This is a genomic window from Streptomyces sp. NRRL F-5650, from assembly GCF_000721365.1.
GTDB lineage: Bacteria > Actinomycetota > Actinomycetes > Streptomycetales > Streptomycetaceae > Streptomyces > Streptomyces ardesiacus.
In genome coordinates this window covers 111,609-168,780 of the sequence record NZ_JOGV01000031.1, presented here as the reverse complement: position 1 = coordinate 168,780, position 57,172 = coordinate 111,609, and the positions used below count along the sequence as shown (strand labels likewise).

Below are 57,172 nucleotides of genomic sequence, written 5' to 3'. Positions count from 1 at the left end.
CCCGCCGAGGTGAGCGAGCTGTACGCCGCCGGCGCGGCCGGGCGGAGCGTGCCGCGGCCCCGGGTGGCCTCCTACGTCGACTTCTGCGAGGCCGAGCGGGCGGACGCCGACCGGATCGACGCGAGCCACGACGTCGTCGCCCGCTGGCGGGAGTTCATCCGGCGCTGCGACGGCCGGCTGCCGTCCTTCCCCGTCGACCTGGGCCTGCGGCCGGGCGGCCCGCTGCCCGAACAGCGGCTGCTGCGCGAGCCTCTGGTGGACGCGGCCGACGCCGCCGCGTTCGAGGCGTACTGCCGCCCCTACGGCGGCAGCCTCGTCGGCGTCCTGGCCGCGACCGCGCTGATCGTCCACGAGATCGGCGGCGAGCCCGTCTACCGCACCGTCGTGCCCTTCCACACCCGGTCGCGGTCCCAGTGGGCGGAGTCCGTCGGCTGGTACGTGGGCGGCGCGCCGATCGAGGTGCCGGTCGACCGGGCCCGTGACTTCCCCGCCGCCCTGCGCGCCGTCCGCGCCGAGCTCCAGGCCAACCGGCGAATGTCCCGCATGCCGATCGACCGGGTGCTGCGCCTGCTCGGCACGGACTTCCGGCCGACCTCACCCGACCTGTACTCGATCGTGTCGTACGTCGACGCCCGCGACGTCCCGGGCGCCGACGACTGGCCGGACCGGACCGCGTACGCGCTGCTGCGGGTCTCCTACGGCGACCAGGTGTGCGCCTGGGTCACCCGGCTCCCGGAGGGCCTGTGGTTCGCCAGCCGCTACCCGGACACCGACGTCGCCCACAAGAACCTGCGGCTGTACGTCGAGCGGCTGCGGGACGTCGTCACCTCGGTCGGTCAGAAGCCCGCCGACTGAAGGACGCCGAGGCCGACGTCCGCGTAGGAGTGCTTGCCGGAGACGAAGATGTTGACGCCGTAGTAGTTGAACAGCCAGCAGACGAAGGCGGCCAGGGCCAGGTAGGCGGCCTTGCGGCCCTTCCAGCCGGCGGTGGCGCGGGCGTGCAGGTAGCAGGCGTAGGCGACCCAGGTGATGAAGGACCAGGTCTCCTTGGGGTCCCAGCCCCAGTACCGGCCCCAGGCGTCGCCCGCCCAGATGGCGCCCGCGATGATCGTGAAGGTCCACAGCGGGAAGACGGCGGCGTTGACGCGGTAGGCGAACTTGTCGAGGGAGGCGGCGGCGGGCAGCCGGTCCAGGACGGAGCTGGCGAAGCGGCCCGGGGTGCCGCCGGAGGCGAGCTTGCTCTCGAAGTTGTCCTTGAAGAGGTACAGGATCGTGGAGACCGCGCCGACGTAGAAGACCGCGCCGCACAGGATCGCCGTCGAGACGTGGATGTACAGCCAGTACGAGTGGAGCGCGGGCACGAGCTGGTCGCTCGCCGTGTACAGGACCGTGACGGCGAGGCCGAGGTCGAGCAGGACGGTGGTGGTCAGGGGCAGGCCGAGCCAGCGGACGTTCTTCTTCAGCAGGAGCAGTACGAGGTACACGCCGACGGCGACCGTCGTGAACGTGATGTTGAACTCGTACATGTTGCCCCACGGCGCCCGCTTCACCGACAGCGCGCGGGTGAGGACGCCGCCGGCCTCGATGGCGAAGGCGAGGACGGTGAGCGAGACGGCGATCCGCCCGTAGAGGTCGCCCTTCTCGGTGCCGCCGTGCGCGCCCGGCCCGTCGGGCACGTCGCGGGAGCCGGAGGCGGCGCGTACGACGACCTGGGGCCGCTCGAGCACGGCGGTGCCGCCGGCCTTCTTCACGGTGACGGCCGGACCGGCCTTGGCGCCCGCCTTGGACTGGCCCGCGGCGGTGAGCGCGGCGGCGGTGCGGCCGACCTTGCTGCGGCTGCCGAAGAGCCACTCGGCGATGTGCGCGAAGAAGGCCAGGGTGTAGACGGCCATCGCGGAGTAGATCAGCGTGTTGCTGACGTTCGCGAGATGCTCGTTGGTCGCGGCGGCCAGCTCGGTTGCGGCGGCGAGAGTCACTTCTCAGCCCCTTCGGCAGGTACGACGTGGGTGTCGGGGGAGGAATCGGGGGTGTCGTCGGTCTCGGGGGCGTCGTCGGTCGCGGAGGTGTCGGGCGCGCCGGGTGCCTGGTCGTACAGGACTCCGGCGAGGTCGCCCAGTTCCTCGGGGACCTTCGCGGACTCGCTGCGGCCGAGGCCGGCCATCTCGACGACGGTGACGCCGTCGGCGCCGCGCACCGCCCGCACCCAGACGCGGCGGCGCTGGATGAACAGGGAGCCGGCCAGGCCGAGGATGGCGACGACGGCGCCGCCGAGCGCCCAGCCGCTGCCGGGCTGCCGCGTGACCTGGAAGCCGGCCCACTCCTTGACGCCGTCGAAGGTGACCGTGCCGGCGCCGTTCGGGAGGGTCATGGTGTCGCCGACCTTGAGCTGCTTCTTGAACAGCTCGCCGTCGGTGTCCTTGAACTCCTTCAGGTTGGTCTTGTCGAGCTGGTAGATGCTCTGCGGGATGCCCGCGTCGACGCCGAGGTCGCCGTGGTAGGCGGACAGGGCGAGCATCGGGTTGAGCAGCGCCGGGAAGGTGGAGCGCATGCCGCTGTCCTTGCCGCCGTAGGTCGGCAGGAAGAAGGCGTTGAAGCCGAGCTGCTCCTTCTCGCCCTTGGCGTTGCGGTAGCCGTCCATGACCTTGACGGCGCCGGAGGAGGTGACGTTGCCGTCCAGCGGCAGCAGCGCCACCGCCTGCTTGTCCATCACCACGTCACCCTTGGCGTCCTTGACGGTGAGGATGGGGGCGTAGCCGTGGCTGACCAGGTACACCTTGGAGCCGTCGACGTTCAGCGGCTTGTTGACCTCGACGGTCTTCGCCTTCTCGGCGCCGTCGGCACCCTCGCTGTAGGTGACCTTGGCCTCGTAGACGCGCGGGGTGCCGCGGTTGGGGCCGGTCGCCTCGTAGGTGCCGTGGAAGTCCTTCAGGGTGAAGCTGAAGGGGGCCAGGTCGTGGTCCGGGTCGAAGAGGTTGCCGGACTTGAAGTCGTCGTACTGGGTGAGGGTGTTGGCGAAGCCGTCGCCCTCCAGGACCAGCTTGTTGCCCTCGTACTTGAAGAGCTGGCCCCAGGCGAAGGCGACCAGCAGCACGATCAGCGCGATGTGGAAGGCGAGGTTGCCGACCTCCCGCAGGTAGCCCTTCTCGGCGGCGACGGCGTCCCCGGCGGCGTCCGCCCGGAAGCGGCGCTTCTTGAGCAGCTTCAGCGCGGCCTCGCGGACCTCCTCGGGCTCGGCCGCGGTGCGCCAGGTGGTGTAGGCGGGCAGCCGGTCGAGGCGCCGGGGGGCGCGGGGCGGGCGGCCGCGGAGCTGGCCGACGAACTGCCAGGTGCGCGGGACGATGCAGCCGATGAGGGAGACGAACAGCAGGATGTAGATCGCGGAGAACCACACCGAGCTGTAGACGTGGAAGAGCCCGAGCTTGTCGTAGACCGGCGCCAGGAGGTCGTGGTTCTGGCGGAACTCCTCGACCTTCACGGCGTCGACGCCGTCCTGCGGGATCAGCGACCCCGGGATGGCGCCCAGCGACACCAGCAGGAGCAGGATCAGCGCGACGCGCATCGAGGTGAGCTGGCGCCAGAACCAGCGGGCCCAGCCGATCACGCCGAGCGAGGGGAGGTTCGGGGCCTCCTCCGCGGGTGCGGTGGACAGCCGGGAGCCGGCGGCGCCGAGGTCCCGCTGGTCGCCGTCGGCCTTCGGCTGCTTGCCGGGGTCGGTCCCGGGGGTGGTGTTCGAGGTGGTGCTCATCGGTCAGATCCCCACAGTGAAGCCGTTGGACCAGGTCTGCATGTCCTGCACGAGGCTGTCCCACGCGCCGGTCAGGAGCAGGAGGCCGGTCGCGATCATCATGACGCCGCCGACGCGCATCACCCAGACATAGTGCCGCTTGACCCAGCCGAAGGCGCCGAGCGCCTTGCGGAAGGCGACCGCGGCGAGGACGAAGGGCACGCCGAGGCCGAGGCAGTAGGCGACGGTCAGGACGGCGCCGCGCCCGGCGGTGCCCTGGTCGGCGGAGAGGGCCAGCACGGAGGCGAGGGTCGGGCCGATGCAGGGCGTCCAGCCGATGCCGAACAGGGCGCCCAGTATCGGGGCGCCGACCAGGCCGTTCACCGGCTTCTTGTGAAAGCGGAACTCGCGCTGGGTGAGCCAGGGCATCAGGCCCATGAAGAAGACGCCCATGAGGATCATGAACGCGCCCAGGATGTTCGTCAGCACGCTCCGGTTCTCCTGGAGCGTCTGGCCGAAGTAGCCGAACAGCGCGCCGCTGGAGACGAACACCGCGGTGAAGCCGAGGACGAACAGGGAGGCGCCGGCGACCATGCGGCCGCGCCGGGCCTCGCCGAGGTCGGTGCCCGTGACCCCGGTCACGTAGGAGAGGTAGCCGGGGACCAGGGGCAGGACGCAGGGCGAGAAGAAGGAGACGAGACCGCCGAGCAGGGCGATGGGCAGGGCCACCAGCAGGGCGCCGTTGAGCACCGTGCCGTTGTAGCCCGCCGTCTCGGCGAGGATCACCGTGGCCGACACGTCACTTCCCCGGCTTGGCGGAGTCGGCGGACCCGTCGGCGAGGTAGGGGGCGAGCATCTTGCGCAGCTTCTCCTCGCTGAGCGCCTGGAGGGTGCGCGCGGCGACCTTGCCCTCGCGGTCGATGACGAGCGTGGAGGGGACGGCCTGCGGGTTGAGGGTGCCCTTCTCGAAGCGGAGCAGGAGCTTGCCGCTCGGGTCGTACAGGCTCGGATAGGTGACCCCGTAGTCCTTCTCGAAGGCGCGGGCCGGGCCGGTGGAGGTGTCGCGGGTGTTGATGCCGACGAACTGGACGCCCTGGTCCTTGACGTCCTGGTAGACCTTCTCGAAGTTCTTGGCCTCGGCCCGGCAGGGCGGGCACCAGGAGCCCCAGACGTTGAGGACGACGACCTTGCCCTTGTAGTCGGCGACGTCGGCCTGTCCGCCGTCGACGGTCACGCCGGACAGCTCGGGGGCGTCGGCGCGCTCGCCCTCCTTCGCGGTCGCGATGCCGTCCGAGCCGGTGATGAAGCCGGTCTGGCCGCCGCCACCCGAGGTGCCGCCGGAGCTGCACGCGGACACGAGGAGCGCCGCGGCGGCTGCGCCGAGGGCGAGGGCGGCCCGGCTACGGACGCGGACGGCGGTGCGGTTCGAGCGGTTCGAGCGCAGGGGGGCGCGGCTGGCGGCACTCATGTGAAAAGTTTCGCATGTCCGTTCCGGGGATCTTGCGCACCCCCCTCACGGGCGGGAACCCGCATTTCAGGCGGCGTTCCGGGGGTCCGCGGAGCCCGTCGCGGAGGTGTCCTTGAGGAAGGCGTTCCAGCCTCCGGCGGGCCGCTGTCCGACCTCGACCGTGCGCAGCTTGGCGAGCACCTCGGGCTTCTGCACGTCCAGCCAGTCGGTGAACTGCCGGAAGGAGACGAGGCGGATGTCCTCGCCCTTCTCCTTCTCCCGCGCGATGTGCTTGAGGGCGTTCTCGACGGCGTCCATGTAGATGCCGCCGTTCCACTCCTCGAAGTGGTTGCCGATGAAGAAGGGCGCCCGGTTCGTCTCGTACGCCCGCTTGAAGCCGGATATATACGCCTTCGTGGCCTGTTCGCGCCAGCCCGGGTAGTTGTGCGCCGGGGCCTTGGTCGAGTTGACCGACTGGTTGGCGAGGATGTTGTAGTCCATCGAGAGCACCTCGAAGGAGTGTCCGGGGAACGGTATCTGCTGCAGCGGCAGGTCCCAGATCCCGTCCTTCTTCACCGGCCACACCTGGCGCCCGCCGGGCGAGGAGGCGTCGTAGCGCCAGCCCAGCTCCCGGGCGGTGGGCAGCAGGTTGTCCTGGCCGAGCAGGCAGGGGGTGCGGCCTCCGACGAGTTCCTTGTCGTAGTCGAAGGGCAGGGCGGGCAGGTCGGTCCAGCCGCTGTTGGTCTTCCACTCCTTGACGAAGGACTTCGCCTGGTCGATCTCGCTGCGCCACTGCGCGGGCGTCCAGTTGCCGACGCTGCCGCCGCCCCCGCAGAAGTGGCCGTTGAAGTGGGTGCCGATCTCGTGCCCGTCGAGCCAGGCGCGGCGGACGTTGGTGAGCGTCGCCTTGATGTGCTCGTCGGTGAGGTAGCCGATGTCGGAGGCGCCGCGCGGGTTGTTCGGCGGGTCGTAGAGGCGCTTCTTCGACTCGGGCAGCAGGTACAGGCCCGAGAGGAAGAAGGTCATGTGCGCGCCGTGCTCCTGGGCGAGGTCCAGGAAGCGCGGGAAGAGCCCGTTGCCGACCTCGCCGGCCCCGTCCCAGGAGAAGACGACGAACTGCGGCGGCGTCTGGCCCGGCTCCAGCGGCACGGGGGCGTCCGGCTGGTGCGGCTGCTTGCCGGTGTACGACGTGGAGCCGTCGCCGATGGGCTTCGCCGGGGCCTTTCCGCTGCCGGAGGGCGACGGCTTCCCGGCGTCACCGGCCTGGTGCGAGCCGTCCGCCGAGGAGTGGGAACCGGTTCCGCAGCCCGCGAGCCCGACCGCCGCCGCGGCCCCCGCGCCGAGTCCGAGTATCCCCCTGCGGGTGAGAGTGCGGTTGGTAGTGCGCATCGCAACCTCGTTCGTCGCGTCCTTGGGTGGTCACTAGGTGAGAGGACGCGACGAACGAGCGGGTTCCGGAAATTTGTGCGGGTTGCGTAACAGCGGACAGCGAATCCACAGGAACGGTTCCGCGGCGGCGGAACCGGCCGGGGCGGGACGGGACGGGATGGGACGGCACGCGACGGGGCGGGGCGGGGCGGGGCCTGGACGACGATCGCGCCGACGGCCCGACGGCCCGACGGTCGGCGGGCCGGCGGGCCGTACACCGTCAGCCGCCCGGTCAGGCCGTCAGGCCGCCCGGGCCGTCACGCCGCCCGGGCCGTCAGGCCCCGAACGCCTTCCCCTGCCCCTTCACCGGCTTGGCCCCCGCGAGGAGGTGGGCCGGGACGAGGTCGCGGGCGGGCTCGGTGTAGCCGACGGAGACGATCCGGTCGCCGCGGTAGGTGAACGTCGTCAGGGACGCCAGCGTGCACTGCCGCTTGCGCGGGTCGTGCCACAGCCGCCGCCGCTCGACGTACGACCGCAGGATCCAGATCGGCAACTGGTGGCTGACGACCACGGCCTCGTGCCCGCGGGCCCGGTCGCGGGCGGCGTCGATCGCGCCCTTCATCCGCACGACCTGGTCGACGTACGGCTCGCCCCAGGACGGCTTGAACGGGTTGACCACGTGCTTCCAGTTGGCGGGCCGGCGCAGCGCGCCGTCGCCGATGCCGAAGGTCTTGCCCTGGAAGACGTTCCCCGCCTCGATGAGCCGCGTGTCGGTGTCGAGGTCGAGCCCGTGGGTCTTGGCGATCGGCGTGGCGGTCTCCTGCGCGCGCTCCAGCGGGGAGGCCACGACGTACGTCACGTCCCGGGACTCCAGGTGCTCGGCGACCCGCTCGGCCATGCGCCGGCCCAGCTCGGAGAGGTGGTAGCCGGGCAGCCGGCCGTACAGGACGCCGGTGGGGTTGTCGACCTCGCCGTGCCGCATGACGTGGACGACGGTCAGCTCCTCGTCGTTCCGGAGGCTCATGCCGTCGCCTCCGCAGCCGCGCGGGCCGCCGCCGGGAGGGCGTCGGCGATGCGCTGGACGGCCCGCTCGTCGTGGGCGGTGGAGACGAACCAGGACTCGAAGGAGGACGGCGGCAGGTAGACGCCCTGGGAGAGGAGGGAGTGGAAGAAGGCGGTGAACCGGAAGGACTCCTGCGCCCTGGCGTCCTCGTAGTTCCGCACCGGACGGTCGGTGAAGAAGACGGAGAACATGTTGGAGGCGGTCTGCACCGTGTGCGCGACGCCCTCCTTGGTGAGCGCCCCGGTCACCAGGGCCTGGATCTGCGCGGAGGCGGCGTTGACGGTCTCGTACGCCGCGTCGTCGAGGAGCCGTAGCTGGGCGAGCCCCGCGGCGGTGGCGACCGGGTTCCCGGAGAGGGTGCCCGCCTGGTACACGGGTCCGGCCGGGGCGAGGTGCGCCATGACATCGGCCCGCCCGCCGAACGCGGCCGCGGGGAACCCGCCCCCCATCACCTTCCCGAAGGTCATGAGGTCGGGCACGACCCCCTCCACGCCGTACCACCCGGCACGGCTGGTGCGGAACCCGGTCATCACCTCGTCGGACACGAACAGCGCGCCGTCGGCGGCGCAGGCGTCCTTCAGTCCCTGGTTGAACCCGGGCAGCGGCGGCACGACGCCCATGTTGCCGGGCGAGGCCTCCGTGATCACGCAGGCGATCTCGCCGGGGTGCGCGGCGAAGGCGGCGTGCACGGCCTCCAGGTCGTTGTACGGCAGCACGATCGTGTCGCTCGCCTGGGCTCCGGTGACACCGGGGGTGTCGGGCAGCGCGAAGGTGGCGACGCCGGAACCGGCCGCGGCGAGCAGCGAGTCGACGTGACCGTGGTAGCAGCCGGCGAACTTGATGACCTTGGTGCGCCGGGTGAACCCGCGGGCGAGCCGGATGGCCGACATGGTGGCCTCGGTCCCGCTCGACACGAGCCGCACCTCCTCCAGCGGGGCGACGCGCTCCACCATCGCCTCGGCGAGCGCGACCTCGCCCTCGGCCGGCGTGCCGAACGACGTCCCGCGCGCGACCGCCTCCTGCACGGCGGCCACCACCTCGGGGTGCGCGTGCCCGAGGATCATCGGCCCCCAGGAGCAGACGAGGTCGACATACTCGCGCCCGTCCGCGTCGGTCAGGTACGGCCCGGTGCCGGACACCATGAACCGGGGCGTGCCGCCGACGGCGCCGAAGGCGCGCACCGGGGAGTTCACCCCGCCGGGCGTGACGGCCGCCGCGCGGTCGAACAGAGCCTGCGAGGCCGGTGCTTCGTATGGATATGCCAGTTCGCTCATGACCTGCGACTTCTCCGACCTTCTCGACCTTCTCCGACGTATCGGACCCCGTGCGGGTCCCGCTCGGCCGCTGGTTGCCCAGGGTGACTTGGTCAAGGGTAGACAACCGCCCCGAATGCCGTGCCGTCTGCCAGACTGGAGCCCATCCACGCAGCTCACCGGAGCGACGCGGGCGCGGCCGAGGGCCGTCCCGGGATCGCGGGCCGGACGCATGACGGCCGTACGACGGCGGCATGACGGCCATATGTCTCACCGCACGTTTCGGCGAGCAGCCGTGGGGGAGGTCACTGACACGATGATCGGGTTGCGCGGCGGGGGCCACGCGTCCTAGAAAAGCAGTCGGGTGGAGATATGCATCGCGGTGGCGGACTGGGCGAGGGGACCGACGACCTGGGTCCTCGACGTGCCCGGCGGGGAAGGCACCGACGCGAGGCGGAGGAAGCGTCCGAAGCACGTCAGGCACACGGCACCCCGGGCGAGCCGGACCGGCTCGCGAGGCGGGCCGACCGGCTGGGGGCGGGGAGCAGGAATGGTGGTCGGGTGGGGGTGACCTACAAGTACTTCGGCGCGCCCGACGGCGCGACCGCGGCCCGCGTCCCGATCTCGATGCGCCCCGAGGAACTGGGCGGCGACGAGCTCGGGATGAACGGCATGTTCACCAAGATCAAGCCGGAGACGATGGCCGCGATGGTCCTCACCGGCATCGAGGGCGTCCCCCTGCACCGGGTGCCCCCGCTGGAACTGGTCGTCCTGCACCCCGACTACGCGGTCGTGAAGCTCCCGATGACCGTCGTCGACCCCCTGCGCGGCATCGGCGAGGAGGCGGTCGGCGCGGCGGCCTTCATCTGGTCCACGGTCCCGGACCGGGGCGGCCCGCGGGACGCGTTCAACGTGTACCAGTTGCTGCACGAGTGGCAGGACTTCTCGCATCGGTTGCATGAGGCGGGGCATCAGCCGTATTGCCTGGTGTGGCCCTGAGCTGGTCTGACCTGGGGTTTCGCGGGATTCGGGCGGGGCTTTCGGGATCCGCCCTCATCGTGTGCCGGAGGGGCCTTCGGGGGGCCAGGGCACTTTGAGGGCACATTGGTTCGGCCGGGGGCTCAGGTGTGCCCTGCCGGGCGGACGTGCCGCCGTACGCGCCACGCCGTAACGGTGAGCGGTCTGCCGGGGATGGACGGCACCCTCATTTGCCGTCCATCACCGGTTCCCGCACTGCACGCGTCACGCCGGGACCACTGTGCGGTGGGGTCCGGGCAGCGAGCGACGCGTGGTGCGGGGGTCTGGCTCGGGCCGTGGTCAGTGGGCGAGCTGGGCAGCCGCGTTGATGGCCTCGCGCATCTTCTGCTCGGTCTGCTCCTGGGCCAGGGTCCGTTCGACGACGGCGGTGAGATCACGTCGAGGAATGACTACGATGCCGTCGCTGTCGCCGAAGACGGCGTCACCCGGGTTGCAGACGACGTTGCCGCACGCGACGGGGAAGCCGATGCGGCCGGGTCCGTTCTTCCAGGGGCCGGCGGGGGAGATACCGCGGGCGTACACGGCGAGTCCCTGGCCGGCGAGTTCCTCGACGTCGCGGACGGCTCCGTCGATGACGATGCCGGTGACGCCCTTGGCGAGACAGATCTCGCCGAGGAGGTCACCGAACACGGCGCGGTTGATCTCGGCGTTGGCGTTGACGACGAGGACGTCGCCCGGGCGGGCGTCGTCCAGGGCCCGGTGGATGGCGAGGTTGTCGCCCTCGCGGGCGAGGACGGGCAGGACGGTGCCGGCCAGTCGCGGTGCCGGGGTCACAGGGCGGATGGCCGCGGCCATGATGCCCATTCGGGCCTGCACGTCGCCGACGAGCGCGACCGGGTACTGGGCGAGCCTCTTCACCTCGTCCAGGTCGGCGCGTTCCCAGGCAGGGGCGATGTCGATGTTGTCGGTCGAGGCGTTGATGAACAAGGCGTTCTCGTCTCCGGGAAGGTGAGGGCGGGGTTCAGGCTGCGGCGTTGATGGCGTTGACGGCGTGCTCCGGGTCCTGGCCTGCGAGGGCCTGTTGGATGCAGGCGAGTGCCTGGGTGCCCGCGGCCAGCAGCGACTGGCTGGTCTGCCCGGCGATGTGCGGCGTGACGATCAGGTTGTCCAGGCTGCCGAGCCGGGCCGCGAGTTCCGGACTGTGCGGGAGGGGGTCCTGCATGTCGGTCGACTCGCCGTCCAGGACGTCGAGGGCCGCGCCGCCCAGGTGACCGGACTCCAGTCCCGCCAGAACGGCGGCCTCATCGACGAGTCCGCCGCGGGCGGTGTTGATCAGTACCGTTCCCGGGCGCATCCGGGCGAGGGCTGTGGCGTCGATGATGTGCTTGGTCGCCGCGGTGAGGGGGGCGTGCAGGCTCAGGACGTCGCTCTGGGCGATGAGGTCGTCGAAGGGGACGAGCCGGGCGCCTTGCTGCTCCACGGTGTCCGGGGCGACGTAGGGGTCTGAGACGAGTACGGGCATGCCGAAGCCGCGGGCGATGCCGGCGGTCAGCGAGGCGATGCGGCCGAAGCCGAGCAGGCCGAGTGTGCGGCCCTGCAGTTCGAACCCGGTGAGCGCGGGCTTGATGGCAGCCCACTGGCCAGCGGCGGTTCCCGCCGTGGCGGCCGGGATGCGACGGGCGAGAGCCAGGGTGAGCGCGAAGACGTGCTCGGCGACGGATCGGGCGTTGCTGCCGGGCGTGACAGTGACCCACACGCCGGCGTCGGTGGCCGCCTGGATGTCGACGTTGTCGGTGCCCACCCCGTGCCGGGCGATGATCTTCAGGCGGCTGGATGCCTGGATCTTGTCGGCGGTGAACCGCTCAGCGCGCAGCATGACCGCTTCGACACTGTCCTGGACGGCTGTGTAGGGAGTGGCGGTGGGGCCGTAGCCGAGGTGGACCTGGCCCATCGTGTGCAGTTCGTCCAGGACGCGGGGGTGGATGGGGTCGGAGACGTAGAGGGACGACATGGGTGTCCGGTCCGTTCGATCAGGTGGGGTCGGTCAGGCGTAGAGGTGGTCGGCCGAGGTGCTGCGGCGTACCGCGCCGAGGGCGAGGGCGAGGCCGAACAGGCCGAAGGCGACGAGGATGTAGGCGGGCACGAGGGTGCTGCCGGTGGCGTCGATGAGCCAGGTGCTGACGTAGGGGCCGGCTCCGCCACCGATGACGGCACCGATGCTGTGGCCGAAGGCGACGCCGGTGTTGCGCACCTGGACGGGGAAGAACTCCGGCATCACCGTGTAGGTGCCTGCCTGGCACAGGGCGTACGGGACCATGCCGAGGACCAGGCCGGCGATGGCCAGGCCCACCGATCCCCTGCCCATGAGCAGGAACGACGGGATGGTGAGGGCGATGTAGGCGATGTAGGAGACGATCAGAACGCGCTTGCCGCCCAGCCGTGAGCCGAGCTGTCCGCACAGGGGGATGAACACGGCGGCCGTGAGCACGGCGAGCAGCACGATGGTCGCGGCCTGGCCTTCGCTGAAGTCCAGGACGGTGCTCAGGTAGGACGCCACGAAGACGGTGCCGACGTAGGTGCCGACGTTCTGCACGGTGGAGATGGCCATGACCTTGGTCAGCGGCCCGCGGTGGTCGGCCATGAGTTCCTTGAGCGGCTTGCGGTTGGTGCGCTCGGTGACGTCGGTGTCGCGGAACTCGGGGGTGTCCTCGATCTTGAGGCGCAGGTAGAGACAGAGGAGGCCCAGGGGCACCGCGAGGAGGAACGGCAGGCGCCAGCCCCACGCCTCCATGGAGTCTTCCGGTACGAGCGAGGCGGCCAGCGCGGCCATGCCCGCCGCGCACGCCTTGCCGAAGACTCCCACGCCGGGGATGAACGAGATGTACAGCGAGCGCCGGTCCTTGGGCGCCCACTCCCGGATGTAGCTGGCGGCGCCGCCGATCTCGCCGCCGGTGGAGAAGCCCTGGAGCATGCGGAGGATGACCAGCAGGATGGGGGCGGCCACGCCGATGGTGGCGTAGCCGGGCAGCAGTCCGGTCAGGGCCGCGGCCAGGCTCATGAGGCCGATACTCGCCACCAGGCTGACCCGGCGGCCGGCGCGGTCGCCGAGGCGGCCGAAGAACAGGGCGCCCAGCGGGCGGACGACGAAGGCCGATCCGAACACCAGGAAGGTGTTGAGCAGGCTGACGGTCGGGTTGTCACTGGGGAAGAAGACGATCGACAGGGTCGCGGCGACATAGCCGTAGACGCTGAAGTCGTAGTACTCGATGAACGTGCCGAAGGCGGCCACGGCGGTGGCCTTCTTCGCTTTGCGGCGGCGTTCGTCGGTGACGGGGGTCACCTCTGCAGTGTCCGTGGGGACTGACATCTCGCACCTCGCTGTGCAAAAAATGGGACAGCGTCCTGTAAACTGTTCGGTGAGTGTCTGGCCGGTCTTCGCCTGCTGTCAACCCTCGGACGCAACCAACTCGAAACACGGACGCCACCGACGGCGACCGCGAACGGCCGGCGACAACAGCGGGGCGCCCGCGTCGAACGGCGCCACGTACAGTGGCCGACCAGGTGAGAAACGGCAGGGGGAAGGCGGAGAATGGAGCGTCCGCGCATGCTTGCGCCGCTGCAAAGCGAGTCGGCGACTCACGCCTGGCGGTGGTCGCTGTGAGCAGCGGATCGGCTGTCAACGACCGCATCGTCGCCACCCTCGACGCCCTCACCCGTCGGCCACCGGAGCTGCCCTGGGGCGTGCGCAAGCTGGCCGAAGATATCGGCCTCAGCCGCAGCACGGTCCACCGGACCCTCCACGCGCTCACCGAGCGCGACCTGGCGACGCAGACGGTGAACGCCACCTACGCCTGCGGGCCCCGGCTGCGCGTCCTCGCGGACCGGCTCCACCGCTCGCACCCGCTGCTCGGCCAGGCCCGTCCACTGGCCGAGGAACTCGCCCGGGCCTGCGACGCCACCATCCTGCTGTCCCTGTACGACCCCGTTCGCACGGAGGGCTTCGTCGCCCTGTCCGTGATTCCGGACGGTCCCGTCCGCTACCGGCTCGACCCCGGCGCCGTGATCCCCCTGCACGCCGGCGCGGCCGGCCGTGCCATGCTCGCCGAGCTGGGCCCCGACGTCCTCGCCCGCCTCGACCTGGTCGCGCACACGCCGGACACCGTCACCGACGTCGCGGAACTGGAGCGTCTCCTGCACCAGGGACGCGAGGACGGTGTGACGATCAGTATCGGACAGCATGTCGCCCTGGCCGCCGGAGTCGCCGCCCCGTTCCACGCGGCGGGCCTGCTGGGGGCGATTTCCGCCACCCGCCCCCGGCACGAGACTCGTCGCGCCGACCTTGAACGTTTCGCCCCCCTCGTCCGCGAAACCGCCCTCAAGGTCGGCAGCCTGACCGCCCCACCGCCCCGGCCGACGCCGGAACACGGCCGAGCGACCCCCACCAGCCCGAGTCCCACCGAGGACGGCGGTTCGGCCACCGTTCGGATTGAACGCTTGATCTCCGCGCTCACCGCTTCGGCGCCTCTGCCGTTGGGAGGGCGGGCGCTGGCTCGCGTACTGCGGGGCAACCCTGCGACCGCCGCCCGGCTCCTCGACACCGCACTCGCCACAGGGCTCGCCACCACCCACGGGGAGCACGCCGTGGCCGGGCCGCTGCTACTGCACTGGGCAGCCGCACTCGGGCCGCTCCACTCCATCACCCCGATCGTCTTCCCGACACTGCGGGACCTGGCACAGCAGACCGGGGAAACCATCGGCCTGGCCGAGTACGACCCGGCCACCCGGACGGCACGCATGACCGCCGTCGTACCAGGCAGCAAACCGATCCACTACGACCTGCCTACCGGATCGGATGTCCCTCTCGCCGCGGGCGCCGCGGGCAAAGCCATCCTCGCCTTCCTGCCCGACGACACCCTCTCCGACCTTCCGCTGGTCACATACACCGAGCGCACGCCACTGCACCGCACCGCAATCCAGAAGGACTTGGCCCAGGTACGCGACCGCGGCTGGGCCGTCGGAGACGGTGAACGCATCCCGGACGGCTACGGCATCGCCGTGCCGTACTTCGCCCAGCACACCGTGGCCGGCTCGATCACGGCCACCATCCCGCGCCACCGGGCCGATGAGATCGACGTCGACGCCGTGAGAACCCGACTCTCCGCCGCGGCCCTGTCGATCACACAGCTGCTATCGGTGTAACCGATGTTCTGCCCGTCACCGGGAGGTGCGGAAAGCTTCCAGCACCACCCTGGTCAGGTGTCGAGCCGTCAGGCAACCAGGGCGCATTGAGGACACATTGGTTCGGCCGAGGCCACTGATGTGCCCTCGGCGGCGGGCGGGTCGCCGTCGCTCTCCGCCTCTGTGAAGGCATCGTCGATCGCCTTGCGGGTCCGGCTCTCGCTGGACGGCAGCAGGTGTGTGTACGTCCGGAGCGTGAAGCCCGGGTCCGAGTGGCCGAGGTACTCGGAGAGCGCCTTGATGCTCTCCCCCGCGTCCAGGAGCACGGAGGCGTACGCGTGCCGGAGGGCGTGCATGCCGTCCTCCGGGGCCGCCTGGAGATACCTCGCCCCGCGCTTGCGAGGAGGGATCACGTCGGCGGCGACCAGGGCTCGTTTCCAGGCGCCCATGTTGAAGACGCTGCGGTTGTACGCCCGGCCCTTCTCGTCGACGAAGAGCAGTCGGAAGGTCTTGGACTCGCCGTCGGGCTTTGCCCAGGGCAGCGTGACCGCCGTGGGCGGGAATCGCCTCATGTGGGCCTTGAGGGCAGTGGCCAGCTGAGCCGACAGCGGCACTGACCGGATCCGGTTGCCCTTGGGCAGAGCGAAAACCGGCTTCGTGCCGACGAGCCGCACCTGGCGGTTGACGTGGATCCAGCCGCCCTTGAAGTCGATGTCCTCGACTGCGAAGCCGAAAATTTCTCCCTGCCGCAGGCCGCAGCCGAAGGCGAGCTTGCCACCGGCCTGGAAGCGTTCGGGCAACCCGGCGATGACGGCACGCACGCGCTCCAGGGACCAGGGGACGATCTTCTTCTTGGTCGCGGTCGGCAGCTTGACCGACTTCGACTTGCACGGGTTCTTCGGTAGCAGCCCGTCCTCCACGGCCATGCCGAGGATGCTGGAGAGGATGTCGAAGATGCCCTCGATCGTCGACACCTCGAAGCCGCCGTCCTGCAGTGTGCGAATCCAGCCCTGAATGACCGAGGGCTTGTTCAAGGACCGCAGCTCGCGCCGGCCGAGGTGGGCGACGATGTGGTTGCGGACGGTGGCCTCGTAGCGGAGGGCCGTGGTCGGGCCGACCGAGTTCGCGTCGAGCCACTTCTGGGCGTAGGCGCCGAGCGTCTGCTTCGTCTCGGCGGGAACGACGTAGCTGCCGCTCCGGATCTCGACGTCGACCTCGGCCGCCCGCTTGTCGGCTTCGGCCCTCGTGTGGAAGTTCTCCTTGCGCTGGTGGCCATCCAGGTCGCGGTACCGGACCTGCCAGCGCTTCCCGGTCCCGTGGTCAGAGGTCGGGACCATCCGCCGGGTGCGGCTCTTGTGCTCGCTGCACTGGGTCTCGTCCGGCTTGGGATGGGACTTGTGCCAGCGGTCGTACACGTCAGCCAAGGAGGGCCTCCCGGGCTCCGCCGCAGGCGTCTGCGGCGGAGTGACGAGGATGGGCGAGCCGGGTCCCAGTAGGCAGCAGATCCGCCGGCGGGACACCGAGGGCTGCGGCTATCAGGACGAGATCGTCGATGTCGCAGCGCTGATGGGCGCGCTCCGTGCGACTGAGCGCGGTGTTGGTCATCGGGCGGCCCATCGTGGTGCAGCGGGCGGCCAGTCGATGCTGGGTGAGGCCGAGCGCCAGCCGCATGTGCTCGATGGCGCGGGCGGTATGCAAGCCGGCGGGGCCTATTTCGAGAGGTCGAGTTGCCATAACAGGTAGCTGTAACTTGCAGCCGAAGCCTTTGGCAAGAGTTGGTTCTTAAACCCTACAGAAGTCGCGTCCCGCCAGATCTCCAATCGCTCCGACTAATGCCTGCCATACGGTACTGGAAAGACTGCGTCGCCAACTCCGTCCACCGGAAAGCGAGCGCAGTGTAGCCGACTTCCTCTTCCGACGATGAGCCACCACCTGGGCTTACGAGCAGCACGCCACCCTGGCGCCGACTTTTTGGTGAACCGCAAAATCGCCCTTACGGTATTGCCTCCCGCGCTCACCAACGGGGAACTTCTGGAGTCTTCTAGAACCAACTCTGGACTTCTCCGCCCGGGGTGTGGCTGTGTTGTCCACGCAGTTGTCCGAAACCGAAAAGGGAGTCCTATGCCGAGCCTTTCCCCTCGTCCTGCCCACGCCGCCGCCGACGCCTCCCGACGCGGCCCCCTGGCCACCCCGGCGGAAGTCGCCGAGTACCTCGGGGTGCCGGTCAAGACGCTCTACCAGTGGAAGTACCGGGGCATCGGCCCGAACGTGCACAAGGTCGGCCGTCACCTGCGCTACCGCTGGGCCGAGGTGGATGCCTGGCTCAATGCCCAGGCCGCGTACGACCTCGCCGTCTGAGGCCACCACACGGGAAAGCGAAGCGGCTCCCGGCGAGCCACCGCCGGGAGCCGCGCGGCCCCTTCCCTCATCGCCCCTTGCCAGAAAACGATCTGTCTCGGTGGGCCCGGACCTTGCCCGTCCGGCTCACCAGGGAGGAACGCCTGTGGACGAATCTACGACCTCTCGCACCCCCACCGCACCCGCCGTCACCCCGTCTTGGCCACCCGTGGCCACCCCCGGCCAGGGCCTGGCGTCCGATCCCTCATCCCACGAGCGTGATCGGACGGCTGGCTCCAACGAAGGCGCCGACCTGCTGGACGAGCTGCGCGCAGCGATCGCCCGGTACGTGATCCTGCCCAGTGGCGAGGCGCTGACCGCCGTCACGCTGTGGGTGGCGGCCACGCACATCCAGCCCGCGCTGCAGCACGCTCCGCGCCTGGCGGTGGTCGGGCCGGCGAAGCGGTGCGGCAAGTCCCGCCTGCTGGACGTGATCACGGAGACAGCGCACGACCCGCTGATCACCGTGAACACCAGCCCGGCCGTCGTCTTCCGTGCCATCGGTGACGACCCGCCCACTCTGCTGGTGGACGAGGCCGACACCATCTTCGGCAGCATCAAGGCCGCCGAGAAGAACGAGGAACTGCGCGGCCTGCTCAACGCCGGCCACCAGCGCAACCGGCCCGCCCTGCGGATTTCCGGCCCCGAGCACAAGACGCGGAAGTTCCCCACCTTCGCCATGGCCGCGCTCGCCGGCATTGGCGCCCTGCCGGACACGGTCATGGACCGGGCGGTGGTGATCCGCATGCAACGCCGCAAGGACGGCGAGCGCGTCGAACAGTTCCGCTCCCGCCGCGACATCCCCGCCCTGCACACCCTGCGGGACCGCCTGGCGGCATGGATCCGTCCGCTCATGGACACCGCCGAGGACCTGGTTCCGCGGATGCCGGTGCAGGACCGCGCGGCGGACACCTGGGAACCGCTCGTGATCGTTGCGGAGCTGGCCGGCGGCACCTGGCCCGAGGACGCGCGCGCTGCATGCGCGGCCATGTGCGCCGCCGAGGCGGACAAGGACGACGAGTCCAACCTCAAGACCCGCCTGCTGCAGGACATCCGGCGCGCCTTCGCCCGCTGCGGCGACCCGGACATCATGCGCACCCGGGACCTGCTGGAGGAACTTCTCAAGGACCAGGAGGCTCCCTGGGCCGAGTACGGCACCACCGGCCTCAGCCCACGCCACCTCGGGCTCCTCCTGAAGGACTTCGACATCAAGGCCGCCACCCTCCGCTTCGAGGGCGGCAGGCAGGCCAAGGGCTTCGCACGCCTCCGCTTCACCGACGCCTGGGCGCGGTACTGCCCGGAGGAGTCCGCCTCCGAGAACGGGGACGAGAGCGCCCCAGCAGGCCCGGACCCGCACCCGTAAAGACTCGTCGCACCCGTCGCATCGCAGGTCAACCCCGTGACGGGTGTCGTCGCTGCGACGAGTCGTCTCGTACCACGACGATCACCCGTACCTGCTCTGACCAGCCGTGCGACGGGTGCGACGGGTCCGCCACCTCCCTGCCCACCAGCCCTCCCCGCTTGGAGCACCCGCTTGCCCGTACGCACCACCGCGACCCCAGTACCGATGATGACCGTCGCGATCCGCCTGGGAGTCGCTCTGGTCGGCACGATCGGCTTCGCCCTCTCGTACGACGCCCTGCGGCAGATGGCAGTGGCCATCCACATCCGCGGAGTGCTGACGTACGCCTTCCCGCTCGTGATCGACGGGTTCATCGCCATCGGCGTCGCGGCCCTGCTCATCCTGCGAGCCGCCCCCTGGCGATCTCGCCTGTACGTCTGGGCCCTCGTCGGCATCGCCACCATCACGAGCATCTGGGCGAACGCCCTGCACGCCGTCCGTCTCAACCAGGAGAGTGACGCCACCGGGCTCCACCTGGACGACGTCACCGTCGGCGCCCTGTCGGCCATCGCCCCGCTCGCGCTCGCCGGAGCCGTCCACCTGGATCTCGTCATACGCCGCCACCCCACCGGCCGACACTCGACTGAACCTGTCAGTGCTCAGCGCCACACTCACGTTGAGAACGTGCTGCGGCCCGCTTTAGACAGCGACACGGCCGATGCCTTGAAGGGCGCGGCACAAGCACGGCATGAAGTTGTGGCGGAGGGCATCGCGGACGTGGCGGACCCTCCGGCCGAAGTGGCGGAGGCGCGTCAGCCCCACAGCCAGATCAAGGGTCGGCAGCCCAGCGCTTCCACGGAAACGCTCCTGGCTCTCGGCCGCGCCGCGCCCCTGGGCCGCCAAGGACGTATCTCCCGCCGCCACGTCGAAGCGGCGATTCGAGCCCAGGGCCACCCTGTCGGCAAAGACCGCCTCACCGAGATCACACGCCGCCTGCAGGCCGAACTCGACCGTACGCCCGAGCGCGTCTCCTAGCGCGCTGACCGGTCGGTACCGCCCGTCATCGCGCTGCTCTGCGAGTGGACAGAGGGCGGAGCCGACCGCCCCTGGCACTTACCGTCCGCCGACCCCTAGTAAGGACTGCCCCGATGCGCGAAGCCCGACGTGAGCTGCCCTCCGGACAGCGGGAGATGACCACGAGCGTCACCCAGCCAGCAAGGTATGCCGTTGGACCGTCCAAGGGGCGGTCCAACGGGAGTTCCGCCCCGGGGGTGGCGGAGACCCACGGGCGCCAGGGGGCACCCGAGGAAGGACAACGCGTCCAGGCCACCCCCGTCGTCCTCCCTCGTGCCGCCGAAGCCGCCGCCCTGCACCGCATCGCCCGCCGCCGCAAGCGCAAAGACACCCAGCGCAAAGCACGCGTCGACGTGCGCTACAGCATCGAAGAGAAGAGCGCCATCCTCGCCAAGGCCCGGTCGCTCAACATCGCCGGCGCCCACTACGTCGGCGCCGTCGTCATGGCCCACATCCACGGCGATCTCGCCCTGCCCGGCCAGCGCACCCCGCTGGACGACTACATCGACGAGCTGACCGCCCTGCGCGAGCAGGTCGCCAAGATCGGCAACAACACCAATCAGATCGCCCGGAAGCTCAACTCCGGCGGTCATCCACACTCTGGGGACACCGCCGCCCTCGCCCAGGTCGAACGCACCCTCGGCGCGGTCCGAGCAGCCATCAGCGAGATCGCCGCAGCTGCGAACCAGGCCGTCACCAACAAGGCCGCCCGATGATCGCCAAGATCAGCAGCGGAAAGGACACGGCTGGCCTGATCCGGTACCTGTTCGACACCAAGAAGGCCAGAGACCACACCGACCCCCACCTCGTCGCCTCCTGGGACGGCTTCGCCCCCGACCCCGGCCGCACGGACGACTTCACCGCCACAAAGCGGCTTCTCGTGGCTGACCTCGACCTCCGCGTCAAGCAAGCCCGCCGACTCGGCCGCGCACCCGAGCGGCACGTCTGGCACTGCTCCCTCCGCGCCGCCACGACCGACCGCCACCTCAGCGATGAGGAGTGGGCCGACATAGCCCGCCGCGTCGTGGCCGCCACCGGCATCGCGCCACAAGACGACCCGGACGGCTGCCGCTGGGTCGCCGTCCGCCACGCCCCCGACCACATCCACATCGCCGCCACCAAGGTCCGCGGCGATCTCCGCCCCGCCCGCCACTGGAACGACTACCTCACCGCCGACCGCGAACTCGCCACCATCGAAAAGGAGTACGGACTCCTTCGAGTCCTCCGCGGAGACCGCACCGCCGCCAAACGCTCCACCCGCGCCGAGCAGGAAAAGGCGCACCGCCAAGGGCAGGACAAGTCGGCTCGTGAGCGCCTACGCAACATCGTCCGCACTGCCGTGGCCGCCTCCACCAGCACCGAGGAGTTCATCCGCCTGCTCAGCCATACCGAGGGCGTGTTGGTCGAGGCCGTGTACTTCCCTTCTGGCGACGTACGCGGCTACAAGGTCGCCAGCAAAGACAACCTCACTGCCGGCAAGGAACCCATCTGGTACTCCGGCTCCACACTCGCCCCGGACCTGTCCCTCCCCAGGATCCGAGCACGCCTGGAGGCCACCGACCCGCAGCTCACCAATCAGCCGAGCAAGCGCTCTCCTCGCTCTCCCGACCCCTGGCACCAGGCCATCGCCGCCACCGAGCGCATTCCCCACCACCTAAACGGTCACGACGATGGAGCCTCGCAGGCCCACCTCGCCGCCTTCGGTGAAGCCCTTGACGCCTTGCCCCTTCTCGCCCCCGCACCCATCCGCGCCCAGCTCCGCGAAGCCGCTTCCGCCTTCGAGCGCGCCACGCGCTCCCGTATTCAGGCCGAACACCACCACGCCCGCGCCCTGCGAAGCGCCATACGGGCGATGCTCCGCGAGCCCGCACCGGGGGACGGTACGGCTCTGGCGATGTTCCTCGATGCCGCGATCCTCGTCACCATCGCGGCCACCCGCTGGCACCAGCTCCGCCACCACGGCCAGCAGGTCACCGCCGCCCAGCAGACTCTGCTCCACCTCCAAGCCGCATACGACCAGGCAGCAGCACCCCTGACCGCCCTCGTCCGGCACCGACCGCCGCAACCAACGGTGGACCGGCACGTCCACCACATCCGTCGGGCCGTACCCGCGCACTCGGAGCAGGTCCTCGCAGATCCCGCGATCGCTGCCCTCACTGCCGCACTCGCCGAAGCGGAAGCACTCGGGCACGACCCGGAACGACTTCTCAGGCAGGCCGCCGACCAACGTGCCCTGGATGACGCCCGCTCCCCCGCACGGACCCTGGCGTGGCGTATTCAACGCGTCAGCGCACGGCCGACGCCCAACGCACGCGCCCGTGCAGGACAGGCCCACAGCGCAGCACGGCCCGATGGGACACCCAGCGCTCCGGCCCACGAGGCAACCACCGTCTCGCTCCCGCCGCCGCGAGCACGTCGGCGCTGATCACGACCGCGCGGACAGCCTCGGGGCAAGCAGCTCCAGCACTTCCTCCCAGCGGTAGCGGTCGGCCCCGCCGCCCGCCTTCGGCCGGTGAGGCTCGTAGGAGCCGACCAAGACACCCATCTCGCGCAGCAGGTCCAGACTCCGTCGGTATGCAGGGTGGGCGGCCTGGGCGGAGTTCAGGTACGGCAGCACGGCGACCGGTACACCCATGGCAGGCGCCTCGCACAGGATGCCCAGCGCGAGATTGTCCGAGATCCCGGCGGCCCACTTGTTGACCGTGTTGAAGGTGGCCGGGGCGACCGCGATCGCATCCGCAGGCCGGCTCGGGCGTGGCTCGCCCGGTGACCGCCAGGCCGAGCGGATGGGGCGGCCGGTCCGGGCCTCGACCGCCTCGGCATCAAGGAAGCCGACTCCTTGCGGGGTGGCTACGACGCCGACGTCCCAGTGCCGTTCCTGTGCTGCCGTGATCAGCCGGCCGACGTCGGCGGCGACCCCGGCCGCGCAGACCACGATCTGGAGGAACGGCTTGTCGTGCTGGTCACTCACGCGGGCACTCCCAGTTGGCGGCTGAAGTGGTGGAGCTCGGGCAGCACCCGGCGACGGTCACGGGCTGCCATGTCGGCGACCAGTTCGCGTACGGCCGGGCGGCGGACGTCCTGTGCCGCGCAGCTCTCGGCGATGCGCAGGGCCTGGTAGCCGTCGGCGAGTCTGCCCTGCTGACTGTAGGCGCGGGCGGCCTCCACCCAGAGCGCGGCCCGTCGCTCGGGGACGGGGATGTGCCGCCGCATGAGGGGGCGAGCGGTTTGGAGGGCGATTCCGGCGTCGCCGAATGAGACAGCCGCGCTGATCTCGTGCAGGGCTACGTTGGTCGGGCTGAAGTTCGCCCAGGCGTCCGGCCTGTCGAATGCGACGTAGCGGGCCACCTCTTTGGCCTCGGTGAGGAAGTCGTGGGTGGTTTCGCGGTCGCCGTTTCTGCTGGCGGCGGTTGCTCCGCGGAGCAGCAGCAGGCCGACCGCCGCCAGATATCGGGGCGAGCGTTGGTCGTAGGAGCCGCTGAGCTGGTCGACGGTGTGACGCACCATGTTCACGGCTTGGGCTGTGTGCTTCTCCCGTACGAGCACGTGAGCGTGAACGCGGACGCTGGCGGCGAGGACGACAGGGTCCCCGGACCTTTCCGCCTCGGCCATGGCCCGGCCGGCCGCGAGCCAGGCGTTGCCCTGGTCGGCTCGCTTCAGCAACAGGCTCACCGACGTCTGGTAGGCAGTCGCGAGCAACCCGGACGCCTCCGCCGAACCGGAGGAGCCGCCGGTGACCTGGCGCAGGTCGGCGATCAGGCCCGGCAGGGCCTGCTCCAGTTTCGCGTAGTCGCACGTGCAGAACAGTCGGCGCACGGTCCGCGCTCGCTCCCGCAGCTCGTCGATACCGGAGGAGTCACCGGTGGCGGCGGGGCTCGGTCCCGGCAGCAGGACCTGGATCAGGTCGTGGTGCGCCACGGTTGGCGTCGGCGTTGCCGCGAGCGCGGCGACGCTCGCGGCAAGGAAGGTGCGGCGGTGCATGTCCTCGGTTCCGGGATCGCTGGGGCTGGCGTCGGGGGCAGCGGCGAGGCCGAGACGTTGCGATGGGATGTCCAGTACCTTCGCGATCTCGCGCAGCACGCGCACGTCCTCCGTGCCCCTGCCGTTCTCCAGGCGGCTCACCTTCGACTGGTGGTAGCCCAGTGCGGTGGCAACGTCCTTCTGCGAGCGTCGCTGTAATACGCGTGCCTGACGGATGACTTCGCCGATCCGTCCGGCTTCACTCTGTGCGTCGGCCATCTGCGCCACGGCCCCTTCTGCCGTCGCCGATCCTGCCTGCTCAACCGAGCGTAACCGAGCATCGATTGGCCGCGATGCAGCTCCTGCATAAGTGATGCGGCCCCGGCACACGGCATGGTCCCGCTTGCCTCCGGAGCGGTTGCCTGGAGCAGCCGCACCGACCCTGGAGGCAGCTCGTGAAAGCGCACCAGTTCGCACTCTCCGTATCCGCCACACCGAGCGCGGTCACCGCCGCCCGGCACCGGGCCGTGGACGCGATAGAGGGCTGGGACACGGTGCTGGGCAACGAGGTGGTGCACACCGCCGAGCTCGTGATCAGTGAATTCGTCACCAACGCGGTCCGGCATGCCGAAGCCGGCCCGGTCTCCCTGTCCGTCCGTCTCGACGAGCAGTCACTGCGGATCGAAGTCTGCGACGACTGCCCGGAGCTGCCCCGGCCGGGTCTCCCGGATCCGTCTAGCGAGAGCGGCCGAGGTCTGTTCCTCGTGGCCGCGCTCGCGGATCGATACGGCGTCGAGCCGACGGCGGTCGGGAAGTGCTGCTGGGCCGAGATCGCACTGCCCACCAATCCGGACCATCCGATCGTGTCCTCCCTTGTTGCACAGAGGAGTTGCTGATGACGACCACTCGCGTCCCCGGCGTGGCCGCCGAGGTGATCGCCGTTCGTCCGGGCCCACCACTCACCGGGACTGTGACTGTCGACGGCTCCAAGAACGCGGCGCTCCCGCTGGTGGCCGCCGCGGCTGTCCTCGGCTGTCCGGTGAGGCTGAACAACATCCCTGCCAACACGGACGTGCAGACCATGCTCGCGTTGCTCCAAGAGTCGGGCTGGCACGTAGCGCAGCCGGTCGGGAAGCCGACTGCGGCGGTGATTCTGCCGACTGAAAACCAGCCCGTGCGCCCCCACCTGCCCCAGGCCGCGCGTATCCGGGCCTCGTACTACCTGGTGCCGGCCCTGCTCGCCCGGCACGGGGAGGCACGGCTGCCGTGGCCGGGAGGCTGTCGGATCGGCGCACGCGGGATGGATCTGCACTTCAAGGTGTACGAAGCGTTCGGCGACCAGAGTGTCTTGGATGACTCCGGATACCGCGTCGCGGCCGCCAGACGTCGCTATGGCACGGTGTCCCTGGTGCTGCCGTTCCGCTCGCGCGGGGCGACCGTGGCCGCCCTGCTTCGAGCCGTCACCACCGGCCGGCCTCTGCGGCTGGGCGAGCCCAATCTCTCGCCGGAAGTGCTGTATGTGCTGGAGGCCCTGCAGGCGGCGGGCTGGGAAACCCGGGCCAGCGAACGCCTGCTCACCCTCTCGCCGCCGCCCTCGGCACCGAGCGACGCCGCATGGGTGGTACCGGGAGACAAGGTGGAGGCAGGGACACTCGCCTGCGCAGTCGCCGCCACCGGCGGAAGCGCGCGCATCCGAGGCGCGCGAGCTGACGACCTGGCCCCCCTCGTGGCCGCCCTGCACCGACTGGGAATCTCCGCCGTCAGCGAGGCGGACACTCTAACCGTGAACGCCCAGGACGGCCGCTTGGCCAGCCACCCCTTACGGGCCACCGCCTCGCTCAGCCCGGGCGGCTTGGACGCCGACTTCGAACCACCACTCATGGCACTGGCCCTCGGCCTGCCCGGTACCCACCTGTTCGCCGACGCCATCAACCCGGGTCGCCATGGCAATCTTCTGCCGCAGTTGGCCCGCCTCGGGGCGTTCATCGAGGAGATCTCCCCCACCGAGTGCCGCCTTACTGGTCCTCAACGGCTGACCGGGACGGGCGTGGAGGCCACCGACATCCGAACCGGATCCGCCCTCATGGTCGCCGGCCTTACCGCCCAGGGCGTCACCACCCTTGGCGGTCTTGACCAGCTCCGCCGCGGCCACGCCGACCTGCCCGGCAAGCTCCACACCCTGGGCGCCGACATCTGCGAGGTCACCCCATGACCACCGACGGGCGCAACCTGCGCCAGATCGTTGCCACAACGGACGTCCACTCCGCCTTCGACAACGCCGCGCCGTTCCTGACCCACCTCCACTCGCTGCGGCCGACTTCCCTCATCGTGGACTGCGGCGACTTCTTCGAAGGCAGCGGGTACTACCGCCTCGCCCGCGGCACGATCGAGCGGGGGATCCTGCTCAGGCTGTACGACGTGCTGGCCCCCGGCAACCACGGCTGGCCCCACTACTTCGAACCCGACCTTCACCGGCGCACTGTCTGCGCCAATGCCGTGGATGCCAACACCGGCGACGCTCTGTTCCGCCGCCTGTACATCGCCGACATCGATGGACGGCGCGTCGGCGTAACCGCTGTGATCGGCCGGCAAGCCTTCCACTCGATCCCGGCTGCCCAGCGAGCCGGCCAATGCGTCACCGATCCCCTGCAGTCCCTGCGCGAGGTCATTCGCGCCCACCACCACGAGGTGGACAGCTGGGTCCTGCTCAGCCATTCCGGCTTCGACGAGGACCGGAAACTCGCGGCGGCCTGTCCGTTCCTCGACGTGGTCTTCGCCGGGCACTGCCACAGCGATCAGTACGGACCGGTCCGAGTCGACGGCACCCTGGTCGCCAAGGGTCAGGAACTCGCCGACGGCTATGCGATCGCGACACCCGTAGGCACGGGATGGGGTGCCGGCACTACATCCTTCCCAAATCGGGCCCCGAGCCGCTTTCCCATGGAGCTTGCGGATCTGCGCTCCCTCATCGAAAACGTCAAGCAGCAGCTGGCCGCCGTCCTCGGCCCGATCAGTCCGGCGCACCGCCACCAGCCCCTCGACCGGCGCAGCCTGCTCATGGAGCTCACCGCCCGCCTGCGTACGGCACTCGGGTCAGACACGGTCATCCTCAACGAGACGGCACTACGTGCCGTCCCGCTCGGCGACACACTCACCCAGGGCGACCTGCTCTCCATCGAGCCGTTCGCCAACCAGCTGGTGCACGCCCACGTACCTGAGCCGGCAGGCAGCGACCTCCGTGGCCTGCTGTCAGATCTGACCGCCCAGTCCGGTCCGCTCGTCACGGCCCCCTATCCCCTGCCGGACGCCATCACCACCGTGCTGACCACCGACTACCTCGCCGACACCTACCTCGGCGGACGCACACACGAGGCCGGCCTGCGCCTGGACCAGGCCGTCCAGCACGTCCTCACCGCTCCCGACACCGCGGAAGGAGACAGCGAATGATCCTCACCGGCCCGGAGATCACCGCTGCCGCTCACGACGGCCGCCTCCGCATCACCCCGTTCGCCGCCGACCAGGTCAACCCCAACAGCTACAACGTGCGTCTGGGCCCCACCCTGATCACCTACACGAGCACGGTCCTGGACCCACACCGGCCCAACCCCACAAACGCAACCAGCATCGGCTCGGACGGGCACATCCTCCAGCCAGGCGAGCTCTACCTCGGCCACACCCTCGAAGAGGTCGGCTCCGACACCTTCGTGCCACTGCTGTTCGGTCGTTCCTCCGTCGGACGCCTCGGCCTGTTCGTCGAGATCACCGCCCCCATCGGCGACATCGGCTTCCACGGCCAGTGGACGCTCATGCTCACCCCGATCCGACCGCTGCGCGTATACGAAGGCATGAAGATCGGGCAGATCATGTTCTTCGTCTCCACCGGCGCCATCGACCTCTACCGCGGCAAGTACCAAGCCGCCGCAGGACCGCAGCCCTCCGCCTACTGGCGAGACCTCGCCCGACTCCAGGCGGTGGCATCGTGATCCTCACCGGCCCTGCCATCGCCGCCGCCGTCCAAGCCGACGAGATCACCATCGACCCGTACGAACCCAGCCGCCTCTCCCCCAACGCCTACGACTGGCGGCTCGGGGACACGATCCGCGTCTGCGACGGCGACCTCGACGCCGCGACCCCCACCGCCTTCACCGAGCAGCCCATCCCCGACACCGGCCTCGTACTGCGCCCTGACCTGCTCTACCTCGGCATCACGCTGGAGCGGACCGGTTCGGAGACGTACGCGCAGCTACTGAACGGCGACCGCACCACCGGGTCCCTGGGCATCTGGGTTCACGTCTCGGCTCCGCTCGGACACCAGGGCCATGCGATCCGCTGGACGCTGGAGATCCGCGCCACGCGACCGGTGCGCGTGTATCCGGGCATGACCTTCGGCAAGCTCGTCTTCCTCACTGCCTTCGGCGCCCCGGCCAGCTACCAGCATCAGCCCGCCAAGTACGCGTCCACGCAAGGCATCGACGTCTCGCGCCTCTACGAGGAGATCGACGGAGGCACGCGGTGAACGCTCGCTCGGCCACCGGCCCGATGGCTGCCACCTTCCTGGATCTCCCCGTTGGAAGCCCCGGCGGCAGCGTCGAGCTCTTCATCGGCCTCTACACCGGCCGACAACCCCTCATCCCGGCACGCGCCTTCATGCTCGCACCACCTGGTCACGCTCCCCGGCCACCCGCCGGACTCAGCGTGCTCCCCGTAGCAGGCAAATGTCTGGAAGGAACGGCCTTCAGCCGCTACGTCGCCACCCTGCGCAGAGCGCTCACAGCCATACTCGATCCCACGCAGATCGGCGTCCTCCACTTGCAGCACCTCGCATTCGGCGCCACTCCTGCCCTCATCCGCGCTCTGCCCGCGCATCCTCGGATCGCCCTCGTCCACGGCACGGACCTGCTCTTCGCCGAGACCCACCGAGACCAGCTCCAAGTGCTGCGCGAAACAGCCAGGGCCGCCGACGCCATCGTGGTCCCGACCAACGCAATGGCCGACCGCCTCCTCAAGCTCGCCCCGCAGATCGAACGCCGCAAGATCACCCACATCCCCTGGGGCATCCCCGACCACCTGCTCACCGCCCCACCCGCCCGGCCGGCACGCACCTCCAGCAGCTACCTGCGGCTCCTGTACGCAGGACGCCTGACCGCCGAAAAGGGTGGTGAGGCCCTGATCAAGAGTCTGGCCCCGGTGCCCGGTGTCGAGCTGAGCGTCGCCGCGCCCAGAGCCCAGTTCCACGCACTGGCCCCGCTGCTGCAACGAGCCAGCGTACGAGTCCGCTACCTCGGCTGGCTGCGCCGCCCACAGCTGTGGAAAGCCTTCACGGAACACGATGTGCTGGTCGTGCCGTCCACCACCCTGGAGGCCATGGGACTGGTCGCGCTGGAAGCCCAAGCGTGCGGGCTCCCCGTCCTTTACCAGCCTGTCCCCGGCCTCAGCGAGGCGCTCGCCGCTTCCGGTATGACCACCGACTTCACCCACTCCGCCGCCCTCGCACGGGATCTCGACCGGCTGATGAAGACCCCTGGGTTGCTGTCCGTTCTGCGCCAGGCGGGCTATGCCAATGCGGCCCGCTACCCCCTCTCGGCAACCGCACGATCCCTGACCGACCTCGGCCGACAGCTCACCTGAACCGACCGTCAGACGTCCCGACACGTCACTACCCGAACCGCTCTGCGAACGTCACTACGCTGACCGACGGGATACCCCGGCGAAGAGGGAGACCATGACGTACGACCATGACCGCATCGAAGCCCTACTCGACGAGGGGGTCCGCGACAAGGTGTACCCGGGCGCCGTGTGGGCCCTCGGCGATGCCACCGGCATCCTCGACCAGGGTGCCACCGGCGTCCTCGACCCCGCCGAGCCGGACGTGCCGATGCGCGCCGAAACCGTCTTCGACGCCGCCAGCCTCACCAAGATCCTGGCCGTCTGGTCCTCCGTCGGCGCTCTGTACGAGGACGGAACCCTCGACCTCGACCAGCCGCTCGGCAGCTTCTGGCAGGAGGTCACCGGGCACCCACTCGGAGCCGTCACCACCCGGCACCTGCTGACGCACACCGCCGGCGTCCCACTGCGAGCCCAGCTGAAGAACCTCTACGGCACCAACCCGGACGATATCCGCCGCGGAGTACTGCACGAGGCACTCCACCGGGCACCCGGCGAAGCCGTCGAGTACACCGACCGAGCCGCCCTCATCCTCGGCTACCTCGCCGAGCACCTCTCCGGCAGCCCCTTGGACCAGCTGGCCACCGCCGGCACCTGGCACCCGCTGGGCATGACCGGCACCCGCTTCGGCCCCCTGCCCGCCGACCTCGCCGCCCGCTGCGCACCCACCGAACTAGACCAGGACACCGACACCCACCTCAAGGGAGTCGCCCACGACTTCTCTGCCCGCCTTCTGGGCGGCGTCTGCGGCATCGCCGGCGTCTTCACCGTCCTCAACGACCTCGCCATCTTCCTCCGGTACATGCTCGGCCCTGCCGCGTCCCATGTGCGGGCTGGTTTCGGCAGCGAGTGGATCACACACTCCCTGACCATCGAGACGGGTGAGCTCCAGCCGGCTCGTGGCTTGTTCTGGCATCCCGCGCCCGGTACCACCGCCGAGGAGGACGTCTGGGTGCACTACGGCTTCACCGGCACAGGCATGTGGATCTCCCCCACCGGGGGCCGCTGGGCGGTGCTCCTGACCAACAAGCTTTACTACACAAGAGATCGTGGGCCATTGACCGAGGTTCGCAGCACCTTCCGCGAACTCGCCTTCAGCTGATGTGTCAAGAAGAAGCCCAGGCCCCATCCGACGTCCGCTGCCTGGTGTTGAGCGCTACGCTGCCGACCTACCCGCTAGAAGGCTGGCCTTATTCGGACAGCGATCACCGCCGGTGTACGAAGGTAAGCGGACACAGGGTGCGATGCATCTGAGACCGAACGAGCGCTGCCAATGAGACGGAGATAACAGAATCGGTTCGGGTAGCCCGCCTATTTCATCCGGTTTAGCGTGGAATGTACCGCTCGTCGGCTAGGGGTGATGTCAGTGCCATAGGGAAGACTCTGGATGTGGGGGAGGGAGACTCATGACTGACCAGCAAAATGGCTCTGACCAGCGCATACCTGCTCCGAATGGCTGCCGATGGTGTGGGCTTGAGGCGCGGGAGCATGCGCAGCGCTGGAAGCCTCCGGTGGGCTGGCACAAGTGGGAACCGCCGACATTGGAACAGCGCAAGGAACGCATGCTCGCACGGCGGCGGCGGCGCCGCGGCGGTACCAGTGAGACCAGGTCAGCGCTACGCGCTCTTACCCTGCGGCCAGCTTTCTGATCTCGCCGAAGATCTCCCGCAGCTGTGCGGGCACCTGATCAGGGCTGGTGAGCGTGCTCACCAGCCCGAACATCATGTCGGGTTTGCCGCTGGGCCCGTTCGGGCTGTCATTGCGGAGCATGTTCAGCACTTCCTTACTGAACTTCTTGCCGCGCTGAGCGGTGAAGTCGTCCATGGTCCACGGCTCGCCGTCCTTCGGCCAGAGTTCGTTGGCGGTCGCGGCCCACAAATCGTCCGGGAACAGTTCCTCCAGCTCATTGAAGGCGTCCGGCTCGCCCACGAAACGGACAACGTCGCTGAAAGCACTGCCGAAAAACTGTTGGAGTCGGACTTCCTTGAAGAGCCCCTTGGGCAAGGTGCGGCTGTCGGCGTCCACCATGAGCATCACGGAGCGGCCATGCGCGACCAGATAGTGAGCGAGGTGCAGGGCCCCCTCATTGTTGAAGCACGCCCACAAGGCGATGCCGGCCGACTGGAGAGACTGGCCCTCAGACAGCCGGAACAGCATGGGGATCACCCGCTGTTCGGTGTCGCCCTCGACAGCCAGGAAGCAACGCTCATGCAGCAGAACGGAGTTTCGAAGACCGACCGCTGCGGCTATGCGCCCCAGGTGCACGTCGATGTCGTCGTGGGTGTCGGCCCCCAGCCGCTCGATCACCGTCCGTCCGCACTCCAGTCGGAGATGCACGACGTCGGCGATGTCGACACCGTCGATGAGGTTCATGGAGTGGGTGGCGACGATTACGTTCACATGGGGCAGTGCGCTCTGGTCACGGATGAGCTGCATGATCTTGCGCTGGTGCCCGTAGTCGAGGTGCGTGTCCGGCTCGTCGTAGATCACGATCGTCTGTACCGGAGGCGGGACATCTTCGGCGGTCTCAGGGTCAGTTGAGGAGTCGACGTCGGCGAACTCCTCGCGCGTGAGCAGCTGGCTGTTCCACTCCCAGATCGCCAGGGAGATTCGTCGTGCGCTACCTAGGCCGGAACGATCCAGGCCCACGGTCTCACCCTTCGTACGGGCGATTCGCAGCGGCGCACCCCGGAAACCGTGAGTGAACGAGACCACAGGCTCGACATCAACGTCTGTGAGGTCGTCGCAACGACTCTGAATGTGCTCGCACAGGGACCGGGCGTCGTCCTGAAGTCGCTCTTTGATCCCAGCCTCGATCGACTGCAACTGGCCCTCAAGCGTGGGGTCCGACATATGGGCCTGGTATCGGCCCATCAGCGCGGTCTTCACCGCAGCGTCGGGATCGGCCGACTTCCCGTCGAACGGCATCAGCCGGGGCATGCGGCGCTCCATCTCCTTCGGAGCAGGAACCCAGCCCGACGCGGAGGCGTGAGCCATGCCGTAACTGCAGAGGGCCGGCTCGATGTCGCCGCGTTTTGTGGACGACAGCTCAGGGAGCAACTGCTTGGCGAGGGCTCTCACCTCGTTGAGGGACAGCTTGGAAGGGTCACGCAGTCGTTCGTCGTCCGCGAGCGGCGCCCAGCATTCAAGGACGGGCCCTTCACCGTTGACAGCGCGTCGCCGTACGCGCAACTCCTCGGTCGGGAAGCCGAACGATTCCAACTCCCAAGAGTCGAGGATGAACTGCCCCTCCACCCACGTGGTCGAACACCGCAGGAGAGGCGCCGAGTCATCGACGTCCACGCCATCCGAAGCGTCGAGCTCGTACGTACGATCGTCCTCGGTCAACTGCTCATTGCCCACAAGGAAGGCCAGCGCGGCAAGCACCGCGCTCTTACCGCCGTCGTTCTGGCCGGCGAGGATGGTAGGTGTGCTGACCGGAATGTCACGGACGTCCTTGAGGGATCGGAATCCGCACACGGTGAAGCTGTGCAGGTGCACCGTTCTCAGCCGCTCCGTTCCCTAGCGCCTCGGGCAGACGCAAGCCACCAGGGGCGCCTCGCCCCAGACATTGACCTGGGCAACAGCCAACCCAGGCGCATCATCTTATGTCTTGTGGAGATAGCCTGTTGGCGCTGTGAGCGGATCTGACCGATTCAGACCGACACCGCACGAAGCCTGCCTGCCTCGGGCTCAATGTCACGGCTGACGGGGCCTTCATCGCCCCCGAACCGCATCACGCCGGCGTCCTGTTCACAGGCATGCAGCCGTCCTGAGCAGTGTCCACACGTGAGCGGGCCAGCCCGTCTACGATCAGCCGCCATGGACTGGCTGGAGCGGATCGCGAAGCTGAGGCAGTGGACCAGGAGCGGTGCCCGCGCTCCGCACAAGCCGCTGCTGCTTCTGTACGCCCTCGGCCGGTTCCAGGACGATGCCGACTGCAGCCTGCGATACACCGCGGTGGAACAGGACTTGCAGCGTCTGCTGACCGAGTACGGCCCACCCAACAAGACGACCCCCGCCTATCCCTTCCACCACCTGGTCAGCGACGGGGTGTGGGAAGTGCGCACCGATCGTGGTTCGGCAAGCCCTGGAAGCGGAATACGGGACCTCCGGGAGACGGGCGCCACCGGGCAGCTCGCGCCGGACTTGAGAGCGGCGCTGCGACGCGAACCGGACCTGCTCGGCAGAATGGCGCGATTGCTGCTCGACCTACACTTCCCACCCTCCCTGCACCGAGAACTGTGCGAAGCCGTCAGCCTGGAGCTGGCGGAGGCCGAGCAGCTCTCGGCCAGAAGCAGGCAGCGGGACCGGAGGATGCGGGAGCTGGTGCTGACCGCCTACGAGTACCGGTGCGCCTTCTGCGGATACGACGGCAGGATCGCCGCGATGCCCGTCGGACTGGAGGCCGCCCACGTCCGCTGGTGGGCGTTCGGCGGCCCCGACGACATCGAGAACGGGCTGTGCCTGTGCTCGCTGCACCACGTGCTCTTCGACAAGGGCGTCCTCGGCCTGGGAGACGACCAACGCATCCTGGTCTCACAACGCTTCGTCGGCCACAGCCCCGCCGCCCGCGACCACGTCATAGCCCTCGCGGGCCGCCCACTCATCGGCCCCCAGCCGGGTGCTCGCCCTGTTGCCGCAGTTCACTGCGACTGGCACGCCCGACAGGTCTTCCACGGCGAACCGCGCCCTGCCACTGCCTGAACGCTGCTGCGCCCACAATCAACTGTTCAGAGAGTGGCCCTCACTTGCAGCGCTGCTTTCATCATATGACGCCGAATCAGTCACGGAATATTTTGTGCTACTGTTTTGAGGTCTGATACGAGGTGGTGTCGTGTATGGCGATCACTGAGCTGCAGGCGCAGCCCGGGATGCTCGTGCTGGCGCGCGAGTCTCGCGGGCTGACGCAGGCTGAGGTCGCCGCGGCTATGACCAAGGCGTCGCCAGGCGGCGCCACGCCGGTTTCCCAGGGTTACGTAAGCCGAGCCGAGGCTGGTCGTCTCGTCGTCACACATGAGCGTCTTGAGCTGTACGCTGCCGCGCTTGGCTACCCTCCTGAGTTGCTGTGCCGGGATCCGCAGGTCAGCGGCATCGGGGTGGGCCTGGTCCACCACCGCAAGAAAGCAGCTCTGACTGCCTCCGCTCTGCGACGCGTGCACGCCCATGTGGCGCTCTCACGGATTCAGCTGAACGGCCTGGCGTCCGCAGCGGCATTGCCGCCAGTCTCACATCGCTTCTTCAGGGTCCCCCTGGATGACCTCACCACCCCGAAGGACGCTGCTCGGCGAGTCCGCAGGGAGTGGAGCGTGGCCCCCGGTCCGGTACCCGACATGGTCGCGGTGCTGGAGAATGCCGGCGCACTGGTGGTCACCCGCGACCTGGACAGCGACCTGTTGGACGCCGTAAGCCAGTGGGAAGCGGGCGGGCATCCTCTGCTCCTGGTCAACACCCGGGCACCGGGCGACCGACGTCGCTTCAGCATCGCGCACGAGCTGGGTCACCTGGTGATGCATGACGAGCCGGGCACAGGGTCCACGCAGGAGAAGCAGGCCGACGCCTTCGCTGCCGAGTTCTTGATGCCTGCCTCCGATATCCGGCAGGCGTTCTCCGGCGGCGTCGATCTGGCCAAGCTAACGGAGCTGAAGCGGGTTTGGGGTGTCTCCATGAGCGCGCTGCTGCGCCGCGCCCAAACGCTCAACGCCGTCAGCGAGTGGCAGTACCGCACCCTGATGATCGAGATGTCAGCGCTCGGCTACCGGACCGCAGAGCCTGTTGATGTCCTCCCTGAGCAGCCGCAGTGCCTCGTTGCCCTTGTCAACACCTTGCTGACCGACCGCCAGATGACTCTGGAGGATGCGGCTGCCTGCGCGCACCTGCTTCCTGAAGACTTCCAGCGCCTGTACGTCGAGGGCGCCGGTTCATCATCATTCCCGGCCTTCCGAAGGTGACCATGACCGACCGTTCCGCCCCGCTGCCTCGTCCGCGCTCCGATCTGACCGAGCCTCCCGACGCTGCGGGTGCGCCAGGCCGGCCGGACAGCCTGAACGGTCTACAGGGCCGCATGCTGATCCAGGTCAGCGCCGCCCGGCTCGGCTACGTCCAGGGGCAGGTCGACCCGGCACGCAGTGGGCTCATCCTGTGTGGCACCGACGCCGTGAAGAAGGCCGGCGCCCTGCGATACAGGGAGGGCTACGCAGCTCCGCTCCTGATCGACCCGGCGGTGTACGAGGTCAGCGCCGCGACCGAGGAGAACCCCTTCCCCTACGACGTCGAGCCCACGCTCTTCCTCGACGATCCCCTGGAACTGTCTCTGGCCGAGCAGCGGGACGCCGGAGCAACGCTCCCCATGACCCCCACCGGCTACATCAGGGCCGAGGACTCCGATGCCCTCCGGGCCGCCGTGACCCGTGTCCTGGAACTCGACGACCCAGAGGTGATCTTCGCCGCTCCGGTGGATGTCTCCTGGCTGCGCGACGAGGAATCGACCCGCCAGCTCATCGCCTACCTGCGGATGGTCAAGGGGCCGAAGGCCATCATGCTGGGCGGACAGATGGACCCCCTGGCGCGTTACGCCAAGGCCGTAAGCCATCTCAAGCAGGTCATCGAGGAAGTTCCCGGGGCTGCCCTGCTACGCACGGATCTCGCGGCATTCGGCGCGCTGGCCTTCGGTGCCGCCTTCACAGCCTTCGGCGCCAGCAGCCGCTACCGCCACGTCGTCGCCCCCGGCGAAAAGGCGCAGACCAACAAGAGCATCCCCGTCCAGTCACCGCACGTTCTCTTCCCCGACCTGATGGCCTTCTTCCTGGGTGAGACGATCGCCAAGCGTTACGGTGGCGCCGAAGCTCCAGTCTGCTTCTGCTCGGCCTGTGCCGGCAAGCTCGCACTGGACGCCTTCACAAGCAACCGCGGCGAGCTTCCTGCCGCAGCGGCGGCCCACAACGTCGCGGTCCTCATGGAGTGGCTGCGTGCCCTGACTTCGGTCAAGCCCGGCACAGCACGCCAGCAGTGGTGGTTCGACCGCTGCCGTAAAGCTCTCGATCAGTACGAGCTGATCAACACGTCCATCAGACAGCCGAAGGCGTTCAAGTCTCCGGCGCAGCTCGATCGATGGGCGTCGACCGCTCCCGAAACCGCCAAGACACCGGCTCAGACAGCCGCCGCCGAGCGTAGGCGCTGATACACATCCTCGACGAACCACCAGGCCGCAGCGGTGTGCCGGGGCGGCCTGTAGTCCTCCGGCTCCAGTACCAGCTCGACCTCGTCTCCAGAGGTGACGAACACGCCGATGCCGTAGAAGTCGGCCTCGACGAGGACCTCATCCAGTCGGGCTGGAAGACGGTCCAAGAGCATAGCCCGGCGGCAGAAGGGAGCAAATCGGCCCGCTCGCTCAAGGCCCTGGCGCCACCCGGAAGCGCGAACCACAGCAAAATCCACCTGCAGGGGCCGCACGGCACGTCGGGTGACCGTCTTCCGGTCTCGCTCCACCGCTCCCGACGGCAGCCCTCGCACCGCCCGCCGCGCCGGCGAGTCCAGCGATTGCAGCGGAACAGGAACGTCCACCGGGAGTGTCAGCAGGCACTCAAGATCGGGCAGCTTATCCACCCGGGCGGCGGAGACCTCCTCGCGCCGCGCATGCTCACCCTCGTTCAGACGGTAGAAGCACAGCGCCTCGGTCCCGAAGACAGAAACAGTTCGGGCCTGCCCGCCCGGCTCCAGCAAGGCGCGAGAAGCCTCCCGCACAGAACCGCCCGTCAGGGAACTCGCCAAGGTCACCATGGCCCCCACCCTGCCTCACTGGGATTCGGCCGCATGCAGCGGCCCCGCGTTCATCCAAGCCGTATGCGTACGGGTACACCTGCCAAACAGCTCAAGACGCCTCGCGGACACTGCCCGACTGGGATCCTTCTCCGCATCACTGCCCTCATCACGGCGCCCTAGGCGCGAAAGCTGGGCCTGAACGCGCCTCCCCAGCCACGTCCCCGGAGGGCACATCCAGGGCACATGAGCCTGGGAAACGGCGTTGACCCGTGAGAACTACCGAGACGAGTTCCCGCAGGTCAACGCACGTTTCACCGAGAATGCACAGGTCACAACCCCGCCCCTCCCATTCGCTGCACGAGTGGCAGGACTTCAGCCACCGGCTGCATGAGGCGGGGCATCAGCCGTACTGCCTTGTGTGGCCCTGAGCTCGGGTTTCGTGAGAGTCGGGCGGGGTCTTCGGGCCTCGCCCTTTTCGGTGACGGGGAGGGGCCGGCAGGCGCTGGGGCTCGCTTCCAGGCGTCGACGTGGAAGAGGCCGCGGTGGTACGCCCGGCCCATCTCGTCGGCGCACAGGAGCCGGAAGCGCTTGGCTCGCCGCCGGGCTTCACACGAGGCGACGTGACCGTCCGACCGTCCAGGGGGTCCGGCATCCCGGCGGCAGGGACGTCAGGGCGTGCCCGCAGTTCCCCGGCGGGGCTGCCGCGGTGGCCGGGCGGATGGCGCCGTCCGGCCGTGCGGTGTTCTTCAGCACGCGCAGGAGATGCCCGAGCGCGGGGCGGTCAGGTCGTCGACGGGGCGCTGCCCGACGCCCGTGGCGGAGTCGTAGGCGAAGCCCTCGCGTACCCAGTACTCGAAGCCGCCGAGCATTTCCTTGACCTGGTAGCCGAGGCGGGCGAAGGCCAGCGCGGCGCGGGTCGCGCCGTTGCAGCCGGGGCCCCAGCAGTAGGTGACCACGGTCTGGTCCGGGCCGATCAACTCTGGTGCCAGGTCGGCAATCCGTGCGGTGGGGATGTGGACGGCGCCGGGGATGTGGCCCTGGTCCCAGCCGACGGTGCTGCGGGTGTCGACCACCACGATGCCGGGTGCGCCGGATTCCAGGTCGGCGTGGACGTCGGAGACATCCGCCTCGAAGGCGAGACGGGCGGCGTAGTGGGCGGCGGCCTCGGCCGGGGCGGCGGCGGGCACGCTCAGGACGGCGCTGGTGGTCTCGGCGGAAGCGGTGGCGGGCATGGGACGAGTACCTCTCGATCTTGCCGGCCGGGGCGGCTCCGGTGAGCCTCGCTGGTTTCCCCGGCCGGCGACGACTCCATCCTCTGGTCCCCGGGCCCGCCCGACGAGTGGCGTAAACGCCTGGAGTCTTCAAGATTCCGCCAGTCGTTCCGGCAGACGTACGGGCCGGTCCTCATGGGTGCGCGGGGACACTGGTGAACGTCTTGCGGTAGGCCGTCGGGGTCGTACGCATCTGGCGGGTGAAGTGGTGCCGGTACGTCGCGGCGCTGTCGAAGCCGACCGCGGCGGAGACCTCGTCCACGGTGCCCTCGCCGGACTCGAGCAGCGGCAGGCTGGCCGCCACCCGCTGGGCGATGACCCAGCGCATGGGGCTCACGCCGTTGCGGCGGGTGAAGTGTCTCAAGTACGAGCGTTCCGACATGCGCGCAGCCCGGGCCAGGGCGGACACGGACAGCGGTGTGTGCAGGTGACGCCGCGCCCAGTTCATGCTCTGCGTGACGCCGTCGTCCTCGGGGGCGACGTCTCCCACCGCCGCCTCGATGAACTGGGCCTGTCCGCCCTCGCGGTGCGGTGGTACGACGAAGCGGCGCGCCACCGCGTTGGCGACGGCGGCACCGTGGTCGGCGCGGACGAGGTAGAGGCACAGGTCGATGCCGGCCGCGCTGCCCGCGCTGGTGAGGACGTCGCCGTTGTCGACGTACAGCACGTCGGGGTCGACCTCGATCCCGGGATGGCGTTCGGCGAGCGTGCGGGCATAGCGCCAGTGGGTGGTGGCGCGCCGGCCCTCCAGCAGGCCGGTCGCGGCCAGCGCAAAGGCGCCCGAGCAGATCGACACCAGGCGAGCCCCCCGCGCGTGGGCCCGCAGCAGCGCGTCCACCAAGGCGGGCGAGACCTCCGACCCGGCCTCGGCCACCCCCGGCACGATCACCGTGTCCGCCGCGGCCAGCGCATCGAGCCCGTGCTCGACGCGCACCGTGAACCCGCCGACCGCCCGCAGGTCACGGCCGGGTTCCTCGGCGCACACCCGCAGCTCGTACCAGGGCAGGTCTCCCAGCTCGGGCCGGGACAGGCCGAAGACCTCCACCACCACGCCCAGCTCGAAGGGGGCCATCCCGTCGAACGCCAGTACGGCCACCACGTGCGTCTTCTGCGCCATGGCTACATCTTAATGACCAGCAAGATCCAGCCAGAACGGCGCGGGCGGCGAGAAGGAACGGGAACAGGACAGGAACAGGAGCAGCTACCGGGCGCTGTCGGCAACTCACGCCCGCGACTCACGCCCGGGGTCGTGTTCACGCCCGGGGCCGTTGCTCCGCGGCGTCGAATGCGGGGGCCAGCGGGGCCAGTGCCGTGCGGAGGTGGCCGGACAGGGGGCCGGAGGGTACGACCAGGGGCCCGGCGGCGTCCGCGTTCCCGGCCGGCCGGAGCCAGGTTTCCAGGGCGATGCGGACCGCCGCGGCGACGCTTGCCGCGAGGACACGGGCCGTGTGCGCTCCGGGATCGTCCAGGCGTTCGGCGATCACCGCCGCGAGAGGGGGCTCGATGCCGGCGGTGGCGTCGAGGAAGGCGTCGCGCAGAGCGGGCCGGGCGGTGATCAGCAGCAGCGCCCCGTGTTCGCGCTCGCCGGTGTTCGTGTACTGCTCGACCACGGCCTCGGTCACGGCGTCGGCCAGGCGCACGTCCGCGGTCCGGGCCGCGACCGCCGCGGCGACGCGCGCCTCCCGGTCCGCGGTGACGGCGGAGACGATCGCCTGCTCGCGGCTGGCGAAGTAGTTGTTGTAGGTGCGCGGCGACACCCCTGCCGCTTCGGCGATGTCCTCGACCCGCACCCGGTCCGGCCCGTGTTCCACGGCCAGGCGGAGGGCCGCCGCGCGCAGCGCCTCGCGCGTCGCCTGCTTCTTCCGCTCCCGCAGACCCGGTGGTGGTGGTGTCGCCGTCACGGGGCCAGCGTTCCACACAGCAGTGCGCGTCCGCAAAATTGCGTGGAAGAAAAGTTGCGCGAACGAAAAGTTGCGTGCACGCATTTTTGGTGGCAGCCTCGGCCCGACCGAGACCGGCAGAGGAGACGTCGCCGTGCGAGCAAGAGGAATGACCTACGACACCGGGTTCGTCGTGCACGGCCGGACGTCCCGCGAGCACTTCGACCCCGCGGTGGTCCGGCGCGAGCTGGGCATCATCCGCGACGACCTGCACTGCAACGCGGTCCAGATCATCGGCGGGGATCCGGACCGGCTGGAGTCGGCCGCCGTCGCCGCCGCCGAACTCGGCCTGGAGGTCTGGTTCTCGCCGTATCCGCTGGAGCTGGATCCGGAGGAGATCCTCGCCCTTCTCGGCGACTGCGCCGCGCGGGCTGAGCGGCTCCGGCGGCAGGGGGCCGAGGTCGTGTTCGTCGCGGGCGTCGAACTGAGCGTGATGAACCGCGGGTTCCTGCCCGGAGCGAGCCCCGAGGAGCGCGTCGGGCGGTTGATGGGCCGGCCCGAGCGGCGGGCCGAGGCGATGCGCGAACTCGGCGTGCGCGTCAACGCGTTCCTCCGCGACGCCGTGGCCACGGTCCGCCGGCATTTCCAGGGCCGGCTCACCTACGCGTCCATCCAGTTCGAGCAGGTCGACTGGGCCCCCTTCGACATCGTGACGTTCGAGCTGCTCCGCTCCGCCGAGGTCGCCGACCGGTTCCGGGACGCGGTGCGCACCCTGGCCGGGGGCCCGAAACCGCTCGCCGTCACCGGGTTCGGCACCGCCGCCTACCGCGGCGCGGGGGACCGCGGCGGGCGGGTGCTGGACGTGGTCGAGCACGACCCGGAGACCAGGGTCCCGGTCCGACTCGACGGCGTGTACGAGCGCGATGAGGCGGGACAGGCCGCGTACCTGAGCGAACTGCTGGAGATCTTCGAGACCGAGGGCGTGGACAGCGCGTTCGTGTTCCTGTTCGCGCTGCCCGGTTATCCGCACCGTCCGGACGGCGACCCGCGGCACGACCTGGACCGGGCCGGGCTGGGCATCGTCGCACTCCTCGAAGGCAAACGGGGCCGGACCTACCCGGACATGGAGTGGGAACCCAAGGCCGCCTTCACGGCAGTGGCGCAGGTGTACCGGAGGTGAGCGGTCCGGCCTGCATCCGGTGACGCCGCCCCGGGCCGGGGGTGCGTGGCGGGTCAGCGTGTGCCGGACCCGGCCGCCCTGGTCAGTCCAGGAGCTTCAGGCCGATGACGCAGCCCACGATGCCCGCCAGCATGAGCAGCTTGAGCGCGGTCGCCGACTCGGCGCCGGTGAGCATGGCGTACGTGACCGTCAGCACGGCCCCGATGCCGACCCACACGGCGTAGCCGGTGCCCACCGGCAGGGTCCGCAGGGCGTAGGACAGGCCGAGCATGCTGGCGGCCAGGCCGGCGAGGAAGACCAGCGTCGGCGCGAGCCGGGAGAAGTTCTCGGACTTGCCGAGCGCCGTGGCCCACACGGCCTCCATGGCCCCGGAAACGATCAGAACGATCCATGCCATGGTCTTTCGCCTTCGGGTCTCGGGACGCCGGGCCCGGGGACGGCGGGTCCGGGGACGGCGGGTGCGGGGACGGCGAGTCGGCGGTCGGCTGGTCGGCGGCCGGCGGTCGGCGGTCGGCGGTCGGCCGGGCCGGTCAGTGCGTGGTGGTGATGCCGCCCGTGACGGCGACGATCTCGCCGACGGTGACTGGAGTCGGCGTCGGAGGCCAGGTACACATACACCGGCGCGATCTCCTCGGGCTGGGCGACGCGCCCGAGCGGGCCCTCGGTGCCCAGGTGGGCGAGACCTTCCTGCGGCATGTCGGGGTCGGCGACGTTCAACACCGTCCAGGTGGGGCCGGGCGCGACCACGTTCGCGCGGATGCCGTCCTTGGCGAGGTGCACGGCGATCGACTGGGTGAAGTTGACCAGCGCCGCCTTGGACGCCGCGTAGTCGATCATGGTGTCGCTGCCCCTGAGCGCTTCCTCCGAGGCGGTGGCGATGATCGCGTCACCCTCCCCGAGGTGCGGGCGCGCGGCCTGCACCAGGTGGTAGTAGGCGTACACGTTGACCTTGAAGGACCGGTCCCAGTCCTCGAAGCTGAGCTGCGAGAGGTCGGTCTGGCTGTTCAGGTGGGCCGCGTTGTTCACCAGGATGTTCAGGCCGCCCAGCTCACGCACGGTCCGCTCGACGGCCTCCCGGCAGAAGGCGCCGTCGCTCAGGTCGCCGGGCAGGAGCAGGCACTTGCCTCCCGCCGCCCGTACCGCGTCCCGGGTCTCCTCGGCGTCCGGCTGCTCCTCGGGCAGGTACACGATGGCCACGTCCGCACCCTCGCGTGCATAAAGAAGCGCGACGGCGCGGCCGATGCCCGAGTCGCCCCCGGTGATGAGCGCGACCTTGCCGCGGAGCTTGTCCGCCGCACGGTAGTGCTTCGCCTCGTAGCGCGGCCGTGGGCGCATGTCGCGCTCCAGCCCCGGGGCCTGCTGCCGCTGCTTGGGATAGGGCGGTTTCGGCTCGGCGTCGATCTGCGGGCCGACGCCTTCCGTCCTGCCGTGGTCGTGCATGTCGGTGAGCCTCCCTGCGGACGTGCGTCACGTTGCGCCTCAGGTATCCCAGGAAGGCCCCGGTGAAAACCCGCGCCCGCCGGCCGTTCCGTCCCGCCGCGCGTCCACCCCGTCCACGGAAACCCCGTCCATGGAAACCCTGGGCGCTATACCCCTGGGGGGTATACAGTGAGGGTCATGGACCACAGCACGCACCACTCGGGCACCGGGCACCACCCCACCGACCCCGCGGGCGACGGACACGGCCACCACGCCCACGGCGCCACCTGGGCGACCGCGATGCGGGCGACGCTGCACTGCCTCACCGGGTGTGCCGTCGGCGAGATCCTCGGCATGGTCGTCGGTACCGCGCTGATGTGGGGCAACGTGCCGACCATGGTGCTGGCCATCGCCCTGGCCTTCGTCTTCGGCTACTCCTTCACGCTGTTCGCGGTGGTGCGTGCCGGGGTGTCCATGAAGGCCGCCCTGAAGGTGGCGCTGGCCGCCGACACCGTCTCCATCGCCGTGATGGAGCTGATCGACAACGGCATCGTCGCCCTCGTACCGGGCGCGCTGGACGCGCACCTGTCGGACGGGCTGTTCTGGTACGCCCTCCTGGGCGGCCTCGCCCTGGCGTTCGTGATCACGACGCCGGTCAACAAGTGGATGATCGGCCGCGGCAAGGGCCACGCCGTCGTGCACGCCTACCACTGACCGCCCGCGGCACGGACTTGCCCGCCGGCCTCAGCCCAGGCCCGCGAGCAGTTCGTCGCACGCCCGCACGCAGCTTCGGCACGCCTCGGCGCAGACCCGGCAGTGCTCGTGCATGCCGGCGTGGCGGCCGCACTCGTCGGCACAGGCGCGGCACACGGTCGCGCAGGCCTGCAGCACGGCGCGTGTGACGTTGGCGTCGTAACCCGTGTGCCGGGACAGGACCGAGGCCGTGGCGTGGCAGACGTCGGCGCAGTCCATGTCGGTGCGGATGCACTTGGTCAGATCGGCGACCGTCTCCTCCGACAGGCAGGCGTCGGCACACGCGGTGCACGCCTGGGCGCACCTGAGGCACTCCTCGATGCAGGTGGCCATGGCGTCCCGGTCCACACCGCCCAGGTCGGCGGGGTAGGTACGGAGTAGGTCGTTCACGGTGGTCGTCATGGTGGCCGCTCCTCTTCGGCTGTTCTCCGCTGGTCTTCCGCTGGTTCCGCTGTGCGCCTTGCGTCGGTGTCTGCGTCGGTGTCTGCCGGGTTTCACCGCGCGGCGCAGGGCAAACCGCCGCCGGTGCCCTGTCGGGCAGGAGGACGGCGCGGGCCGCCTGCCCCCGGTCGTTCTCGGGCCGGGCCCCGCCACGCCCGGTGGACGGCGTCACCGCCCCGTTCCGTCCGCCAAGTGCCGGGCGTGGGGGTTGGCCAGCAGGTGGCGGGGGTCTGCGGCGCGGGTGATGGCGGACTCCACGGCGGCAATGCGGTCCGCGAGCAGCCCCAGGGCGGCGACGGCACGGACCACCGGATCGTCGTCGGCGCCGCCGAGGGTGCGGGCGCGGACGTGCGCGGCGCGCACCTCGGCCCAGCGGTCGGCCTGCTCCGCGGTGAGCGTGCCGCGCAGCTCGGCGAGCTTGAGGAGGTTGGCCTCGGCCCCGTGGGTGAGGGTCTGCGCCTCGGCGGTGTAGTGGTCGTCGAGGACGGCGGCGCGTTCGGCGTCGTTCATGACGGGGCGGATGCGCTGGGCGATCTTGTTCATGTTGCGGTAGGAGCCCTGGAGCCGGAAGGCAGGTTCCGTGCGGGTGTCGTCCGACTGGGCCGCGGAGGCGATGTAGGCGGCGTTGACGGCGAGCACGGTCTCGCGGACGGCCACGAGGTGGCGCAGGACGGACTGGATCCGCTCCAGCTCGGCCGGCGGGTAGGCGTGGCCGAGGCGGTCGGCGCGGGCGGTGGGGTCGCCGGCGGCGAGGCGGACGAGCAGCTCCAGGTCGGCGCGGTCGCGGCCGGCGAGCGGGGCCAGGACCGGGTTCGCGGTGAGCGCGTTCTCCAGGAAGCTCAGCGCGAAGGCCTCCTCCTTGCCGGTCAGGACGTCGCCCAGGTTCCACACGTCGGCCCGGTTGGCGAGCATGTCCGGGACCTGGAAACGGGCACCGGACTCGGTGTAGGGGTTGCCGGCCATGCAGACGGCGAAGCGCTTGCCGCGCAGGTCGTAGGTGCGGGGGCGGCCGTCCCACACGCCGTCCACGCGGCGGGTGGCGTCGCACAGCGGGATGAACTTCTGCAGGAGCTCGGGCGACGTGTGCTGGATGTCGTCCAGGTAGAGCAGGGTGTTGTTCGCGGACGCCAGCGCGAAGTTGACCTTCTCGATCTCCTGGCGGGCGGTGGCGTTGGGGGCGTCGGCCGGGTCGAGCGAGGTGACGGTGTGGCCGAGCGCGGGGCCGCTGACCTTCACCAGCATCAGGCCGAGGCGCTCGGCGACGTACTCGACCAGCGTCGTCTTGCCGTAGCCGGGCGGGGAGAGGAGCAGCAGGAGGCCGCCGGTGTCGGTGCGCTTGCCGTCGCCGGTGGTGCCGAGCTGCTTGGCCAGGCTGTCGCCGACGAGCGGGAGGTAGACCTCGTCCACGAGCCGGTTGCGGACGAAGGCCGACATCACGCGCGGGCGGTGGTCGTCCAGGCGCAGGCGCTCGCGTTCGGCGTCCACCAGGTGGGTGCGGTGCCGCTGGTAGGCGCGGAACGCGGGGACGTCCTCGGCGGCGAAGCGGGCGGTGCGGGCGAGGAACTCGTCCAGGCGCAGCGGCAGCCGTCCGCCCGTGATGCGCGGGTGGGTGCCGAGCAGACCCTCCGCGGTGGCCGTGGGCGGGTTGTCCCCGTCGTAGCGGGACAGGTCCGGGCAGAGCTCGGCGGCGACCGCCTCGGCCAGGTCGCCGGGGGTGAGGTCGGTGCCGGAGGCGGCGGCGTACGACGAGATCCACGCCTCGGCGAGCTGCCCGCGGGCGGCCAGGTCGTCGAGCGCGGCCAGGTCCTCGTCGTAGGCCGGGGTGCCGACGGTGCGGCGGAACTTGTCCAGGAGCGTGCGGGTGGCCGCGCCGAGGACGAAGCCGTCGGGGGCGCTGGTCAGTTCGTGGAAGAGGTAGGCGGCGGCCGCGCGAGCGTTCCCGGCGGCCTCGGCGGCCTCGGTGAAGCCTCCCGTCGAGCGGGCCGGGCCTCCAGCGGCGGAACGGGCCGGGCCCGCCGCCCGACCGACGGCTCCCCCGACGGCCCCGGCGGCTCCCCCGGCGGCGAAGCCGCCCGCCCCCGCGGCCGTGCCGGCCACGCCCGCCGTCGTGACGGCCGTGCCCGTCGCCGGACCGCCGCCCCCGCCCGCCGGTCCCGGCGTCGCTGCCGCCGGGCCGCCGCCCGTCGAGGTGGCCGCCGCCGTGCGCGCGAGGCCGGTCGCGGTGGCCGCACGGCCGGGCGCGGTCGCCCCCGGCCCCCGGCCCGTGCGCGTCCACGCGCCCATGGCCGCCGCGAGTTCCGCCTCCAGGTCCGCGATCGCACCGGAGAGGCCGAAGGTGTCCCGGGCACGGGCCAGGGAGCGGGCGCGCCGGGTCCACGCCTCGCGGGCCTCCGGGGTGGTGCCGTGGGCCCAGAAGAGCTGGGCGGCGGCCCGGGCGGCGGGCTCGTGGACGAGCGTCCCGGCGCTCTCGTACAGGGGCAGCAGCGCGCTCAGGACGACCGTGGCGTCGTGGTCGTGCACGCCCCGCTCGTAGCCCTCGTCGTACGCCTCCTGCGCGGCCTCGCGGACGAGGGCGGGCAGGTCGTCGGCGGCGGCGAGGGCGCTCGCGCCGTGCTCGCGGAGCAGGCGGGCGGCGAGGTGCTCGGCGCGGTAGACGCCGGGGGACTCCGAGGGCAGGGTGCGGTCCCAGTAGGGGCGCGTGGCCGCGAAGGCCGGGTCGGTGACCGGCGAGCGGTAGTCGGTGCCGGTGAGGGCGAAGGCGAGTCCGTCGCCGTCGGGGACGAGGGTGAGGTCCAGCGGCTGGGTGTTGACGGCGAAGCGGTGGGCGCCCAGGCGCAGGGTGCGGCCGTCGTCGGCGTACAGGTCGGTGCGGTCGCGCAGGGCGCGGGCGGCCTCCTGGCGGGCCGACTTGAGGCGCCCGTCCAGTTCCTCCGCGCGGACGGTGTCGCCGAGGGCGCGCAGTTCGTCGGCGGTGCGGCGGACCTTGGCCGGCATCGGGTCGGAGGCGAAGTAGGTGCTGACCGCGTCGGCGTCGGCGAGCGTGGCGCACCTTCGGGTGATCGTCTCCAGGATGCGGGCGGCGGAGGCGGCGAGCTGCTCGGCACGGCGGGCGCGGGTGTCGGAGAGGGCCTGCTTGCGGGCGGCGAGCGCGTCGTAGATCTCGGTGCGCTTGTCGGCGAGTTCGGTCAGGAAGCCGTCGAACTCCGCGAAGCGGGACTCCAGGTCCTCCAGGCGGGCCAGCAGCCGCGCCAGTTGGTCGTCGCAGCGCTCGGGGGTGTCGGCGGCGGCGAGCGCGGCGGTGACCGCCTGGCCGAGCAGGGCCGTCTCGGCGGTGAACTCGGCGCGGCCCTCGTGGTCGAGGAGGGCACGGCGGCGGGCTTCGAGGGTGGCGCGGGCGCGGTTGACGCCGCCCAGGACACCGGCGACGCGCTCCAGCAGGGCGGTGCGGACGGTGGCGTCGCCCATGTCGAGTTCGGCGACGACGTCGGTGACCGTGCGCAGCCCGTCGGCGAGTTCGTCCAGCCGGGCGGCGACGGGCTCGGCCTCGGCGACGGTGGCGATGGCCTCCGCGTCGGCGACGAGCCGTTCGACGTCCTCGCGCTGGGCGTCGAAGGCGTCCTCGCGGGCGAGGAAGGCGACGGCCCGCCGCCCGAGGCCGGCGAGGGACTCCTCGGCCTCCTCGGCGAGGGCGTCGATGCCGGGGACGTCGGCGTAGCGCATCTCCTTGACGTTCAGCAGGTGCCCGTGGGCGTGCCGCAGCTCGGTCAGGCCCCGCACCCAGGCGGCGGCCTCCTTGGGCGCCTCGCCGCGCAGCCGCCGCACCACCGCGGCGATCCGCTCGGCGGCCTCGTCGCGGGCCTCGGCCGCCCGCCGGGTCAGGTCCCGCACCGTCTCGAACTCGGCCAGCACCTGCTCGGCCGTCTCCCGTACGGCGGCCAGCGCCCCGGCCAGGTCGCCCAGGTCCGCCTCGTCCAGCCAGTGGTGGGCGTCGGCGGCGCGCACGCAGGACGCGGCGAGCGCCTGGTAGCCCTCGGCGGTGGTGATGCCCTCGCCGACCGCGGAGGCGACCGACAGGCAGGCGGAGATGCCGCGCACGAGGTCGGCGTTGCCGACGCGGGCCAGCGGGCCGCTGCCCGTGGGCGTGGCCGCGGCGACGGTGTCGGAGAGGTACGGCGAGTGCCACAGCTGCACCGGGTGCACCTGGGCCGGTTCGTCGCCGTCCGCGCGCAGCACCGCGAAGGTGCCGTCCCCGGACAGGGCCCAGCCCCGGCAGGGCAGCGGGTTGGCGACCTCCTTGCGGATGGTGTTGTACGACAGCAGCAGCCGTCGGCTCTCGCCGCGCGCGTGGAAGGCGTACAGCACGTCCTCGCCGTTGGGCGAGCGCACCTCCCGCTCGAACTCCAGGCCGTCCGCGTCGAGTTCGTACGTCTTGTGGGCGCCCGTGGCCAGGCAGTAGCCGCCGGGGAAGACGATGCCCTGGTCGTCGGGCAGACGGCGGCAGGCCGCGCCGATGCCGTCCAGGCGGACCACCGACTTGGTGAGGGTGTTGAAGACCAGGTGGCGGTCGGTGTCCTCCTTGTAGGGGCGCACGCGCAGCAGGATCAGGGCGCCGACCCGGGCGTGGGCGATGTCCGCGTCGGCCAGGGACTGGAGGGGTTCGTCGACGGGCTCGGAGTGGATGCCGTCGGCCGTCTCGGTGTCGTCCTCCAGCTTGACGGTGAGGGAGCCGCCCACCGCGCTGACGTAGAACTCGCCGCGCACGGACACGTGCGGGTGCCGGCCGAGGACGTGGTCCTCGCGGGTGGCCGCGGTCCACTCGAAGTCGTGGGCCGGGGGGAACACGTCGTCGCGTTCGCCCCGCGCGTCCAGGAAGGCGGTCCGCCCGTCCTCGGTGAGTTCCCAGCGCAGGACGCGGATGTCGTCGGCCTTCTCGCCGGTGCGGAAGACGGCCAGCAGCCGTCCGTCCACGGGGCGCAGCCGCAGCAGCCGGGCCTGCCGGTAGTAGCGGTGCAGGTCGGTGAACTCCCGCACGAAGGCCGGGTCGTCGAGCAGACCGGGCACGGCCGGCTCGGGCAGCGGGTTCAGGTCGCGGTCGTACAGGGTGAAGACGTCGGCCACGGAGACCCGGTCGCGCCGGCCCGGGCGGCCGGTGGAGCCGAGCAGCAGGGCGTCGCCGACGGCGGCGATGTCGCAGGGCACGACCGGGTGCTCGGTGCGCAGCCGCTCGGTGGAGGCCAGTTCGAGCCGGGCCGACCCGAACTCCTCGATGCGGCGGGCGTTGAGGAGTTCGGCCCGGTGGGCGAGGTCGGCGGACTGCGCGGCGAGGCGGTCGCGCAGCACCTCGTACGCGCCGGCGTCGGCGGTGTCGTGCGCGCCCCCCGCCGTGGTCGCCGTGTCCGGCGTGCCCGGCGTGCCCGGCGTGCCCGTCGTGCTGGTCGTAGCCGTCTCCGCAGCGGTGGCCATGAGCGGTTGGTCCCTTCCAGGATGCGAGGGGTGCCGAAGCCGCCGACCCCCGTGCGGCGGCCCCGGCACCCGGTCTGTGATGGCCGGTGGTGGTGGCCGGTCAGACCCTGGTCTTGCCGTTCAGCGCGGTCAGCGGCGTGTCGGCGAGCCCCAGTTCACCGGCGCGGTCCAGCAGCCGCTGCACCTGCCCGGCGTCCGGGCCGCCCGACTTCATCAGCTTCATCAGCAGCGCCGAGACCGTCAGGTTCTGCACGTCGCCGGTGGAGACCGAGCCCAGCACCCGGGTCAGGTCGTCGGTGAAGCTCGACGAGCCGTCCAGCCAGGGTGCGGCGAGGGCCTGTGCCGTCTCCGAGTGCTTGACGAACCCGTCGACGCCCTTGCCGAGCGAGACCGAGGACACCAGGCGGTCGAAGAAGACCGAGTCGCCGCCGACGATGTCGATGTCCGCGTTCTCCAGACCGGTCGCGAGCACCGTGGCCTGGGCCTCGGCGACCTGGCGCTGCACGTCGAGCCCGGCCAGCCGGATGTCCTTCTCCGCCTCCAGGCGCAGCCGGTACTCCTCGTGACCGCGCGAGGCGTCGTCCAGGGCGGCCATCGCCGCGGCCTTCTCGGTGAGTCCCGCGGCCTCCGCCTTCAGCTTGCTGCCGATCGCCTCGGCCTCGGTGAGCGCCTTGGCCCGCGCGCCCTCGGCCTCGGCACGCATCCGGGCCTCCGTGGCCTCCGCCTCGGCACGGCCGGCCTTCTCGATGACGTCGGCCTCCTTGTCGCGGACCTGGACCGCCGCCAGCCCCGCCGCGGCCGCCTCGGCCTGGATGCCCTCGGCCATCCGCAGCTTGGCCTGCGCCTCCAGGTCGGCGCTCTTCAACCGGGCCTCGGCCATGGTGAGTTCCTCGGCGGCACGGTGGGTGGCCGCCGCCTCCGCGGCCTCGGCGGCCTTGATGTCCTTGACCAACTGCTCCTGCGCCTGTGCCTCGGCGGCGATGATGACCGCCTGCCGCTCCCGCTCGGCCTCCTCCACCGCGCGCAGCTTCTTGATCGACTCCTCCTGCTCGGCGACCGTACGGTCCACGGCGACCCGCTCGCGGACGACCTCGGCGATGTTCCGCTTCTCCGCCTCGACCTCCTTCTCGGCGGCGATCCGCGTCAACTGGGTCTCCCGCTCGCGGCCGATGGCCTCCAGCATGCGGTCCTTCTCGATGCGCTCGTTCTCGACGGCGATGACCCGCTCGCGGTTCTTCGCGGCGACCGCGACCTCACGGGCCTGGTTCTCGCGCTGCACGCCGAGCTGCTCCTCGGTGCGCAGGAACGCCGTCTGCGCCCGCAGCCGCTCCTCCTCCACCACCCGCGCCGTCTCGGCCTCCTCGCGGGCCCGGGTGGTGTCGATCTCGCGCTTCTGCTTGATCTCGGCGTCCGCCTGCCGGCGCTCCAGCTCCAGTACGGCCTCGCGCGCGTCGACGTTCTGCCGGGTGATCTCCTTCTCCTCCGTGCGCCGCGCCTCGTTGGTGCGCACGTGCTCCACGGCCGTCAGCTCGGTGATCTTCCGGATGCCCTGGGCGTCGAGGACGTTGGCCGGGTCGAGCTGCGTCAGCGGCGTCTGCTCCAGGTAGTCGATGGCCGCGTCCTCGAGGTGGTACCCGCTGAGGTCGACGCCGATGACCTCGATGATCCGGTACCGCAGCTCCTCGCGCTTGGTGTAGAGGTCGGTGAAGTCCATCTGCTTGCCGACGGTCTTCAGCGCCTCGGAGAACTTCGCGTGGAACAGCTCCTGCAGCGTGTCCCGGTCGCTGGCGCGGGCCGTGCCGACCGACTGGGCGACCTTGACGACGTCCTCGACGGTCTTGTTGACCTTGACGAAGAACGAGATGCGGATGTCCGCGCGGATGTTGTCGCGGCAGATCAGCCCCTCCTTCCCGGCCCGCGTGATCTCGATCGTCTTCACCGAGATGTCCATGACCTCGGCCTTGTGCAGCACCGGCAGGACCACCTGACCGGTGAAGGTCACGTCCACCTTGCGCATCTTGGAGACGATCAGCGCCTTGCCCTGCTCGACCTTGCGGAAGAGCCGCGAGACGCCGAACAGCACGACGACGACCAGGACCACGCATACGACGGCGAGGACACCGATGACTTCCATGGGACACGTCCTTACGGCAATGAGACGGCTGTCACGGGGCCGGTCGAGCGCGGCCGGCCGCCGCGGCTGTTGGTGTGGTGACGCCCGTGGGGACAGGCGTGGTTCCGGGGGGCGCGGCAGTCCTTGGCCGCGCCCGCGCCGGGCCCCGGCAGGGGCGGAAAGCGGGTGTCAGACGGCGCGGCGGTCCTGTGCCGCGGCACCGGCGACGCGCGGGGCGGGGCCGGGTTCGTCCGGTCGGAGCCGGTCGATCGGATGGAGCGGACGGAGCAGATGGAACGGCCGGAGCGGATGGAACGGCCGGACAGGGGGACTGTTCCTCGTCACCGTCGTCGTCATCGTCCGCCCCCTTCCGCTGTGCTCCCCGTGTCCCCATGATGCGTGCACGTGCCATCGGTGCGCATTGCCGGTTTCCGGAAGTGTTCAACGGGGCTTGAATGCCGGTGAGCCGCCGACCGGGTTCGGACGACCCGGCCGACGGCTCACGGTGTGCCGCGGCGCTGTGGCGCTGTGGCGGTGCGTTGTGCGGTGGTACGGCGGTGTGTCGCAGCGCGGCGCGCCGCGCTGCGTCGTGCGGTACGCGCGTCGTGCGGCGGTACGGCGCTCAGGGCTCCTCAGGGCGCCTCAGGGCGCCGGGCTCGGGCCCGGAACGCTCAGCGCGGCCAGCCGCTCCGCGAAGGGCGTGACCTCCTCGAAGGAGTCCCGCTTGGGCAGCGGACGGCCCGCCGGGCGTCCCGCCGTCCCCGCCGTCCCCGCCATCAGCGCGGCCAGCTCGGTCGCGGCCCGCCCGATCCGGGCGTCGAGCCCCTCCGCGCCCCAGTCCTCGGAGGCGGCGTACACCCCGGTGGGGACGACGACGGCCTTCAGGTAGGCGAAGAGCGGCCGCAGCGCGTGGTCCAGCACCAGGGAGTGCCGGGCGGTGCCGCCGGTCGCGGCGATCAGCACCGGCTTCCCGGCGAGGGCGTCCTCGTCGGTGACGCTCAGCGCGTCGAAGAACGACTTGAACAGCCCGCTGTAGGAGGCCGAGAACACCGGCGTGACCACGATCAGCCCGTCGGCCGCCGCGACCTCGGCGAACGCGTCCGCGAGGGCGGGCCCCGGGAAGCCGTTGGTGAAGGTGTGCGCGATCTCCACGGCGAGGTCGCGCAGCTCGATCACCCGGACGTCGGCCGGGGCGGGCTCGGGCGCGGTGGCGGCCGGGGCGGCGACCGCGGCCAGCCGGTCGCCGAGCAGCCGGGTGGACGACGGGACGCTCAGTCCCGCGGAGACGACGACGAGCTTCATGCGCGCGCTCCTTCCTTCTCCTGGTCCCCGCGGCCGGCGTTCTTCGCGGCCAGCAGCGACGCGTGGGTCGGCGCGTCCGGCACGTTCGCCGGACGGCCCTTGGCGAACTCCTCGCGCAGCACCGGCACGACCTCCTCGCCGAGCAGGTCGAGCTGCTCCAGCACCGTCTTCAGGGGCAGCCCGGCGTGGTCCATCAGGAACAACTGGCGCTGGTAGTCACCGGCGTAGTCGCGGAAGGCGAGCGTCTTCTCGATCACCTGCTGCGGCGAGCCGACGGTGAGCGGCGTCTGCGCGGTGAAGTCCTCCAGCGACGGCCCGTGCCCGTAGACCGGGGCGACGTCGAAGTACGGGCGGAACTCGCGCACCGCGTCCTGGCTGTTCTTCCGCATGAACACCTGGCCGCCGAGGCCGACGATCGCCTGCTCGGGCGTGCCGTGGCCGTAGTGGGCGTACCGGGCCCGGTACAGCTCGACCATGCGCTTGGTGTGGTCGGCGGGCCAGAAGATGTTGTTGTGGAAGAAGCCGTCGCCGTAGTACGCGGCCTGCTCGGCGATCTCCGGGGAGCGGATGGAGCCGTGCCAGACGAACGGCGCCACGCCGTCCAGCGGGCGCGGGGTGGACGTGAAGCCCTGCAGCGGCGTGCGGAACTTCCCCTCCCAGTTCACAACGTCCTCGCGCCACAGGCGGTGCAGCAGGGCGTAGTTCTCGATGGCCAGGTTGATGCCCTCGCGGATGTCCTTGCCGAACCAGGGGTAGACCGGCCCGGTGTTGCCGCGGCCCATCATCAGGTCCGTCCGGCCGTCGGCCAGGTGCTGGAGCATCGCGAAGTCCTCGGCGATCTTCACCGGGTCGTTCGTGGTGATCAGGGTGGTGGAGGTGGAGAGCAGCAGCCGCTCGGTGCGGGCCGCGATGTAGCCGAGCATGGTCGTCGGCGACGAGGGCACGAAGGGCGGGTTGTGGTGCTCGCCGGTGGCGAAGACGTCGAGCCCGACCTCTTCGGCCTTGAGCGCGATGGCGACCATGGCCTTGATGCGCTCACGCTCGGTCGGCGTACGGCCCGTGGTCGGGTCGGGCGTGACGTCGCCGACGGTGAAGATGCCGAACTGCATGATCGCTCAACCTCCAGGTTGTTTACTGTTCAACTATACCCTGGAACGGAGCGCCTCCGGCCGTTATTCCGCAGGTCCGCCGTCGGACGGGCACGCGGCGCGTGGGAAGCTGCCCGCATGCTCGTCCTCCGCTCCGCCGCCCTCTTCGTCGTCGCCGCCCTGTTCGAGATCGGCGGCGCCTGGCTGGTGTGGCAGGGGGTGCGCGAGCAGCGCGGCTGGCTGTGGGCGGCGGGCGGGGTCCTCGCCCTCGGCGCCTACGGCTTCGTCGCCACCTTCCAGCCCGACGCCCACTTCGGCCGCATCCTCGCCGCGTACGGGGGGATCTTCGTGGCCGGCTCGATCCTGTGGGGCATGGCCGCCGACGGCTACCGCCCCGACCGGTGGGACGTCGCCGGGGCCCTGGTCTGCCTCGCCGGGATGGCCGTGATCATGTGGGCCCCGCGCAACGGCGGCTGACCCGGGTACCGGCCACCGCGCTGACTACCCTGGGCTGCGACCCGCACCACCGACCGAGGAGCAGCCCCATGGCCCCCGCAGCCGCCGCCCCGTCCGCCGCCTCCCGCATCGCCGTCGTCACCGGCGCGAGCAGCGGCATCGGCGCCGCCACGGCCCGGCAGCTCGCCGCGGCCGGCTACCGCGTCGTCCTCACCGCGCGCCGCAAGGACCGCATCGAGGCGCTGGCGGAGGAGATCCGAGCGGCCGGCCACCAGGCGACGGCGTACCCCCTGGACGTCACGGACCGCGAGGCGGTCGACGAGTTCGCGACCGCGTTCAAGACCGTCGGCGTCCTGGTCAACAACGCGGGCGGCGCGCTCGGCGCCGACCCGGTGGCCACCGGCGACCCGGACGACTGGCGCCGCATGTACGAGACGAACGTCATCGGCACCCTCAACCTCACCCAGGCCCTGCTCCCCAAGCTGGAGGCGAGCGGCGACGGCACGGTCGTGGTCGTCTCCTCCACCGCGGGCCTGTCCACCTACGAGGGCGGCGCGGGCTACGTCGCCGCCAAGCACGGCGAGCACGTCCTCGCCGAGACCCTCCGCCTGGAGATCGTCGGCCGCCCGGTCCGCGTCGTCGAGATCGCGCCGGGCATGGTCAAGACCGACGAGTTCGCCCTGACCCGCTTCGGCGGCGACCGGGACAAGGCGGCCAAGGTCTACCAGGGCGTCGCCGCCCCGCTGACCGCCGACGACGTCGCCGACACCATCACCTGGGCGGTCACCCGCCCCGCCCACGTCAACATCGACCTCCTGGTCGTCCGCCCCCGCGCCCAGGCATCGAACACCAAGGTGCACCGGGAGTCGTAGGCCCGGGGCGGGGGCCGGGCCCGTCAGCCCTTCACGCAGACGACCTGCTTCAGCTTCGCCACGACCTCCACGAGGTCCCGCTGCTGGTCGATGACCTGCTCGATCGGCTTGTAGGCGCCCGGGATCTCGTCCACGACACCGGAGTCCTTGCGGCACTCCACGCCCCGGGTCTGCTCCTCCAGGTCCTTGGTGGAGAAGCGGCGCTTGGCGGCGTTCCGGCTCATGCGCCGGCCCGCGCCGTGGGAGGCGGAGTTGAAGGACGCCGCGTTGCCGAGGCCCTTGACGATGTACGAGCCCGTGCCCATGGAGCCGGGGATGATGCCGTACTCGCCGGAGCCGGCCCGGATCGCGCCCTTGCGGGTGACGAGCAGGTCCATCCCCTCGTACCGCTCCTCGGCCACGTAGTTGTGGTGGGCGCTGATCTCCTCCTCGAAGACCGGCCCGGCCTTCTTGAACTCCTTGCGGACCACGTCCTTCAGGAGCGCCATCATGAGGGTGCGGTTGTACCGGGCGTACTCCTGCGCCCAGAACAGGTCGTTGCGGTACGCCGCCATCTGCGGGGTGTCGGCGACGAACACCGCGAGGTCGCGGTCGATCAGGCCCTGGTTGTGCGGGAGCTTCTGGGCGACGCCGATGTGGTGCTCGGCCAGTTCCTTGCCGATGTTGCGGGATCCGGAGTGGAGCATCAGCCATACCGAACCGGTCGTATCCGTACACACTTCGACAAAATGGTTGCCGGACCCGAGCGTTCCCATCTGCTTTCCGGCCCGTTCGTGACGGAACTTGACCGCCTCCGCCACCCCGTCGAACCGCCCCCAGAAGTCGTCCCACCCGGCCGTCGCCAGCCCGTGGAAGCGGCCCGGGTCGACCGGGCTGTCGTGCATCCCCCGCCCCACCGGAATCGCCTGCTCGATCTTCGAGCGCAGCCGGGACAGGTCGCCCGGTAGGTCGTTCGCCGTCAGGGACGTCTTCACCGCCGACATGCCGCAGCCGATGTCGACGCCCACCGCCGCCGGGCACACCGCACCCCGCATCGCGATCACGGAACCGACCGTGGCGCCCTTGCCGTAGTGGACGTCCGGCATGACCGCGAGGCCCTTGATCCACGGCAGGGTCGCGACGTTGCGCAACTGCTGGAGCGCGCCCTCCTCGACCGTCGCCGGGTCGGTCCACATCCGGATCGGCACCTTGGCGCCCGGTATCTCCACGTACGACATATCGTCCTCATTCCCCCGGAAAACACACAGAAGTCTCAAAGCGCAGAACCGGCGCCGACGTCGGCCAAAGGGACGGCCGACCGGCGTTCACGGCTGCGCGTGCGATACACATTGTCTGCAGGGAGCGCCCCCGTGCGGCAAGCGAATAACCAGCGGGGACACTGGAGTCCCGACATCACAGCCACCCCGGCGAGAGGAGCCGCACCGTGCAGCGGAAGGCCTACGTACCCGGCGTCGCCGCCGTCCTCGCGGCGTTGCTGGCCGGCTGCACCGGCGGCTCGGGGGGCGGTGCCACGGCGGACGACTCGAACCCGGGGCAGCCCGGCGTCGCGACCGAGGCGGCCGAGCCCGGCAAGTACCGCACCCTGCCCGAGCCGTGCGACGCGGTCGGCCACAAGATGCTCGACTCCCTCCTGCCCGGCATCGAGGAGATCGCCGACGAGGAGCAGCGCGAGAAGGCGTACGCGGGTGAGCCGACGCTCGCGTACGACACCGACCGCAAGGTGGG

The 57,172-nt window shown here is 70.6% G+C and carries 49 protein-coding genes and 1 pseudogene (2 of these 50 only partly in view); 23 read left to right on the top strand and 27 right to left on the bottom strand.

Annotation, left to right across the window (positions count from 1 at the left end; translation table 11 throughout):
* On the top strand, positions 1–855 hold the 3' portion of the coding sequence (locus IG88_RS0125020; protein WP_031045404.1) for a condensation domain-containing protein. The gene continues 576 nt to the left of window position 1, outside the view; only the last 855 of its 1,431 coding nucleotides appear in the window; the start codon falls outside the window, past its left edge; it ends in the stop codon at positions 853–855.
* Here the strand turns inward: IG88_RS0125020 and ccsB are convergent.
* The 7 genes from ccsB to hemL form a co-directional block, all read right to left on the bottom strand.
* Positions 837–1,976, bottom strand: a complete 1,140-nt coding sequence (gene ccsB / locus IG88_RS0125015; RefSeq protein WP_031045400.1) for a c-type cytochrome biogenesis protein CcsB — start codon at positions 1,974–1,976, stop codon at positions 837–839. The two genes, IG88_RS0125020 and ccsB, sit on opposite strands and share 19 nt — an antisense overlap.
* Entirely contained in the window at positions 1,973–3,745 is a 1,773-nt protein-coding gene (gene resB, locus IG88_RS0125010; RefSeq protein WP_031045397.1) for a cytochrome c biogenesis protein ResB, read from the bottom strand. The genes ccsB and resB overlap by 4 nt, the downstream gene beginning before the upstream one ends.
* Before the next feature lie 3 nt (positions 3,746–3,748).
* The gene (locus tag IG88_RS0125005; protein WP_031045394.1) at positions 3,749–4,522 is read right to left on the bottom strand and encodes a cytochrome c biogenesis CcdA family protein; all 774 of its coding nucleotides are present in this window, start codon (positions 4,520–4,522) and stop codon (positions 3,749–3,751) included.
* A gap of 1 nt (position 4,523) precedes the next feature.
* Complete coding sequence (locus tag IG88_RS0125000; RefSeq protein WP_031045393.1) at positions 4,524–5,192, bottom strand: TlpA family protein disulfide reductase; 669 nt, start codon at positions 5,190–5,192, stop codon at positions 4,524–4,526.
* Positions 5,193–5,258: 66 nt separating this feature from the next.
* Positions 5,259–6,560, bottom strand: coding sequence for a hypothetical protein (locus tag IG88_RS0124995; RefSeq protein ID WP_031045390.1), 1,302 nt, complete (start codon positions 6,558–6,560; stop codon positions 5,259–5,261).
* A 313-nt stretch (positions 6,561–6,873) separates the two neighbouring features.
* Complete coding sequence (locus IG88_RS0124990; RefSeq protein WP_031045388.1) at positions 6,874–7,563, bottom strand: histidine phosphatase family protein; 690 nt, start codon at positions 7,561–7,563, stop codon at positions 6,874–6,876.
* Positions 7,560–8,876 (bottom strand): glutamate-1-semialdehyde 2,1-aminomutase, encoded by a 1,317-nt coding sequence (gene hemL / locus IG88_RS0124985; RefSeq protein ID WP_031045386.1) that lies wholly within the window; start codon positions 8,874–8,876, stop codon positions 7,560–7,562. Before hemL ends, IG88_RS0124990 begins: the two co-directional genes overlap by 4 nt.
* Positions 8,877–9,227: 351 nt before the next feature.
* Between hemL and IG88_RS0124980 the strand changes: the two genes are divergently transcribed.
* Positions 9,228–9,854 carry a hypothetical protein gene (locus tag IG88_RS0124980; protein WP_174843317.1) on the top strand — a complete coding sequence of 209 codons (627 nt, stop codon included), beginning with the start codon at positions 9,228–9,230 and terminating at the stop codon, positions 9,852–9,854.
* A gap of 318 nt (positions 9,855–10,172) precedes the next feature.
* Here IG88_RS0124980 and IG88_RS0124975 read toward each other — a convergent pair whose 3' ends face one another.
* From IG88_RS0124975 to IG88_RS0124965, 3 genes are read right to left on the bottom strand one after another with little or no spacing between them, the layout of a single operon-like run.
* Positions 10,173–10,820 (bottom strand): RraA family protein, encoded by a 648-nt coding sequence (locus IG88_RS0124975; protein WP_031045384.1) that lies wholly within the window; start codon positions 10,818–10,820, stop codon positions 10,173–10,175.
* A gap of 34 nt (positions 10,821–10,854) precedes the next feature.
* Entirely contained in the window at positions 10,855–11,844 is a 990-nt protein-coding gene (locus IG88_RS0124970; RefSeq protein WP_031045382.1) for a hydroxyacid dehydrogenase, read from the bottom strand.
* Positions 11,845–11,877: 33 nt separating this feature from the next.
* On the bottom strand, positions 11,878–13,173 hold the full coding sequence (locus tag IG88_RS0124965) for an MFS transporter (protein WP_199807496.1): 1,296 nt from the start codon (positions 13,171–13,173) through the stop codon (positions 11,878–11,880).
* Positions 13,174–13,490: 317 nt separating this feature from the next.
* Here IG88_RS0124965 and IG88_RS0124960 point away from each other — a divergent pair, with 317 nt between their 5' ends.
* The gene (locus IG88_RS0124960) at positions 13,491–15,032 is read left to right on the top strand and encodes an IclR family transcriptional regulator (protein ID WP_031045378.1); all 1,542 of its coding nucleotides are present in this window, start codon (positions 13,491–13,493) and stop codon (positions 15,030–15,032) included.
* A 68-nt stretch (positions 15,033–15,100) separates the two neighbouring features.
* Here IG88_RS0124960 and IG88_RS0124955 read toward each other — a convergent pair whose 3' ends face one another.
* Both IG88_RS0124955 and IG88_RS41590 read right to left on the bottom strand, forming a co-directional pair.
* On the bottom strand, positions 15,101–16,426 hold the full coding sequence (locus tag IG88_RS0124955) for a tyrosine-type recombinase/integrase (protein ID WP_031045376.1): 1,326 nt from the start codon (positions 16,424–16,426) through the stop codon (positions 15,101–15,103).
* Position 16,427: 1 nt separating this feature from the next.
* Entirely contained in the window at positions 16,428–16,709 is a 282-nt protein-coding gene (locus IG88_RS41590) for a helix-turn-helix transcriptional regulator (protein ID WP_324609009.1), read from the bottom strand.
* 423 nt (positions 16,710–17,132) lie between these two features.
* Between IG88_RS41590 and IG88_RS41585 the strand changes: the two genes are divergently transcribed.
* From IG88_RS41585 to IG88_RS0124925, 5 genes are all read left to right on the top strand, one after another.
* On the top strand, positions 17,133–17,369 hold the full coding sequence (locus IG88_RS41585) for a helix-turn-helix transcriptional regulator (protein WP_031045369.1): 237 nt from the start codon (positions 17,133–17,135) through the stop codon (positions 17,367–17,369).
* Positions 17,370–17,514: 145 nt separating this feature from the next.
* Positions 17,515–18,771, top strand: coding sequence for a DUF3631 domain-containing protein (locus IG88_RS0124940; protein ID WP_037836585.1), 1,257 nt, complete (start codon positions 17,515–17,517; stop codon positions 18,769–18,771).
* A 207-nt stretch (positions 18,772–18,978) separates the two neighbouring features.
* The gene (locus IG88_RS0124935; protein WP_078861602.1) at positions 18,979–19,785 is read left to right on the top strand and encodes a DUF2637 domain-containing protein; all 807 of its coding nucleotides are present in this window, start codon (positions 18,979–18,981) and stop codon (positions 19,783–19,785) included.
* 236 nt (positions 19,786–20,021) lie between these two features.
* On the top strand, positions 20,022–20,540 hold the full coding sequence (mobC, locus tag IG88_RS0124930; protein WP_031045358.1) for a plasmid mobilization relaxosome protein MobC: 519 nt from the start codon (positions 20,022–20,024) through the stop codon (positions 20,538–20,540).
* A complete protein-coding gene (locus IG88_RS0124925; protein ID WP_031045355.1) occupies positions 20,537–22,249 on the top strand; it encodes a relaxase/mobilization nuclease domain-containing protein in 1,713 nt (570 codons plus the stop codon). Before mobC ends, IG88_RS0124925 begins: the two co-directional genes overlap by 4 nt.
* On the opposite strand, the gene IG88_RS0124920 is transcribed toward IG88_RS0124925, so the two are convergent.
* Both IG88_RS0124920 and IG88_RS0124915 read right to left on the bottom strand, forming a co-directional pair.
* Complete coding sequence (locus IG88_RS0124920; RefSeq protein WP_031045352.1) at positions 22,250–22,795, bottom strand: flavoprotein; 546 nt, start codon at positions 22,793–22,795, stop codon at positions 22,250–22,252.
* A complete protein-coding gene (locus IG88_RS0124915) occupies positions 22,792–24,063 on the bottom strand; it encodes a helix-turn-helix domain-containing protein (RefSeq protein ID WP_031045349.1) in 1,272 nt (423 codons plus the stop codon). Before IG88_RS0124915 ends, IG88_RS0124920 begins: the two co-directional genes overlap by 4 nt.
* Before the next feature lie 176 nt (positions 24,064–24,239).
* Here IG88_RS0124915 and IG88_RS0124910 point away from each other — a divergent pair, with 176 nt between their 5' ends.
* From IG88_RS0124910 to IG88_RS0124880, 7 genes are all read left to right on the top strand, one after another.
* Positions 24,240–24,680: an ATP-binding protein gene (locus IG88_RS0124910; RefSeq protein ID WP_031045347.1), complete on the top strand. Its 441-nt coding sequence runs from the start codon at positions 24,240–24,242 to the stop codon at positions 24,678–24,680.
* The gene (locus tag IG88_RS0124905; protein ID WP_031045344.1) at positions 24,680–25,996 is read left to right on the top strand and encodes a UDP-N-acetylglucosamine 1-carboxyvinyltransferase; all 1,317 of its coding nucleotides are present in this window, start codon (positions 24,680–24,682) and stop codon (positions 25,994–25,996) included. Before IG88_RS0124910 ends, IG88_RS0124905 begins: the two co-directional genes overlap by 1 nt.
* Positions 25,993–27,231 carry a metallophosphoesterase gene (locus IG88_RS0124900; protein ID WP_031045342.1) on the top strand — a complete coding sequence of 413 codons (1,239 nt, stop codon included), beginning with the start codon at positions 25,993–25,995 and terminating at the stop codon, positions 27,229–27,231. Before IG88_RS0124905 ends, IG88_RS0124900 begins: the two co-directional genes overlap by 4 nt.
* A complete protein-coding gene (gene dcd / locus IG88_RS0124895; protein ID WP_031045339.1) occupies positions 27,228–27,767 on the top strand; it encodes a dCTP deaminase in 540 nt (179 codons plus the stop codon). The genes IG88_RS0124900 and dcd overlap by 4 nt, the downstream gene beginning before the upstream one ends.
* Positions 27,764–28,300 (top strand): dCTP deaminase, encoded by a 537-nt coding sequence (locus IG88_RS0124890; RefSeq protein WP_031045337.1) that lies wholly within the window; start codon positions 27,764–27,766, stop codon positions 28,298–28,300. Before dcd ends, IG88_RS0124890 begins: the two co-directional genes overlap by 4 nt.
* 23 nt (positions 28,301–28,323) lie before the next feature.
* Positions 28,324–29,412 carry a glycosyltransferase family 4 protein gene (locus IG88_RS0124885; RefSeq protein WP_031045336.1) on the top strand — a complete coding sequence of 363 codons (1,089 nt, stop codon included), beginning with the start codon at positions 28,324–28,326 and terminating at the stop codon, positions 29,410–29,412.
* 94 nt (positions 29,413–29,506) lie between these two features.
* On the top strand, positions 29,507–30,550 hold the full coding sequence (locus tag IG88_RS0124880; protein WP_031045334.1) for a serine hydrolase domain-containing protein: 1,044 nt from the start codon (positions 29,507–29,509) through the stop codon (positions 30,548–30,550).
* Between the two features lie 524 nt (positions 30,551–31,074).
* On the opposite strand, the gene IG88_RS0124875 is transcribed toward IG88_RS0124880, so the two are convergent.
* Complete coding sequence (locus IG88_RS0124875; protein WP_031045331.1) at positions 31,075–32,949, bottom strand: ATP-dependent nuclease; 1,875 nt, start codon at positions 32,947–32,949, stop codon at positions 31,075–31,077.
* 321 nt (positions 32,950–33,270) lie between these two features.
* Between IG88_RS0124875 and IG88_RS0124870 the strand changes: the two genes are divergently transcribed.
* From IG88_RS0124870 to IG88_RS0124860, 3 genes are all read left to right on the top strand, one after another.
* Positions 33,271–34,155, top strand: a complete 885-nt coding sequence (locus IG88_RS0124870) for a phosphorothioated DNA-binding restriction endonuclease (RefSeq protein ID WP_031045330.1) — start codon at positions 33,271–33,273, stop codon at positions 34,153–34,155.
* Positions 34,156–34,289: 134 nt separating this feature from the next.
* Positions 34,290–35,399 carry an ImmA/IrrE family metallo-endopeptidase gene (locus tag IG88_RS0124865; RefSeq protein ID WP_031045329.1) on the top strand — a complete coding sequence of 370 codons (1,110 nt, stop codon included), beginning with the start codon at positions 34,290–34,292 and terminating at the stop codon, positions 35,397–35,399.
* A gap of 2 nt (positions 35,400–35,401) precedes the next feature.
* Complete coding sequence (locus IG88_RS0124860; RefSeq protein WP_158854019.1) at positions 35,402–36,628, top strand: hypothetical protein; 1,227 nt, start codon at positions 35,402–35,404, stop codon at positions 36,626–36,628.
* On the opposite strand, the gene IG88_RS0124855 is transcribed toward IG88_RS0124860, so the two are convergent.
* The 4 genes from IG88_RS0124855 to IG88_RS0124840 form a co-directional block, all read right to left on the bottom strand.
* The gene (locus IG88_RS0124855) at positions 36,598–37,227 is read right to left on the bottom strand and encodes a hypothetical protein (protein WP_158854016.1); all 630 of its coding nucleotides are present in this window, start codon (positions 37,225–37,227) and stop codon (positions 36,598–36,600) included. The genes IG88_RS0124860 and IG88_RS0124855 overlap by 31 nt on opposite strands.
* Positions 37,228–37,955: 728 nt before the next feature.
* Complete coding sequence (locus IG88_RS0124850; RefSeq protein ID WP_031045322.1) at positions 37,956–38,441, bottom strand: rhodanese-like domain-containing protein; 486 nt, start codon at positions 38,439–38,441, stop codon at positions 37,956–37,958.
* 172 nt (positions 38,442–38,613) lie between these two features.
* On the bottom strand, positions 38,614–39,597 hold the full coding sequence (locus tag IG88_RS0124845) for a helix-turn-helix domain-containing protein (protein WP_031045319.1): 984 nt from the start codon (positions 39,595–39,597) through the stop codon (positions 38,614–38,616).
* A 136-nt stretch (positions 39,598–39,733) separates the two neighbouring features.
* Positions 39,734–40,381 (bottom strand): TetR/AcrR family transcriptional regulator, encoded by a 648-nt coding sequence (locus IG88_RS0124840; protein WP_031045315.1) that lies wholly within the window; start codon positions 40,379–40,381, stop codon positions 39,734–39,736.
* Between the two features lie 148 nt (positions 40,382–40,529).
* Between IG88_RS0124840 and IG88_RS0124835 the strand changes: the two genes are divergently transcribed.
* On the top strand, positions 40,530–41,540 hold the full coding sequence (locus IG88_RS0124835) for a hypothetical protein (RefSeq protein ID WP_031045312.1): 1,011 nt from the start codon (positions 40,530–40,532) through the stop codon (positions 41,538–41,540).
* Positions 41,541–41,622: 82 nt separating this feature from the next.
* Here IG88_RS0124835 and IG88_RS0124830 read toward each other — a convergent pair whose 3' ends face one another.
* Positions 41,623–41,937 carry a DMT family transporter gene (locus tag IG88_RS0124830; RefSeq protein ID WP_031045308.1) on the bottom strand — a complete coding sequence of 105 codons (315 nt, stop codon included), beginning with the start codon at positions 41,935–41,937 and terminating at the stop codon, positions 41,623–41,625.
* Between the two features lie 133 nt (positions 41,938–42,070).
* Positions 42,071–42,980, bottom strand: a pseudogene (locus IG88_RS38980) (SDR family oxidoreductase).
* Between the two features lie 177 nt (positions 42,981–43,157).
* Between IG88_RS38980 and IG88_RS0124820 the strand changes: the two are divergent.
* Complete coding sequence (locus tag IG88_RS0124820; protein ID WP_031045303.1) at positions 43,158–43,673, top strand: DUF4396 domain-containing protein; 516 nt, start codon at positions 43,158–43,160, stop codon at positions 43,671–43,673.
* A 30-nt stretch (positions 43,674–43,703) separates the two neighbouring features.
* Here IG88_RS0124820 and IG88_RS0124815 read toward each other — a convergent pair whose 3' ends face one another.
* The 5 genes from IG88_RS0124815 to IG88_RS0124795 form a co-directional block, all read right to left on the bottom strand.
* Positions 43,704–44,114, bottom strand: coding sequence for a four-helix bundle copper-binding protein (locus IG88_RS0124815; RefSeq protein ID WP_031045300.1), 411 nt, complete (start codon positions 44,112–44,114; stop codon positions 43,704–43,706).
* 207 nt (positions 44,115–44,321) lie between these two features.
* Positions 44,322–49,616, bottom strand: a complete 5,295-nt coding sequence (locus IG88_RS0124810) for a DNA repair ATPase (protein ID WP_031045296.1) — start codon at positions 49,614–49,616, stop codon at positions 44,322–44,324.
* 100 nt (positions 49,617–49,716) lie between these two features.
* A complete protein-coding gene (locus IG88_RS0124805) occupies positions 49,717–51,750 on the bottom strand; it encodes a flotillin family protein (RefSeq protein ID WP_031045293.1) in 2,034 nt (677 codons plus the stop codon).
* Between the two features lie 621 nt (positions 51,751–52,371).
* A complete protein-coding gene (locus tag IG88_RS0124800) occupies positions 52,372–53,031 on the bottom strand; it encodes a CE1759 family FMN reductase (RefSeq protein WP_031045291.1) in 660 nt (219 codons plus the stop codon).
* Positions 53,028–54,140, bottom strand: coding sequence for an LLM class flavin-dependent oxidoreductase (locus IG88_RS0124795; RefSeq protein WP_031045289.1), 1,113 nt, complete (start codon positions 54,138–54,140; stop codon positions 53,028–53,030). The genes IG88_RS0124800 and IG88_RS0124795 overlap by 4 nt, the downstream gene beginning before the upstream one ends.
* 117 nt (positions 54,141–54,257) lie before the next feature.
* Between IG88_RS0124795 and IG88_RS0124790 the strand changes: the two genes are divergently transcribed.
* The gene (locus IG88_RS0124790; RefSeq protein WP_031045287.1) at positions 54,258–54,596 is read left to right on the top strand and encodes a YnfA family protein; all 339 of its coding nucleotides are present in this window, start codon (positions 54,258–54,260) and stop codon (positions 54,594–54,596) included.
* 68 nt (positions 54,597–54,664) lie between these two features.
* Positions 54,665–55,447, top strand: a complete 783-nt coding sequence (locus IG88_RS0124785) for an SDR family NAD(P)-dependent oxidoreductase (RefSeq protein ID WP_031045285.1) — start codon at positions 54,665–54,667, stop codon at positions 55,445–55,447.
* A 23-nt stretch (positions 55,448–55,470) separates the two neighbouring features.
* Here the strand turns inward: IG88_RS0124785 and IG88_RS0124780 are convergent, their stop codons facing one another.
* Positions 55,471–56,664, bottom strand: a complete 1,194-nt coding sequence (locus IG88_RS0124780) for an RtcB family protein (RefSeq protein ID WP_031045282.1) — start codon at positions 56,662–56,664, stop codon at positions 55,471–55,473.
* Between the two features lie 206 nt (positions 56,665–56,870).
* On the opposite strand from IG88_RS0124780, the gene IG88_RS0124775 reads away from it, so the two are divergent.
* A protein-coding gene (locus IG88_RS0124775) for a hypothetical protein (RefSeq protein WP_031045279.1) crosses the window boundary here: on the top strand, positions 56,871–57,172 show its 5' end (the start). 529 nt of this gene lie beyond the right edge of the window; 302 of the gene's 831 nt are visible here — the first part of the coding sequence; it begins with the start codon at positions 56,871–56,873; its stop codon lies off the right edge, out of view.

What these genes read in the sequence shown, in the direction of transcription:
- IG88_RS41585 (WP_031045369.1), top strand. Translation starts at nt 17,133, where the DNA reads ATGCCGAGCCTTTCCCCTCGTCCTGCCCACGCCGCCGCCGACGCCTCC.
- hemL (WP_031045386.1), bottom strand. Translation starts at nt 8,876, where the DNA reads ATGAGCGAACTGGCATATCCATACGAAGCACCGGCCTCGCAGGCTCTG.
- resB (WP_031045397.1), bottom strand. Translation starts at nt 3,745, where the DNA reads ATGAGCACCACCTCGAACACCACCCCCGGGACCGACCCCGGCAAGCAG.
- IG88_RS0124885 (WP_031045336.1), top strand. Translation starts at nt 28,324, where the DNA reads ATGGCTGCCACCTTCCTGGATCTCCCCGTTGGAAGCCCCGGCGGCAGC.
- IG88_RS0124800 (WP_031045291.1), bottom strand. Translation starts at nt 53,031, where the DNA reads ATGAAGCTCGTCGTCGTCTCCGCGGGACTGAGCGTCCCGTCGTCCACC.
- IG88_RS0124905 (WP_031045344.1), top strand. Translation starts at nt 24,680, where the DNA reads ATGACGACCACTCGCGTCCCCGGCGTGGCCGCCGAGGTGATCGCCGTT.
- IG88_RS0124995 (WP_031045390.1), bottom strand. Translation starts at nt 6,560, where the DNA reads ATGCGCACTACCAACCGCACTCTCACCCGCAGGGGGATACTCGGACTC.
- IG88_RS0124785 (WP_031045285.1), top strand. Translation starts at nt 54,665, where the DNA reads ATGGCCCCCGCAGCCGCCGCCCCGTCCGCCGCCTCCCGCATCGCCGTC.
- IG88_RS0124935 (WP_078861602.1), top strand. Translation starts at nt 18,979, where the DNA reads ATGACCGTCGCGATCCGCCTGGGAGTCGCTCTGGTCGGCACGATCGGC.
- IG88_RS0124845 (WP_031045319.1), bottom strand. Translation starts at nt 39,597, where the DNA reads ATGGCGCAGAAGACGCACGTGGTGGCCGTACTGGCGTTCGACGGGATG.
- IG88_RS0124795 (WP_031045289.1), bottom strand. Translation starts at nt 54,140, where the DNA reads ATGCAGTTCGGCATCTTCACCGTCGGCGACGTCACGCCCGACCCGACC.
- IG88_RS0125000 (WP_031045393.1), bottom strand. Translation starts at nt 5,192, where the DNA reads ATGAGTGCCGCCAGCCGCGCCCCCCTGCGCTCGAACCGCTCGAACCGC.
- IG88_RS0124865 (WP_031045329.1), top strand. Translation starts at nt 34,290, where the DNA reads ATGGCGATCACTGAGCTGCAGGCGCAGCCCGGGATGCTCGTGCTGGCG.
- dcd (WP_031045339.1), top strand. Translation starts at nt 27,228, where the DNA reads ATGATCCTCACCGGCCCGGAGATCACCGCTGCCGCTCACGACGGCCGC.
- IG88_RS0124815 (WP_031045300.1), bottom strand. Translation starts at nt 44,114, where the DNA reads ATGACGACCACCGTGAACGACCTACTCCGTACCTACCCCGCCGACCTG.
- IG88_RS0124915 (WP_031045349.1), bottom strand. Translation starts at nt 24,063, where the DNA reads ATGGCCGACGCACAGAGTGAAGCCGGACGGATCGGCGAAGTCATCCGT.
- IG88_RS0124850 (WP_031045322.1), bottom strand. Translation starts at nt 38,441, where the DNA reads ATGCCCGCCACCGCTTCCGCCGAGACCACCAGCGCCGTCCTGAGCGTG.
- IG88_RS0124780 (WP_031045282.1), bottom strand. Translation starts at nt 56,664, where the DNA reads ATGTCGTACGTGGAGATACCGGGCGCCAAGGTGCCGATCCGGATGTGG.
- IG88_RS0124880 (WP_031045334.1), top strand. Translation starts at nt 29,507, where the DNA reads ATGACGTACGACCATGACCGCATCGAAGCCCTACTCGACGAGGGGGTC.
- IG88_RS0124805 (WP_031045293.1), bottom strand. Translation starts at nt 51,750, where the DNA reads ATGGAAGTCATCGGTGTCCTCGCCGTCGTATGCGTGGTCCTGGTCGTC.
- IG88_RS0124900 (WP_031045342.1), top strand. Translation starts at nt 25,993, where the DNA reads ATGACCACCGACGGGCGCAACCTGCGCCAGATCGTTGCCACAACGGAC.
- IG88_RS0124820 (WP_031045303.1), top strand. Translation starts at nt 43,158, where the DNA reads ATGGACCACAGCACGCACCACTCGGGCACCGGGCACCACCCCACCGAC.
- IG88_RS0124810 (WP_031045296.1), bottom strand. Translation starts at nt 49,616, where the DNA reads ATGGCCACCGCTGCGGAGACGGCTACGACCAGCACGACGGGCACGCCG.
- IG88_RS0124830 (WP_031045308.1), bottom strand. Translation starts at nt 41,937, where the DNA reads ATGGCATGGATCGTTCTGATCGTTTCCGGGGCCATGGAGGCCGTGTGG.
- IG88_RS0124925 (WP_031045355.1), top strand. Translation starts at nt 20,537, where the DNA reads ATGATCGCCAAGATCAGCAGCGGAAAGGACACGGCTGGCCTGATCCGG.
- IG88_RS0124855 (WP_158854016.1), bottom strand. Translation starts at nt 37,227, where the DNA reads ATGGTGACCTTGGCGAGTTCCCTGACGGGCGGTTCTGTGCGGGAGGCT.
- IG88_RS0124980 (WP_174843317.1), top strand. Translation starts at nt 9,228, where the DNA reads ATGCATCGCGGTGGCGGACTGGGCGAGGGGACCGACGACCTGGGTCCT.
- IG88_RS0124970 (WP_031045382.1), bottom strand. Translation starts at nt 11,844, where the DNA reads ATGTCGTCCCTCTACGTCTCCGACCCCATCCACCCCCGCGTCCTGGAC.
- IG88_RS0124990 (WP_031045388.1), bottom strand. Translation starts at nt 7,563, where the DNA reads ATGAGCCTCCGGAACGACGAGGAGCTGACCGTCGTCCACGTCATGCGG.
- IG88_RS0124860 (WP_158854019.1), top strand. Translation starts at nt 35,402, where the DNA reads ATGACCGACCGTTCCGCCCCGCTGCCTCGTCCGCGCTCCGATCTGACC.
- IG88_RS0124870 (WP_031045330.1), top strand. Translation starts at nt 33,271, where the DNA reads ATGGACTGGCTGGAGCGGATCGCGAAGCTGAGGCAGTGGACCAGGAGC.
- IG88_RS0124790 (WP_031045287.1), top strand. Translation starts at nt 54,258, where the DNA reads ATGCTCGTCCTCCGCTCCGCCGCCCTCTTCGTCGTCGCCGCCCTGTTC.
- IG88_RS0124835 (WP_031045312.1), top strand. Translation starts at nt 40,530, where the DNA reads ATGACCTACGACACCGGGTTCGTCGTGCACGGCCGGACGTCCCGCGAG.